Source organism: Nocardioides sp. Bht2 (genome assembly GCF_047308515.1).
GTDB lineage: Bacteria > Actinomycetota > Actinomycetes > Propionibacteriales > Nocardioidaceae > Nocardioides.
On the sequence record NZ_JBLBWI010000007.1, the window covers coordinates 111,394 to 160,666 of the forward strand.

The following is a 49,273-nucleotide window of genomic DNA, read 5'->3' on the forward strand; positions in this document are numbered from 1 at the left end:
TCACGTCGTAGGCGACCACCGCCCCCGTCGCCGCCAACCCGGTACCGACCCACGACTTCCATCCCATGTGACAAGTGTCTAGTACGCAGGACCAAGAATGTCGAGACAGGGTACGTTGCCGCCATGGACCTGTTGCCCAAGCCCGACCAGGTGGTCGCCGCCGCCGGCAACGTGGCGCACAAGGTGCTCTACGGCGGGGTTGCCGACCTCCGCAAGATGCCCCGCACCCTGATCGACGAGGGCCTGCTGCGGCAGGTCTACCACTACCGCCCTACCCCCACGGCGCCCGAGGACGGCGATCCGGTGCTGCTGGTGACACCGCTCGCCGCGCCGTCCAGCTGCTACGACCTGCGGCGCGGCTGCTCGCTGGTCGAGCATCTGATCAACGCCGGACACCGGACCTACCTGCTGGAGTACGGCGAGGTCTCCTTCCGCGACCGCAACCTCGGCATGGAGCACTGGATCGAGGAGGTCGTCCCCGAAGCGATCCGGCACGTCTCGCAGCACGCGGGCGGACGTCCGGTCCATGTCGTCGGCTGGAGCCTCGGCGGGATCTTCATGACCCTGGCCGCCGCCGACCACGACGACCTGCCGATCGCCTCGCTGACCATCGTCGGCTCCCCCTTCGACGTCTCGAAGGTGCCGATGATCGCTCCGCTTCGGCCACTGCTGAAGTTCACCGACGGCACCTGGGGCGGGGTGAAGGCGGGCGACGGCCCGGTCACCCGGGTCTACCGCGCCCTCGGCGGTGCCCCGAAGCCCCTGGTCCGCTGGGCGTTCCAGCTGACCGCCGCGCAGAAGCTCCTCACCAAACCGATCGTCAAGCTGCAGCAGCTCGACAACACCGAGTTCCTGGCCCAGATCGAGGCGGTGGACGCCTTCACCGCGGCGATGATCGCCTATCCGGGTCGCACCTTCGGCCAGCTCTACCACCGGTTCGTGAAGAAGAACGAGCTGGTCCGCGGCTACCTCAGCCTCGGCGAGAAGCGGGTGGAGCTGAAGGACGTGACGGCGCCGGTCCTGGTCTTCGCCGGCGAGACCGACGGGATCGCCCCGATCGAGGCGGTGCGGGCCGTCGTCGGGCACCTCACCAGTGCCCCCGAGGTCCGCTTCGAGGTCGTCCCAGGTGGGCACCTCGGCATGCTGACCGGCCGGGCCGCGCGGAACACCACCTGGCTGATCCTCGAGGAGTGGCTGAACCGGTGGGCGAGTGACGCGACGCCGGAGCCGAACGACCCGGCGTCGCCACCGGCCGAAGCACCGCGCGACCCCAAGGGGATCGGCGCGAACCCCAAGCGCCGCTACGGATCGGACGGTTCTCGCTCGCTCGCCCCCTAGCTCAATGTGACCTCACGGTCCGCCTGCCGGCGAATTCTCAGCGCTGAGGTCACATTGAGGTCAGAGCGCACGCGACATCTCCGCGCAGGCCTTGAGCCACGCGGCCTGGGTCGCCGGCGAGAGCTGGCCGTACTGGATCACCGAACCGGCGACCAGCGCTGCGTCGTACGGGATCCGGAAGACGGCGCGGGTCCGCTTGGCGTAGACGTCGACCAGGTCCTTGGCAAGTTGTTCGTCCACCGACGGCGACGGGTCGGCCAACACCGTGATGGTCCGGTTCTGCAGGTCGGTATGTCCGGCGTCGGCCAACGCGTCCAGCATCCACAACCCGCTGTAGCCGGTGTCCTCGCGCACCGTGCAGGTGACCACGATCAGGTCCGCGGTCTGGGCCGCGGCCAGCCAGTTCTCGGCGCGCAGGTTGTTGCCGGTGTCGATCAGGATCAAGTGGTAGAACCGCTCCAACAACCGGTGCACGGCACCGAAGTCGGTGGCCCGGATGGTTCCGGTGACGTCGGCCCGCTCATCCGAGGCGAGCAGGTCGAAGTGCGCGTCGCCCTGGGACCGGACGAAGGCGCCGAGGTCGCCGATCCGCGACTCGTAGACGTCGCTGAACCGGTTGAGGTCGTCGAGCAGTTCGCGCGTGGTGTTCTGATGGTTGGCCCGCTCGCCGCGGATGCCGAGGGTGCCCCGGGTCTCGTTGTTGTCCCAGGCCACCACTCCTCCACCCCGGATGGTGCCGAACGTGTAGCCGGCCGCCAGCACACTGGTGGTCTTGGCGGCACCGCCCTTGGGGTTGGCGAAGACGATGGTGCGTGGCCCCGAGAACGAGCGCTGGACGGCTGCCCGCGCCTCGCGATGCTCCCGCTCCTTGGCGCCCATCTTGGGCTTGACCAGGCCGAAGGTCGCGCGGCGCAGCCAGCCACGCCAACCCCATGTCGCAGGCCCGATGTCGAGTGCTTGGTGTCGGCCTTGGAGGAAGTCCTGGGCCGTCGGAAGCCGTTCCGGTTCCGGGGCGGGCGCGTAGCCGGCCGGCGGCTGCGCGTAGGGCATCTCCTGGTAGCCGGCCGCAGGCTGGGCATACCCCTGCTGGGGTGCGTAACCCTGCTGCTGCGGATCGACGTACCCCGGCACGGGCTGGGCGTAGGCCTGTGGCGGCGCCGGCACCTGCTGCTGCGGGTATCCCGCAGGAGGGGTGATCGGGGCGAGGTTCTCCGGGTCCGCGATCCGGCGTCCGGGTGGCGGCGCGTCGGCACGGACGGCCGGCTGGATCGCCGTCCGCTCGGCGGGGCTCTCCGCGGCGCCGCCTACCTGTCCGGGCTGTACCTGCCAGGTAGGGCGGGTGCCGTCGTCGTGGGCCGAGGGATCCTGAGACATGACGCCTCCTGGTTCAGGGTGCACCCGAGCTGTGCACACACACGGTGGGCCCCTTCCCACCGTCTGCGTCGTTCAAACCCATCGGTCACGATTCGCGTACTTTGCCCAGCGCGCGCCGACACCGTGGTTAGGGTGCGCGCATGGCACGAACGACAGAACCCGGCGCGTTGACTCCCGGCATCCGGTTCGGCTACGCCACCGGCTCGGTGGCCACGGGAGCGTTCGGCACCGTGCCGGGCCTGATGCTGCTGCCGTTCCTGACCGACAGTCTCGGGGTGGCCGCCGTCTGGGCGGGCCTGATCGTCTTCCTACCGAAGGCCTGGGACGTCGTGTTGAACCCGATCGCCGGCCGGATCAGCGACCGCAGCACCGACCCCCGTGGTCGCCGTCGCCCGTTCCTGCTACGCGGCGGGCTCGCGCTCGCTCTCTGTTTCGCGCTGCTCTTCGCCGGTCCCGATCTCGGCTCGACGCTGGCCGACTCACTCTGGGTCCTGGTCGCCTTCCTGGCCTGCGCCACCGCCTACGCCTTCTTCCAGGTCCCCTACGTCTCGATGCCGGCCGAGATCACCAGCTCGTACGACGAACGCACCCGGCTGATGGCGTGGCGGGTCGCGATCCTGGCCTTCACCATCCTGTTGGCGGGCGCCAGCGCCCCGGCGATCCGGGACGCGGTCGGCGGACGCGACGGCTACCGGGTGATGGGGGTAGCGATGGCGGTGATCATCACCATCGGCGTACTGAGCAGCTATTTCGGCACCCGCAACGCGCCGTTCGCCACCCTCGACGCCGGGGCGGGCACGCTCCGCGACCAGCTCCGGGTGGTGGCCGGTGCCCGCGACTTCCGGTTACTGCTGACCACCTTCGTCCTCCAGGCGCTGGCGACCGGCTCGATGTTGGCCGGCGTCGACTACCTGGCCGGCGACGTGCTGGACCGCGACGGCGCAGCGACGATCCTCTTCGTCTGCTTCGTCGGTCCGGCGCTCGTGCTGACCCCGCTCTGGGCACGGTTCGGTACCCGCTTCGGCAAGCGGACCGGTTACCTGGTCTCCTCCGCGATCCTGGCGAGCGGGGCGGCGCTCTCCTGCTTGGCCCTGTTGGAGGTGCCGGTCGTGGTCTTCGCCGCGGTGGCTCTGGTCGGCGTCGGTTATGCCGGTGCCCAGGTCTTCCCGATGGCTATGCTCCCCGACGCAGCGGCGGCCGATGCCAAGCGGACCGGAGAGAACCGCACCGGAGTCTTCACCGGGGTCTGGACCGCAGGTGAGACCCTCGGGTTGGCGGCCGGTCCCGCCCTCTTCGCGTTGGTGCTCGCCTTGGGCGACTACCGCTCCTCGACCGACGGGGACGCGGTTCAGCCGGACTCCGCGCTCACCGCGATCACCCTCGGTTTCTCGGTACTGCCTGCTCTGCTCGTGGTGCTCTCGCTCTTCTGGCTATCCCGCTACCGACTCACGGAGGCAGACCTGTGACCCGCAACGCTGTGACCCTCGACGACATCGTCGCCCAGCTCAAGGAGCGCCAAGCGGCCGACCTCCCGGTCCACGGCGGACGCACCCTGGCCTACGTCTACGACTCAGGACTGAGCGACGTGGACGATCTGGGACGCGCCGCGGTCGCCGCCTACGCCGGATCCAACGGCCTCGACCCGACCGCCTTCCCCTCGCTGCTGCAGATGGAGAACGAGGTCGTCGGGATGGCTGCCGATCTGTTGGACGCGCCGCCGACCGCGGTCGGCACGGTCACCTCCGGCGGTACCGAGTCGGTCTTGTTGGCGGTGCAGAGTGCCCGCGACGGCCACCCGGAGATCACCCGGCCGAAGATGATCATCCCGAGCACGGCCCACGCCGCCTTCCACAAGGCAGCGCACTATTTCGGCGTGGAGGCGGTCTCGATCCCGGTCGGCGACGACTACCGCGCCGACGTCGACGCCACCATCGCCGCGATCGATACCGACACGGTGCTGGTGGTGGCCAGTGCCCCGTCGTATGCGCACGGCGTGATCGATCCGGTCGCCGAGCTCGCGGCAGCCGCCGCGGCGGCCGGGGTGCGTTGCCATGTGGACGCCTGCATCGGCGGCTGGGTGCTTCCCTTCGCCCCGCGGCTGGGCCGGGAGACGACGCCGTGGACCTTCGCGGTGGACGGAGTCACCAGCATCTCGGTCGACCTGCACAAGTACGGCTACGCCCCGAAGGGGACCTCGATCCTGTTACACCGCGACTCCGCATTGCGTCGCTCCCAGTTCTTCGCCAGCGCCGAATGGCCCGGCTACACGATGCTCAACGCCACCATGCAGTCGACCAAGTCGGGTGGCCCGCTGGCCGGCGCTTGGGCGGTGACCCGCGCGATCGGCGAGGACGGCTACCAACGGTTGGCCGCAGAGGTCTTCGCCGCGGTCGACGCGATCGTCGCGGGTGTCGCCGCGATCCCGGCGCTCTCGGTCGTCGCGCAGCCCGACTCGACGCTGATCGCGCTGGCCACCGACGACTCCTGCGACCCGTTCACCATCTGCGACGAGATGGCCGACGCCGGCTGGTTCGTCCAGCCCCAGATGGCCTTCGCCGGCCGCCGGGCGACGATCCACCTCTCGGTCAGCGCAGCCACGCTGAACAACGTGGCCGAGTTCGTCACCGCACTCACTGCGGCGGTGGAGCGAGCGGTGGCCGCCGGACCGGTCCGGGTCGATCCCGGGGTCGTCGCCTTCATCGAGGCGCTCGACCCGACCGCCCTCAGCGACGCCGACTTCGACGGCCTGCTCGCCGCCGCCGGTCTGCTCGGCACCTCCGACGACGGCGGGCTGGCCCTGCCCACCCGGATGGCCGAGGTCAACGCGCTTCTCGACGTCGCCGCACCGGCCATGCGGGAGGCACTCCTGGTGGCGTTCCTGGACCGGCTCTCGCGTCCCGTCCGCTGACCCTCGCTCATCCCGACTTCCCCTGTGGAGAACTGATTGACAACTGATTCAACCGGACGTTGACTGACGCAAACGCACGCAAACGAAAGCTTTGCTCATGTCATCTCGGGACAGCTCCACCTTCACGACACCTCACTCCGCCTGCCGACGGCGCTGCTTCGGCACCTGGCTGGCCGCTACCGCGCTGAGCGTCGCCGCCCTGGCCGGGAGCTGGCGGGCCCGGCCCGCCTCCTGGGCCACCTGGGCCCGCCTCGACGGGACACCGTCGCCGCCACTCCCCGACCAGTTGCTGGTCGCTGCGGCCCAGGCCACCGTCGTCGGCGCGGTGCTCTGGCTCTGGTTGCTGAGCACCCTGCTGGTCGCCGACGTCGCCCGCGGCCGGCCCAGCCGGGTCGGGGCACCCCGCTGGCTGCGATACCTGGTGCTGCTCGGCTGCGGCGCGCTCCTTGCCACCGCCACACTGCCCGCCCACGCTCAGCAGGTCACAGACGCCAACAGCCCCCGGCCGGTGACTCCGACCGGGCGGAACATGGTGGCCGGGCTGCCGCTCCCCGAACTGCCCACCACAGCACCCGCAGCACCCGCAGCACCCGCCGTCGTGACGGTCACCGCCGGCGACACCCTGTGGCGAATCGCCGAGCGGGCCTTACCGCCGGGCACCAGCCGCGCCGAGATCGACCGGGCCGCCGGCCGCCTCTGGCTCAGCAACCGACCCACGATCGGGGTGAACCCCGATCTGATCCGCCCCGGACAACAGCTCGACCTCTCGAGTCTGCGAGGCCTGCAATGACCGGCAACGTCACGCCCCTGCCCCGTCCGCGCCGCCAGAACACCGGCCCCGTCGCCCTCCAGGGCACGCTCGCCCTCGACCTCGATCTGGGGACGATGCCGCCGTTCCCGGCCGCGCCCGTGCCCGCGCTATCAGCGCCAGGTGGAGCAGTCCCCCTCCCCCTGCTCCGCGGCGCCGACTCGGTCCCGATCAGCGCTGCGCTGCGCGAGGAGGTGCACCGCTGGGCGGCCCTCTTCGTCCAGGCCTGCGTCGAGGCGATCGGCGGCCAGCGCCCGGTCTCCCAGCTGGTCCGCTGGACCACACCGGCGATCCATCAAGAACTCCTCGCCCGCGCCGCGACGGTCGCTGCTGCCGCTGGGGCTGCGGCCGGTCCCCGTCGGGCCCGACGCCTGCACCCACGTCCGCTGGTCAGCAGCGTGCACTCCTGCTTCCTCGCCACCGACCGGGTCGAGATCAGCGTCGTGGTCAGCCACGCGGTACGCAGCCGCTGCGTCGCCGCACGCATGGAAAAGGTCGCCGGCCGCTGGCAATGCACCCAGATCATGTTCGGGTGAGCCAGCCACCGGCGACCTTCTCGGACGCCGTCAGCTCAGTGAGCGATCAGCCGTTGACGCGCGTGGTCAGTCCGGTCGGACCGTTCGGGGCGCCGTGGCACTTCTTGTACTTCTTGCCAGAGCCGCAGGGGCAGTCCTCGTTGCGGCCGATACCGGCGAACGGGTCGTCGGCGTTGGTGACGGTGGCGTTGCCCACCGCCTCCGGCTCGCCGTCCTCGTCCGGACCGGAGTAGGTCAGCCGCTCCGGCTCCTTGGCACCTTCGAGGCCCTTGGCGTGGATGTGCGACTGGCCGGCCGGCTCGGCGACTTCGCCGTCGCCCTCAAGCACCAGCTCGTCGTCGTCCTCCTCCACGATCTCGACCTCGAGGTTGAACAGGAAGCCGACGGCCTCCTCCTTGATGCCGTCCATCATGGCGCCGAACATGTCGAAGCCCTCGCGCTGGTACTCGACCAGCGGGTCGCGCTGGCTGTAGGCACGCAGGTAGATGCCCTCGCGCAGGTAGTCCATCTCGTAGAGGTGGTCACGCCACTTGCGGTCCAGCACCGAGAGCACCACGCGCCGCTCCAGGTCGCGGGTGTTCTCCTCGCCGAGCTCCGCCTCACGAGCCGCGTACGCAGCCTGGGCGTCCTTCTTCAACGCCTCAGCGAGCTCGGAGCGGCCCAGTGCGGCCAGGCCGCCGGCGCCGTCCGCGATCTCCTGGTGCTTGAGGGTGATCGGGTAGAGCTGCTTGAGCGCCGTCCACAGCGTCTCCAGGTCCCACTCCTCCGCGAAGCCCTCGGTGGCACCGGTGACATAGCCATCGATGACGTCGTCGATGAAGGTCCGGATCTGCTCACCCAGGTCAGCGCCCTCGAGGACGCGGCGACGCTCTTCGTAGATCACCTTGCGCTGGCGGTCCATCACGTCGTCGTACTTCAGCACGTTCTTGCGCGACTCGAAGTTCTGCGACTCGATCTGACCCTGGGCGTTGGCGATCGCGCCGGTGACCCGCTTGTTCTCGATCGGGACGTCGTCCGGCACCTTGAGCACGGTGAGCACGCGGTCGACCCAGTCCGACTTGAACAGACGCATCAGTTCGTCCTGCAGGGACAGGTAGAACCGGGACTCACCCGGGTCACCCTGACGCCCGGAACGACCACGCAGCTGGTTGTCGATCCGGCGCGACTCGTGGCGCTCGGTACCGACGACGTAGAGCCCGCCGAGCTCCTTGACCTCGTCGTGCTCGGCGGAGACCTGCGCCTTGTAGCGGTCCACCGCGGCCGGCCAGGCAGCCTCATACTCGTCGCTGGTCTCGACCGGGTCCAGACCCTTCTTGCGAAGCTCCTCGTCGGCGAGGAACTCCACCGAGCCACCGAGCATGATGTCGGTACCACGACCGGCCATGTTGGTGGCGACGGTAACGGCTCCCTTGTGACCGGCGAGTGCGACGACCTTCGCCTCGGAGTCGTGCTGCTTGGCGTTCAGCACGGTGTGCGGGACGCCCTTCTTCTTCAGCAGACCGGAGAGCAGCTCGGACTTCTCGACCGAGACGGTACCGATCAGCACCGGCTGACCGGCCTTGTTCCGCTCCGCGATGTCGGCGACGACGGCGTCGTACTTGGCGTCCTCGGTCCGGTAGACCAGGTCGGGCTGGTCCTGACGAAGCGCCGGCTTGTTGGTCGGGATCGGCACCACGCCGAGGTCGTAGATCTTGTCGAACTCGGAGGCCTCGGTCATCGCGGTACCGGTCATACCCGAGAGCTTCTTGTACATCCGGAAGTAGTTCTGCAGGGTGATGGAGGCGAGGGTCTGGTACTCCTCGCGGACCGTCACACCCTCCTTGGCCTCGATCGCCTGGTGCAGGCCGTCGTTGTAGCGACGTCCGTCCAGGATGCGGCCGGTGTGCTCGTCGACGATCTTCACCTCGCCGCCCATCACCACGTACTCCTTGTCGCGGTGGAAGAGCTCCTTGGCCTTGATCGAGTTGTTCATGAACGAGATCAGCGGCGTGTTGACCGAGTCGTAGAGGTTGTCGATACCGAGGTAGTTCTCCACCTTCGAGATCGCGCCCTCCAGCGCGGAGACGGTGCGCTTCTTCTCGTCGACCTCGTAGTCCTTCTCGGGCTCCATGGTCGCGGCGATCTTGGCGAACTCCGCGTACCAGCGGACCTCGTCCTGGGTCGGGCCGGAGATGATCAGCGGCGTCCGGGCCTCGTCGATCAGGATCGAGTCGACCTCATCGACGATGGCGAAGCCGTGACCGCGCTGCACGCAGCGGTCGATGCTGGCGGCCATGTTGTCGCGCAGGTAGTCGAAGCCGAGCTCGTTGTTGGTGGCGTAGGTGATGTCGCAGTTGTAGGCGACCCGACGCTCGTCCGGAGTCATGTTCGGCAGGATCACACCGGTGCTCAGCCCCAGGAAGTGATGGATGCGGCCCATCATCTCGGACTGGAACTTGGCCAGGTAGTCGTTGACGGTGACCACGTGGACGCCCTGGCCGGCGAGCGCGTTGAGGTAGGACGGCAAGGTTGCGACCAGGGTCTTACCCTCACCGGTCTTCATCTCGGCGATGTTGCCCTTGTGCAGCGCGGCGCCACCCATGATCTGGACGTCGTAGTGACGCTGGCCGATCACGCGCTTCGCGGCCTCACGCACGGTGGCGAACGCCTCCGGCATGATGTCGTCGAGGGTCTCACCGTCAGCCAGGCGCTGCTTGAACTCCTCGGTCTGCCCGCGAAGCTCCTCGTCGGTCATCGCGACGAAGTCGTCCTCGATGGCGTTGACCGCCTTGGCGATGGCCTCGAGCTCTTTGAGGATCTTGCCCTCTCCGATGCGGAGAATTCTGTCGAGGATGGAAGGCACGAGCTCGCTCCCTGTTCGCGTGGCGGATGGCTGGGATGTCCAGAACCTCGGCAATGCTACCCGCGCTGTGGGCAGCGTCCCACCTGTACCGGACACCCAAGGCCGACGCTACAGCTCGGCAGCAACCGCCGGGGCCAGATCCCCGTGCTGGCGGACCTCCACATCGTCGAGCCCCAGCCACCCGGCGAGCCGCCGCAACTCGCCGGCCAGCGCCGCCGCCGTCGAAGACGGCGCCCCCGGCTCTGCGAAGGCTCCGAGCACCATCAGCCGGGAACCCGCCCGATCCGCCTTGAGGTCGACGCGGGCCACCAACTGCTCGCCGAGCAGGAAGGGAAGCACGTAGTAACCGTGGATCCGCTTCGCGGCCGGGACGTAGATCTCGATCCGGTAGAAGAAGTCGAAGAGCGCCTCGGTCCGAGCCCGCTCCCAGACGATCGGGTCGAACGGCGAGAGCAGGGTGGCCGCCTCGACCCGACGCGGGATCCGGGCGTCACGGTGCAGGTAGGCAGGGCGGTTCCAGCCTTCGACGTCGACCGGCGTCAGCTCGCCCTCGTCGACCAGCTCGGCGACGGCGGCCCGGGTCTGTGCCACTCCCATCCGGTAGTAGTCGCGCAGACACTGCTCGGAGGCGACGCCGTGACTGCGGGCGGCGCGCCGGACCAGCTCCCGATGCGCGTCGGCCGGCTCCGGCGTCGGCGCGTTGAGATGCTCGCTCGGCACCACCCGCTCCGGGACGTCGTAGAGCCGTTCGAACTGTCCGTTACGCGCCGCGACGGTGATCTCACCGGCATAGAAGAGGTACTCGAGCGCCTGCTTGACCTCCGACCAGTTCCAGCCCCAGTGCTCCTTGGCCCGCTCCGCGCCGCCGGTGAGGTCGGCGTCGATCTGACGCGCCGACCGCGGCCCATGCCGGCGGACGTCGGCCAACACGTCGCGGACCAGCGCCGGATTCTCCTCGGCGATCGAACGCGGTCCGCCCCAGGCATCGATCGAGGCTCGCGCCATCCGGTGTTGCATCAACGGCCACAGGTCGACCGACATGAAGGTCGCCACGTGTGCCCAGTACTCCAGCACCCGCCGCGGCCGTTCTTCGGCGGCCCGGCGTAGCAGGTCGACGTCGTAGGGCCCCATCCGCGCGTAGAGCGGCATGTAGTGCGCGCGTTGCAGGACGTTTACCGAGTCGATCTGGAGGACGCCGGTCCGGGCCAGGGTGCGGTCGAAGGTCCGCATCGTCGGGCGGGCATGGACGGGGTCGAGGAAACCCTGAGCCGCCAAGGCGATCCGACGTGCCTGGGCGAGGCTCAGCGACTGCGTCATGCGCCTATCGTCGCGGGACGACTCACGGGATGTCGAGCAGCTTCTCGCGGACCGCGTACATCACGGCTTCCATCCGCGAGTGCAGCTGCAGCTTCTCCAAGATGTTGCGGACGTGGTTCTTCACGGTGTTCTCGCTGATGAACAGCTCGCGGGCGATCTCCCGGTTGTTCATCCCGCGCGCCACCAGGCGCAGCACCTGGAGCTCCCGCTCGGTCAGCCGCAGGCCGGGGACCTGGTCCCGCTCCGGCTTCGTCATCTGCTTGAACTCGTCGATCAGCTTGACCGCCATCGACGGGCTGATCAGGGACTGGCCGTCGGCCACCACCCGGACCGCCTGGGCGACCTCGTCGATCGAGGAGTCCTTGAGCAGGTAGCCGGAGGCTCCGCCCTTGACCGCCTCGTAGAGGTCGGCCTCTTCATCGGAGACGGTGAGCATGATGATCTTCGAGGCGGGGACCGCCTCCTTGATCGCCACGCAGGCTTCGATGCCGGACCGCTTGGGCATCCGCACGTCCAACAGGACGACGTCGGGTGCCGTCACCACGGCCAGGTCGGTGCCCTCGATACCGTCGCCCGCTTCGCCGACCACCTCAATGCCAGGTTCAACGCCCAGCAGCATGGTCAGGCCCCGTCGGAAGAGCTCCTGGTCATCAACGACCAGGACCCTCACCGCTTCGGCGGCCGCATCGATCTCGCTCACCGGGCCATCATGGCACGAACGGGCCATCTCTGTCCTACTCCAGAGCGGCCCGTCCGTGCCATGGACTTCAGGACATCAGGTCCAAAGAGATCACCCCGTAGTCATAGCCCTTACGGCGGTAGACCACGCTGGGGCGTTCGCTCTCCTTGTCCACATAGAGGTAGAAGTCGTGTCCGACGAGTTCCATCTCGTAGAGCGCCTGATCCAGATTCATCGGGATCGCCGGGTGCGACTTCTCCCGCACGACCAGCGGACCGTCACCACTGACCGTGATCGGCCCGACCTGGCGCTCCAGGGTCTCCTCCTCCTCGTCGGCCTCCGGCGCGGTGACGTTCGCCAGCGCCTGTCCCACCGAGACCGGCGTATGCCGACCGCGGTGTACCCGACGGCGATCCGCTGCCTTACGCAGCTGGGAGGCCATCTTGTCCATCGCCAGGTCGAGCGCGCCCATCTTGTCCTCGGCTGCGGCCTCGGCCCGGATCACCGGCCCCTTGGAGAAGGCCGTCAACTCCACGCGGACCGCTCGGTCCGCCTGGCGCGGGTTGCGCTCGTTACTGACTTCGACCTGGACCCGAATGATCCGTTGATCGTGCTTCTCCAGTCGAGAGAGCTTCTCTTCAACGTGACTGCGGAACCGTTCGGTTACCTCGCACTGCCGTGCGCTCACCACAACGTCCATGTAGACCTCCCGTGCAATTGGTTGGTGTCACCATGTCGCCGACGCACCGCAACGCGGGCGCCGGACGTAGAGAAGGAGTCCGTCCGGCCGACCTGGTCTTCGACCCCACACACGCCTGCTGAGACTCTCGCAGCTTCTTGCCACTACCCATCTTCTCCCGCAGACCGGGCATATCTGATGCCAGGAACGGGGCAGGACTTACTTCTAAGCCGCACCGTGATCGTCCTCGGAAGGACTTACGTGGACCGCTTTGCCTGCGACTGGCATCGGCTAGTCGTACGGACTCGATCAACTCCCGCGCCACACTGCGCAATGCCTTGTGTGCGGGCGTCGAACAGACTCCAACGACGCAACCACGGACCCGAACGGACTCCATGACCAGACGCTAGTCGGTTACTCAACGCTTTACCAGCGTTCACCCGGACAACGGGTCTGGTGTCGCTCTCACCGCGTGCGCGAGCACCGCCGTTCCCAGCACTCCGATGCCTACCGCACGTACCGCGCGGACCGCCTCGGTCGCCGTCGCACCCGTGGTCATCACGTCGTCGCAGAGCACCACCCAGGGCGCAGAGCCCTGTAGTTGAGCCAGTTTCGCGGGCCGAACGCTCATCGCACCGCTCAGGTTCGCTGCCCGTTCGGCACGGTCCAGGCCGGCCTGATCACGGACCCCGCGCACCCGCAGCAGACTGATCGCCTCGGCCTGCCACCCGCCTGCTCGCAGCACCCGCGCGGCCCGCCGGACCACGGTCCCGGTCGGGTCGTAGCCCCGGGCCACCACCGCCGTGACCCGGGACGGGACCGGGACCAGGACCAGCCGCTCCGGACGCCGTCCGGCCAGAAGTCCGAGCACCGCCTCAGCCAACAGTTCGCCCAGGACCACCCGCAGCCCGAACTGGTGGCGCTCCTTGTGGCCGAGCACCAACTGGCGCAGCAGCCCCTCGTAGATACCCGCGCTCCAGAGCTCCGCAGCGGCTCCGACGGGGCCGCAATGGCCACGCAGTCGGTCGGCACAGCCGGAGCACGGCAGCAGCCCGGGAGCCTGGCATCCGGGGCAGGCGGCACCCGCGAAGAGGTCGGCAAGGACGGCACGCATCCACCCAGTCCAGCAACTCACCCGGCGTCGCCACAAGGCAGCGTCACCGCGCTGTGGAGGGCCGCCGATCAGCCCACGTAGGTCAGCGCGCGTAGCTCCGGAGCGGGGACGAACCCGTCCTCGCGCGAGGCCACCAGGTGGGCCTGTCCCTGGGCGCCGACCGCCCAGGCCGGTGAGCCCGAGAGCGGGCTGGAGACCAACGCCGTCACCCGGTCGCGGACCAACTCCGAGGAGACGTCGCCACTCGACAACCCCGCGGAACCGTCCACCGAGCGCCGGGTCACCTGGGTCAGGTCGCCGGCGATCGCCCGGGCGACCAGCACCTCCGTCGGCGTCCGCCAGGCCAGTGCCCGCAGATCGAGCTTCTCCCCCGGCTCCGACCAGACCACTCGCGGGTTCACCCCGCGCACCTGCGATCCGCGTCGTGCCAGACGGCTGACCACCACCCGATCGCTACCGCGGCCGGCCACGATCGCGACCAGCCGCGAACCATCCCGGCTGACCACGAAGTCGACCACCTGTTCACCGGTGACGCCCGGAACCTGCACCTCGCGGACCTTGCCACCGACCACCACCCGCACCACTGCGCCGCTCGGCGCCGCATCCAGCAACCAGAGCGCGCCGACGTGATCCCAAGCCGGCTTGAGCAGGTTGCTGGCCCGGCTGAGCACGACCTGCGGCTCGCCGTCGCCCTCGGCCGGGGCGAGCAGCGCGGTCCGACCGTCGTCGGCGATCCCGGCGACCAGCTCCGCGTTGAGGTCCAGACCCATGGATCGCAGGCCGTAGCTCCGCCGCCCGAAGGGACCGTCCAACGGCTGCTCCCCCGAGGCGTTCAGCGAGATCATCCGCCCCTTCAACAGGGCGAACGGGGCCAACCAGCTGTCGCGGACCGCCGGGTCGAACGGTTCGCCGATCGAGGTGTCGACGTCGGAACGGGTGCCGCTGCCGGTGATCGGATTCCCGTTGAGGGTGACCCGGAACCGCTCGATCGACGGGTCCTGGCGCAACGTCCAGGCGATCTGCGCCGTCATCAACTCCAGCGTGTCGTTGTCGAAGTTGGGGACGTCCCCGGTCAACGCCACCTCGGCCAGGCCGTCCTGCGGCACCGGGATCGAAAACTCCACCTGCAACTCGCGCGGGATGAAGCTCTGACTGACGTCGGAGCGCGGCGCTACGGGACCGCGGAGCAACCCGCTGACCAAGGCGGTGGCCAACTGGTCGCCGCGGGGCACGAAGACCGGCTCCGGCACCAGGATCGTGCCGGTCGGGTCGAAGAAGAAGAGGGACGCCTGGGTGTAGCGGTCGGCGAACCAGGAGTCGGTCACGATCATCGCGTTGGGCAGCGTGTTGATCCGCCACTCGCCGTCCTCGAGCACCATCGAGAAGTCCAGCCGGGACTGCTCCTCGTTCAGCTTGCCCTGCCAGGCACCACGGGAGTCGAGGCGGTGCGCGCCGAGGAGGTTGACCTCGACCGTGCTCCCGCCCAACGGCGTGGTGAGGTCGGCGTAGGTGATCATCGCGTCGTTCGGGCGCCAGCCCTCGCGGGCCGGGGCGCTCAGGAACTGGCGCGCCACCGCCGTCGAGATCGGGTTGGCCGTCATCGCGTCGAGGAAGTGTCGGACGATCTCGGCCGGCGTCTCCCCCGGCTGCGGCGGCCGCGGGTTGTAGGGGAAGCCCGCCTCGGGGGTGGCCTGGGTGTTCTGCTCGGTCACCCGGACGCCGCCCTCGGTCGGCAACGAGACACAGGCCGTGCAGACCAGCGCGGCGAGGAGCATCAGCGGAGCGAACGTACGTCGTCTCATCACGCCTCCACGTCGTCGGGCACGAGCGGGATCGGGCTGTGCCGCAGAGGCTGGCCGGCCCGACGCGGCAAGGTCAGCCGGAACTGAGCGCCCTGCCCCGGTTGGCCCCAGGCCTGGAGCCAACCTCCGTGTAGATGAGTGTCCTCCAACGAGATCGCCAAACCCAGCCCGGTACCGCCACTGGTCCGGGCCCGGGCCGGATCGGCCCGCCAGAACCGGTTGAAGACCAGCGCCGCCTCACCGGGCGCCAGTCCTACCCCGTGGTCGCGGACCGCGATCGCCGCGGCGTGATCGTCACCGTTGACGATCACCACGATCGGTCCGGAGTCGGCGTGGTCGATCGCGTTCGAGACCAGATTGCGGACGATCCGCTCCACCCGGCGGGTGTCCGCCTCGGCGAGCACCGGCTCTCGCAGCGCCTGCACCGTGACCGTCATCCCGCGCTGCTCGGCCAGCCCCCGGGTGATGTCGACGACCCGGTGGGCGACGTCGATGAGGTTGATGTCGTCGAGCTCGAGGGCGGCAGCGCCCGCGTCGAAACGGCTGATCTCCAGCAGGTCGCTCAGCAGACCCTCGAAGCGGTCCAGCTCGGTCTGCAGCAGCTCGGCCGCGCGTGCGGTGACCGGGTCGAACTCGTCGCGCGCGTCGTGCAGCACATCGCCGGCCATCCGGACCGTGGTCAACGGGGTGCGGAGTTCATGGGAGACGTCGGAGGTGAACCGGCGCTGGACCCGGGACAGCTCCTCGAGCTGGCGGATCTGGCGCTGCAGGCTGGAGGCCATCTGGTTGAACGAGGTCGCCAACCTGGCGATGTCGTCATGGCCGCGGACCCACATCCGCTCCTCCAGGTGACCGGCCGCCAGCCGCTCCGCGGTCCGTCGGGCCATCCGGATCGGCGTGACCACCTGCCGGGTGACCAGCCAGGTCAGCCCTGCCACCAGGACCAGCAGCAGGCCGCCCGCGGTGAGCAGCGCCCGCGAGACCAGGGCGAGGGTGTCCTCCTCCTGCTGCATCGGGAAGAGGTAGTAGAGCGTGTAGAACTTGCCGTCGGCCGGCAGCTGGATCGCGGACGCCACCGCGACCCCCGCGATGTCCGGAGTGTCCGCGCCGTCGATGTAGCGGATCGTGGTGAAGGTCCAGGCCGGATCCAGCGACTCGTTGAAGTGGGCGCTCAGCGAATCCGGGACGCTGCTCAGGTCCAGGTCGGTGGAGTACCGGGCACCGGCCGTGGCGACGTCGATCGGCTCGTCGCCGACCGGACCGGCCAGCACCACCGAGAAGCCTCGTACCTCGGCGCGTTGCAGGATCGGGTCGGCGAGCTGACGGAGCTGGGTCGAGGCGTCGTCGTCCGTGCCGGGGAGCGCAGCGAGCCGGATCTGCGCCTGCGCGGTCTCGTCGGTGGCCTCGGCGACCGCCCGCTCGACCCGGGCGTCGACCAGACCGTCCCGGGTCTGTTGCAGCAGGAACCAGCCCACCACGCTGACCACGATCGCGGAGAGCAGCACGGTGCTGGCCACCACCCGCGCCTGGACCGAGCGCCGCCAGAAGGTCAGGCCACGGCGCAGGCTTGAGGAGACGCTCCGCCTCGGCACCCGGGACCTAACTCGAGGTTCCGGCCTTGTAGCCGACACCGCGAACGGTGACGACCACCTCGGGGTTCTCCGGGTCGTGCTCGATCTTGGAACGGAGTCGCTGGACGTGCACGTTCACCAGCCGGGTGTCGGCCGCGTGCCGGTAGCCCCAGACCTGCTCCAGCAGCACCTCGCGGGTGAAGACCTGCCAGGGCTTGCGCGCCAGGCAGACCAACAGGTCGAACTCCAGGGGCGTCAGGTTGATCACCTTGTCGGCCCGGGTGACGGCGTGGCCCGCCACGTCGATCACCAGGTCGGCGATGGTCAGGTTCTCCTGGACCGGCTGGTCCAGACGACGGACCCGAGCCCGGATCCGGGCGATCAGCTCTTTGGGCTTGAACGGCTTGACGACGTAGTCGTCGGCACCGGACTCCAGGCCGACCACCACGTCGATGGTGTCGCCCTTGGCGGTGAGCATCACGATCGGCACGCCGGACTCGGCGCGGATCTCTTTGCAGACGTCGATGCCGTCCTTGCCGGGCAGCATCAGGTCGAGCAGGACCAGGTCCGGTTTGTAGTCGCGGAACTCGGCGACCGCCCGGTCACCCCGTGTGCAGACCCGGCTGTCGAAGCCTTCCTGGCGCAACACGATGGTGAGCATCTCGGCAAGGGACGCATCGTCGTCAACGACGAGGATGCGCCCCTTGCTGTCGATTGAATTCATCCGGCCTCTACCTCAGTACCGGTAGTGCTCCGACTTGAACGGGCCCTCGACCGGGACACCCAGGTAGTCGGCCTGGTCCTGGTTCAGCACGGTCAGCTCGACGCCGATCGCGTCGAGGTGGAGGCGGGCGACCTCCTCGTCGAGGTGCTTGGGCAGCACGTAGACGCCGATCGGGTACTCGGCGAGCTTGGTGAAGAGCTCGATCTGGGCCAGCACCTGGTTGGTGAAGGAGTTCGACATCACGAACGACGGGTGGCCGGTCGCGTTGCCGAGGTTGAGCAGACGCCCCTCGGAGAGCACGATGACCTTCTTGCCGTCGGCGAAGATCCACTGGTGGACCTGCGGCTTGATCTCGTCCTTGACGATCCCCGGGATCTTGGCCAGACCGGCCATGTCGATCTCGTTGTCGAAGTGGCCGATGTTGCCGACGATGGCCTGGTTCTTCATCTTCTCGAAGTGCTCGACCCGGATGATGTCGAAGTTACCGGTGGTGGTGATGAAGATGTCGGCGAACTCGACGACCGACTCGAGGCGCTTGACCTCGTAGCCGTCCATCGCGGCCTGCAGTGCGCAGATCGGGTCGATCTCGGTGATGATCACGCGAGCGCCCTGGCCGCGCAGCGACTCGGCGGAGCCCTTGCCGACGTCGCCGTAGCCACAGACGACGGCGGTCTTGCCGGCGATCATCACGTCGGTACCGCGGTTGATGCCGTCGATCAGCGAGTGGCGGCAGCCGTACTTGTTGTCGAACTTCGACTTGGTGACCGAGTCGTTGACGTTGATCGCCGGGAAGAGGAGCGAGCCCTCCTTGTAGCGGTCGTAGAGGCGCAGCACACCGGTGGTGGTCTCCTCGGTGACGCCCATGATCCCGTTGGCGATGTTGGTCCAGCGCTGCGGGTCGTTCTCCAGCGAACGGGCCAGGACGCGCAGCACCTCCTTGAACTCCTCGTTGTCGGTGGAGTCCTGACCGGGAACCGCGCCGGCCTTCTCGAACTCGACACCCTTGTGCACGAGCAGCGTGATGTCGCCGCCGTCGTCGAGCAGCATGTTCGGGCCGACCTTGTTGCCCTCGGCGTCGGTGAAGTCGAAGACCTTCTCGGCCTCGTCCCAGTACTCGGCCAGCGTCTCGCCCTTCCAGGCGAAGACGGGGGTGCCCTGGGGGTTCTCCGGGGTCCCGTTCGGGCCGACGACGACGGCAGCCGCCGCGTGGTCCTGGGTCGAGAAGATGTTGCAGGTCGCCCAGCGGACGTCCGCACCGAGCGCGGTCAGCGTCTCGATCAGGACACCGGTCTGGATCGTCATGTGCAGCGAGCCGGCGATCCGGGCTCCCTTGAGCGGCTGGTCGGCGCCGAAGCGCTCGCGCATCGCCATCAGGCCCGGCATCTCGTGCTCAGCCAGCGTCAGTTCCTTGCGGCCGAACTCCGCGAGGGTCAGGTCCTTGACCTTGTAGTCCATGATTCTCCACCTCAGACAAGATGTGCGGCCTGCGGCGCATCTGCGCTTCGACGGGATCTCCCGCGCATGACCGTGGCCCACACTACAAGCGGGCGCCGCCCGCCGGGCAATTCTGCGACCGAAGAATCGGCTACTTCTCGGCCTTCGCGGGCCACAGGCTGACCAGACCGGCCACCACCGAGCCGACCACGAATCCGACGACGGCCGAGATCGCGGTGTTCGCCAGCCAGCCGAGGACCGCACCGAAGGCGCCGTGCACCGCGTGCTCGATCTCGTGCTCGATGTCATGGACCCAGTTGTACGGAGCGTCCCACCAGCCGGCCTCATGCACGTTCACCAGCAGGATGTGGCCACCCACCCAGAGCATCGCCACCGTGCCGACCACCGACAGGGCGGTCAGCAGCTTCGGCATCCCGGCGACCAACGCCAGGCCGATCCGCTTGGCCAGCGGCGGCGTCCGCAACGACAGGCTCAGCCCGACGTCGTCCATCTTCACGATCAGGGCGACCACGCCGTAGACGGCGACGGTGATCACCACCGCGACCGCGAGCAACACGAAGAGTTGGGTCCAGACGCTCTCCGAGGCGACCGAGGCCAACGCGATCACCATGATCTCGGCGGAGAGGATCAGGTCGGTGCGGATCGCGCCGCCCACCATCTCCTTCTCGGCGTCCGGACCGAGCTCGGTGACCGGAGCCTCGTGGCCGTCGTCGTGGGCGAAGAAATGGTGCCAGACCTTGTGGGCGCCCTCGAAGGCGAGGAACGTGCCGCCGAGGATCAGGATGATCGGCAGCAGGTCGGGCAGGAAGGCGTTGAGGATCAACGCCGCGGGCAGGATGATCAGCAGCTTGTTGCGGATCGAGCCGATCGCGATCTTCTTGATCATCGGCAGCTCGCGCTCAGCAGCGATGCCGTGTACGTACTGCGGAGTGACCGCCGTGTCGTCGATGACCACGCCGGCCGACTTCACCGTCGCCTTGCCGGCCGCAGCCGCCACGTCGTCGATCGAGGCCGCAGCCATCCGGGCGAGCACCGCCACATCGTCGAGAAGTGCGAACAGTCCGCCGCTCATCGCATCACCTTCCGCTGTCCATTCACAACGCGCAGCGTAGTGGCCACCGCCCGCCAGCACCCGATCCTGGGATCAGTCGGAGACCAGGGCGAGCCGGAGGTAGGCGGCGGCGTAGCTCCCGCTCAGGTGCAGGGACGCGTAACGCGCCACCTCGCTGGCCGCGGACGTCTCGACCGTCTCGACCCGGACGCCACGGCTGCTGGCCGCCGCCAACAACCGCCCGCGCTGCTCGCGGACGACGGGATCGTCGCTGCCGTCGTCGAGCACCAGCAGCACCGGCCGCAGGTCGGTCGGCTCATCGGCGAACGGATCGTCGAAGACGTTGCGCGGCGCCGCACCCTCCAGCACCGGCAGCAGGTGTTCGGCGTCTCCGGCCAGTGCGCCGCGACCGGTGGACCGGCGGATCGACTCGGCGACCCGGCGGGCGGCACGCGCCGCCAACACCGAGCCACCCCAGAGCACCGGGTTGGCGTCGGCGAGCGCGATCGCCAGCATCTTGGCGGGGTTGACGGCGAGGTCGCGCATCGGCGAGCAGGCGATGGCCACCTCGTCGAGAGCGCGGGCCACCTCCTCGGCGTCTGCGACCGGTCCGAGCTCGGCCCGGTGCAGGAAGTCGAGCATGACGACGGCGGTGGCGAGCTGGTCGCCGTCACCGGTCGGCAGCACGCTGGTCCACCGGCCGGCCGCGTGCTCGGCCACCATCGAGTCGGGCGCGCAGGCGATCACCACCTGGCAGCCGCGCCGGACCGCCTCCGCGACCGCTGACGCGGCAGCCGGGTCGCTCCGTTCCGGAGCCAGCATGACCACCAGGTCGAGGCTGCCCGCCCACCCCGGGAGGCCGGGGTGCGGCCACGCCACGAACGGCACCGGGCACCAGGGTTCGAGCACCGCGCGCAACAGCCGGGAGTCGGGACCGGCCGCGATCACGGCCCGAGGCCGAAGGTCGCGGGTCCGGGCCAGGGCATCCTCGATCGCCTCGGCGGACTCCCCCGCCGCGCGTCGCACCCGCGCACCCGATTCGGCGAGCAGACGCAAGCCGGGGTCGGCCTGTGCCGCCTCACCGTCCAGGCGCGACTCGTCGAACCAGGTGCCCATCACTGAGGCCTACGCGCCTCGTCGACCAACAGCACCGGGATGTCGTCGCGGACCGGGTAGGCCAGGCCGCAGGAGGTGCAGACCAGTTCCTCGCCCTGGGGCTCCAGCGTGGACCGGCACTCGGGGCAGACGATGATCTCCAGCAGCTTGGAGTCGATGTTCACTTGGCGTCCTTCCGGATCTCGGCAAGCACCTCGTCGCGGATGCCGGCCATGGTCTCTTCATCGCGTCCTTCGACGTTGAGCCGCAGCAGCGGCTCGGTGTTGGACGCTCGTACGTTGAACCACCAGTCGGCGTGCGCCACGGTGAGGCCGTCGAGACGGTCCACCTCGACGCCGTCGCGGTTCGCCCAGCTCTCGACCAACGTCTCGACGACGCCGGCCTGATCGGCGACGGTGGAGTTGATCTCGCCCGAGGAGGTGAACCGGTCGTAGGGGGCCAGCAGCTCCGAGAGCGTGCCCTCGGTCTCCGAGAGGGCGGCCAGCGCATGGAGCGCGGCCAGCATCCCGGAGTCGGCCTTCCAGAAATCACGGAAGTAGAAGTGGCCGCTGTGCTCGCCACCGAAGATGGCGCCGGTCTCGGCCATCGTGGCCTTGATGTAGGAGTGGCCGACCCGGGTCCGGACCGGAGTACCGCCGAGCTCGGTGACGATCTGCGGCACGGCACGCGAGGTGATCAGGTTGTGGATGATGGTGGCGCCGGGCTCGCGGGCCAACTCGCGCGCCGCGATCAGCGCCGTCAACGTGGACGGCGTGACCAGCTCGCCGCGCTCGTCGACCAGGAAGCAGCGGTCGGCGTCGCCGTCGAAGGCGAGGCCGATGTCGGCGCCTTCGGCGAGCACCCGCTTCTGCAGGTCGACCAGGTTGGCCGGCTCGATCGGGTTCGCCTCGTGGTTGGGGAAGGTGCCGTCGAGCTCGAAGTACATCGGCACCATCTCGACGGCGCCCATCTCGGCGAAGACGGCCGGCGCGGTGAGCCCCGCCATCCCGTTGCCGGCGTCGACGACCACCTTGAGCTGGCGCGGGCCCCAACCGACGAGGCCGAGCAGGTGGTTCACGTAGCCGCCGAGCACGTCGGTCTCGCTGATCGTGCCGACGGTGCTCGCGCGGTGCACCGTGGCGACGGCGTCGCGGATCTCGGCGAGGCCGGTCTCCATCCCGATCGGCGCGGCACCGGCGCGGCACATCTTGATGCCGTTGTAGGCCGCCGGGTTGTGGCTCGCGGTGAACATCGCGCCGGCGTGCCCGAGGTGGCCGGAAGCGAAGTAGAGCTGGTCGGTCGAGGCGAGGCCGATCATCACCACGTCGGCGCCGGCCGCGGCTGCGCCCTGGGCGAAGGCTCCGGCCAGGCCGGGCGAGGACGGACGCATGTCGTAGCCGACGACGACGGTCGGCGCACCGGTGATGGCGACGAAGGCGCCGCCGATCCGTTCGGCAAGGACCTCGTCGAGCTGGTCGCCCACGGTGCCGCGAACGTCATACGCCTTGAAGATGGCGTGCAGATTGTCCGGGGAGAGGGTCACGGAATCGAGCATGAACCTGAGCCTATCGGCACTCGGGCTCAGTCCGAGGTCAGCACCCGCAGGTGACCACGCCGGGTGGTCTCGCGACCGGTCTCGTTGACCGGCGGCTGTGGCGCCGGAGCGGGGCGCGCGGCCTCGCGGACGGCGTCCGCCAGGGCCAGCAGGTCGTCGCTGGTCGGCTCGGCTGCCGACGGGTCCGGAGCCAGGCGCATCACTTCCCACCCCCGCGGCGCGCTCAGCCGTTCGCTGTGCAGTTCACACAGGTCGTAGGCGTGCGGCTCGGCGAAGGTGGCGAGCGGGCCCAGCACGGCAATCTGATCGGCGTAGACGTAGGTCAGCGTGCTGATGGCAGGGCGACCGCACGCTGTACGCGAACAACGACGGGCTGGATTCACAGCGACACGCTACCTCGTGGTTGAGGCCCGGCCGATTAGGCTCGCGGTCGTGAGTTCACCACGTAGAGATCGACGCGGTCGTGGAATGCGCGGACCGGCACTGTTGCCGGCCCGCCACGGCAACGATCTGGTGCTGCGACCGCGGCCCAGCAACCGCGAACAGTTCGACGCGATCGTGCTCGGCATCGTCACCGAGATCGACCGGCGTTGGACCAGCAGGCTCGGCCTGGTCGAGTACGCCGTCGAGGACACCCCGATCGTCCCGGCGAACTGGGACGACAACGTGCCGCTCTCCTCGCTGGTCCGCGGCACGGGTGGCCGACCGACCCGGTTGGTGCTCTTCCGACGGCCGATCGAGCAGCGCTGCGACGGGCGTGAGGAGCTGCAGGCGCTGGTCCTGACCCTGGTCGTCGAGCAGGTCGCCGACCTGCTCGGCATCGACGCGGAACAGGTCGACCCGCGCTACCGCGGTGAGCAGTAGCGCGGGTCGCGCTGTTCGTTGCTGGTGGCGCTCTGCCGTCAGCCGACCTGGGAGTCGAGAGTGACGGTGACCTCGCGCTCCTTGCCGCCGCGCTCGACGGTCAGGATGACCTTCTCGCCCGGAAGGTGCGAGCGGATCGCCACGATCAGGCTCGGGCTGTCGTTGACCGGCTGACCGGCGATCTCGACCACGACGTCGTTCTTCTTCAGGCCTGCCTTCTCCGCCGCACTGCCCGGGTTCACCTTCTCGATCCGGACACCTTCGCGGTTGTCGGCGGTGATCACCGAGGCGCCGATCACCGGGTACTGCGCCTCGCCGTCCTTGAGGATCTGGTCGGCGGTGACCCGGACCTGCTCGACCGGGATCGCGAAGCCGACGCCGATGTTGCCGGACTCGCTGCTCCCGCCACCGCCGGTGGTCGCGATCGCCGAGTTGACGCCGATCACCTGGCCCTGCAGGTTGACCAGCGGACCACCCGAGTTGCCCGGGTTGATCGCGGCGTCGGTCTGGATCGCGTTGATGTAGGAGTTCAGGTCGTCGGTCCCGCCGGTGGTGACCGGCCGGTTCAGCGCGCTGATGATGCCCGCGGTCACGGTGCTGGTCAGGCCGAGCGGCGAGCCGAAGGCGACCACGCCCTCACCGACCCGGAGCTTCGCGGACTCGCCGAGCGAGGCCGGGACCAGTTCGTCGATGGCGTCCTTGCTGTAGAGCACGGCGAGGTCGTAGACGGTGCTGCGACCGACCACGGTGGCGTCGTACCGGGTGCCGTCGTGGAGCACGATCCGGATCCGGCCGTCCTTCTTGGCGGCGTCCTCGATCACGTGGTTGTTGGTGACGACGTGGCCTTGGCGGTCGAGAACGAAGCCGGAGCCGGTGGCACCGCCCTCCTCGCCCTCGAAGTCGGCGATGATCTGCACGGTGCTCGGCAGCAGCTTGCTGGCCACCGCCTCGATCGACTTGTTGTCCTTGGTCAACGGCGGCGTGGTCTCGGTCTGCACACCGGCCAACCCGTCGCGGGAGCGACCGGGCTCGGTGTTGTCGTCCTGCCACTTGTCGTAGCCCATCGCGCCGAGGGCGCCACCGACCAGGCCGAGCAACAGCGAGAGCAGGCAGACCACCGGCCAGACCGCCTTGGAGACCTTCGCCCGCGGAGCCGGGGCTACCGGATAGCCATAACCGGCGGCACCCGGCGGAGGCGGGAACGGGCCACCACCGATCGGTGCGCCGAACGGGCTACCCGACGGCGGCGGCGTGCCGTAGGGACCGGGCGCCGGAGCGCCGAGCGGGACCTGCGGAGCTCCGGGGACCTGGCTCGGCGGGCCGGCCACGCGAGAGCCCTCGACCGGTGCCGGGAACTGGAGCGTCGGCGAGGCCTGAGGCTGTTCGGAAGCCTCCGGCGCTGCGGGGACCTCCGCCTCAGCCGGTGCCGGTTCGGCGGCGTGCTGCGGAGTGATCGGTGCGGTCAACTCGGCGTCGGACTCAGCTGAGTCACCGCCAGGGCCCGGCGTGTGTTGGTCGTTCACAGAGTCATTCTCAACTATCGACGAGGCAGCGATGCGTCAGCAGTGGGTGCCGCGCTGCGAGGTTCAGTGGGTGTGGACACAGTACGACGGGCCACCGGCTTGGCACCGCCGAAAGGTCCGGGCACCTCGCTCGGCGTGGCGTTGGGCCCGTTCACGCCGGTCGACTCCGGCGAACGGAAGACGCTGCTCGCGGGGCCGCGGCGGTCCATCGGACGATCGGCAGGAGCGATCGGGCCGGCCAACGCGATCACACCCAGCACCGCAGCGCCGACCGAACCCGCGCCGACCATCGCTGCCGTCATCGAGCTACGGCGGGCCGGAGCCGTCGCCACCGCGAACGCCGGCTCGGTGGCCGCGGAGGGCTCGGTCAACAGGCTGGCCAGATAGGAAGGGGCCTGCCGTTGGCTGCCGGAGAGCCCGGCGATCTGGGACTTGATCCAGCCCTCGTACTCGACCTGGTCACGGCACACACCACAGCCGTGGACGTGAGCCCACAGCTTGTCGGCGGCCTCGCCGTCGTACCGGCCGTCGATCAGGCCGGAGACCCGGTCCCCCAGGTGACCGCCGATCATCGACTCACCCCTTGGACGCGACCGGGCTGCTCAGGGACGGGACCCGAGTACCGCTCACGACCCTGGCTCGGCGCCCGGTGCGCGAGTGCTTCGCGCAGCATCGAGCGGCCACGGTGGATCCGGGAGCGCACCGTGCCGAGCTTGGCACCGAGGATCTCGGCGATCTCCTCGTAGCTCAGGCCCTCGATGTCGCAGAGCACGACGGCAGCGCGGAAGTCGGGCGGCAACTGGCCCAGCGCCAACTCGATGTCGTCCTCGAACCGCTGCTCGGTGTAGGCGACGTCCGGGGCCGACTGGGGGCTGCGCAGCCGGGCGGCACGCTCGTCGGAGAGCGCGTCGAAGCGGATCCGCTGACGGCGGCGGGCGCCGTCCAGGAAGAGGTTGGTGGTGATCCGGTGCAGCCAGCCGGCGAAGGTGCCGGGGCTGTAGGAGTCGAGCGAGCGGAAGACCCGGACGAAGACGTCCTGGGTCAGGTCCTCAGCGTCGGCAGGGTTCCCGGTGAGCCGGTAGGCGAGGCGGTAGACACGGTCGGAGTGCTCGGCCACGATCTGGTCCCAGCTGGGGACTTCGTGGGGGCTCAAACTGGTGGTCACCGTGCGCTCCTCGTGCTGGCGTCGTCGCATCTGACCTCTTCACCGTAGGGATCTGGGCTGAGAAGAACCTGAACGAATACCGCAGACTCCCTCAGAACTCCTCCTTGTGCCCAACGAGCCACGAGCGCGAAGTGTTCCCACGTTGGTAAGGTCACTCCCGTTGCACCACCCCGAGCCCAGGAGGCCGCCATCACCACCGCGATCACGCCAGCGAGTTGGGCTTACGCCGAGAACTTCGTTGCCGAGGACGACGTGCTCGCCGCTGCCCGCGCCCGCGCGGAAGAGGTCGGCGTCGTACCGATCAGCCCCGGCGTAGGCTCCGCGTTGCGGTTCCTCGCCTCCGTGCTGGATGCCCGCGCCGTGGTCGAGATCGGCACCGGCACCGGGATCTCGGGGCTCTGGTTGCTGCGCGGCATGCGCAGCGACGGCGTGCTGACCACCGTCGACGTCGAAGCTGAGCACCAGCGGCTCGCCAAGGAGGGGTTCGCCGAGGACGGCATCCCCGCCCAGCGCGCCCGCACCATCGCCGGCCCTGCGCTCGACGTGCTCCCCCGGCTCACCGATGGGCACTACGACCTGGTCTTCTGCGACGGCGACAAGCGCGAGTACGCCGACTACCTGGCCGAAGCGCTGCGGTTGCTGCGTCCCGGCGGCGTGGTCTGCTTCGACAACGCCTTGTGGCACGACCGGGTCGCGGACCCGGCACAGCGCGACGAGGAGACCGTCGTGATCCGCGAGCTCGGCCGCGCCATCGCCGAGAACGAGGCGTTGGTCCCGGTCCTGCTTCCGGTCGGCGACGGCCTGCTCGCCGCCAAGAAGGTCTGGCACCCCGAAGAGGGCTGAGCCCTCGGGCGTCAGCCCATCGCGTCGGGGGTGGAGGCGAAGCCCGCCGCACCCTCGGCGATCGCGACCACGTCGCAGGCCTCGATCAGGATCGGCCCGGCGCCGGTCAGCTTGGAGATCGGCGCGTCGGCCGCCCCTGCGGTGAAGGTCTCCTGGAACGCAGCGCGCTCCTCGTCGGAGGCGAAGACGTAGCTGCCTTCGAACCATTCGCCCGAGCGCATCCGCCAGGTCTTGTAGGCCAGGCCGGCCATCCCCTCGAAACGGGCGTGCGAACCGTCGGCGACATAGCCCGGCAGGGCCGCCGAGACCTCGGCGGGAACGTCAACCAGCGACCAACGGACGGTCAGGCCCTTCATCGGATTCCTTCCAGGGGGTTCTCGGTCTCCAGCCAGTGCAGCAGCGCGCGGGCGCCGAAGCCGGTGGGACCCTTGGTCCAGAGGTCGTAGTCCTCCAGGGCATCGCCCACCGAGGCGATGTCGAGGTGGGCCCACGGGACCTTCTGCGTGAAATGCTGCAGGAAGAGGGCCGCGGTGATCGCGCCCGGACCGCCTGCTGCGTTGTCGGCGTCGGCGACCTTGGAGGAGAGCTTCTCCTCGTACTCGGCGGCCAACGGCATCCGCCACAGCTTCTCGCCGCTGCGCTCGGCAGCGGCGGCGATCAGCTCGGCCAAGGGTTCGTTGTTGGCGAAGTAACCGCCCGTGCGGAGACCGAGGGCGACCTTCATCGCCCCGGTCAGGGTGGCGATGTCCAGCACCGCGTCGGGCTTGACCTCCGCGACCGCGTAGGCGAGGGCGTCGGCCAACACCAGACGGCCCTCGGCGTCGGTATTGGTGACCTCGGTCGTGCGACCACCGAAGTGGGTGATCACGTCGCCGGGTCGGTAGGCCGTGCCGTCGATAGCGTTCTCCGCGGCGGCGATCAGCCCGGTCACCCGGACCGGGCAGCCGACCTGCGCCAACGCCAGCATGGTGGCCAGCACCACGGCGCCGCCGGTCATGTCCCGCTTCATGTTGACCATCGAATCGCCGGGCTTGATCGAGAGACCCCCGGTGTCGAAGGTGATCCCCTTACCCACCAGCGCGATGTGGCCCTTGACCTTCGTGACGCCCTTGCCCGGGCGGTAGTCGATCCGGATCAATCGGGGCGGCGTCGAGGAGGCCGCGCCAACGGCGAGCAGACCGCCGAAGCCGTCGCGGGCCAGGTCGGACTCGTCCCAGACGGTGACCTCGAGCCCGGCCTGGTCGGCGAGCTCCTGGGCCTGGTCGGCGAGCCACTGTGGGTTCTTCAGGTTCGACGGAGTGGTGCACCAGAACCGTGCCCGCCAACTCGCCACCGCGATCGCCTCGGCGCGGGCCAGTTGGGCCTCGCGCTCGGCTGCGTCGACCAGAACGATCTGGCCGACCGGCTGCTGGGCGGGGCCCGTGGAACGCCAGTGGAATTCGAACGAGCCCAGCACGGCGCCGGTCACGAACGCCGCGAAGGCAGCGTCGTCGACACCGTCGGTGATCGAGGTGCTGAGCGCAGCCAACCCCTTGGCCGTGCGGGCCAGAGCGGCACCGGCACGACGGTAGTCGGTGACGCTGCCGGCACCGAGGCCGACGAGGAGGAGCAGCGGTGCCGCGCTGTGGCCGGTGGCATGACGCACCACCTGGCCGGCCTCTCCGGTGACCTGCAACAGCGCCAGTGCGCCGGAAAGATCCAGGCCGAGCTGGTCGGCCCAGGCCTGGACCGGCTCCGCGAGCCGCGGCCCGCCGTCGGCGAACACTCCTAGCGCCACCACATCCGTGGTGGCGCTAGTTCCGAGTGTCCGGCTCAGGGAGAACGCGGGAGGCGCTACCTGAGCGGGCAAGTGCGGGGCTGCGGTGGTGACGGACACCGACGTCAGCCGACGACGCCCTTGAGGGCGTCTCCGAGCGCCGTCGCTTCCTCGGCGTTCAGCTCGACAACGAGTCGGCCACCACCTTCGAGCGGGACGCGCATTACGATTCCGCGACCTTCCTTGGTGACCTCCAGCGGACCGTCACCCGTCCGCGGCTTCATTGCCGCCATCCGCACACCTCTTCCGTTTGGATCCTCGGACCGCGCCTTGTGACACAGCCCGCACCACCCATTATCCCAGATGAACGCGATCCGCGGTGCAACCCCCGCAAGGTGCCGTCGGTTCAGTGGCCCAGACACGTCGCCACTACCGATGGCCGGGCATGATGTGGGGTGTCGGAAGGAGCATCGATGAGCCACGTGGTTACCCCGGCGACCGATGGTGCGACCCTGTTCGCCAGGTCCGCCCAGGAGGTTGTCAGCTACCTGACCCGGACCACCCGTCTGCCCAGTTGGTCGGTGTCGCGGCTGGCCGACACCCAGCAGGTCCATCTCCATGCGGACGGCTCGGGGCTGTTACTGCCAGGGATGCAGGTCGCGTGGCAGGACACCTTCTGTCGCCGGATGGTCGGTGGTGCCGCGAACGTGGTGCGGGACTCGACCCTGGATCCGAACTACAGCGACCTGCCCGACGTCCCGGCGATCCGTGCCTATGCCGGTACTCCCCTGGCCGCGCCCGATGGCGAACTCTTCGGCGTGCTCTGCGGAGTCAGCGATCAACCGCTCTCCGACGAGCAGTCCCTCGACGCCGATCTGCTCCGACTCTTCGGGGATCTGCTGGCCGCGCAGTTGGTCACCTCCAGGCGGCTCGACCTCGCGGTCAGTGATGCCCGCATCGCACAGGGCAGCGCCGAGACCGACGCCCTGACCGGACTGCTGAATCGGCGTGGGTGGGATCTGGCGATGGCCGAGGCCCAGGCCCGGGTGGACTCCTACGGCGACCGGGTCGGCGTCGCGGTGCTCGATCTCGATGGGCTCAAGACGATCAACGACGAGGACGGACACGCCGCCGGCGACGCCCTGCTGCGCCGGGCCGCGCAGGTGCTCTCCGGTTCGGTGCGGAGCACCGACCGGTTGGCCCGCTACGGCGGCGACGAGTTCACCCTGATCCTCAACGAGGCGACGGACGCCCAACGCGAGAAGCGGGTCAACGAACTGGTGGCCGCGCTGGCAGCCGCCGGCATCGCGGCCTCCGCTGGTTCGTCCGCGGCCCGGCCCAGCGATTTCGGCCTGGTCGAGGCGTTCGGTGCAGCCGATGCGGCGATGTACCGCAGCAAGCGCTCCCGTCGCTCAGCGCGCGACGCGGCGAGCGCCGACGGCCCGGAGCAGGCCGCGGGCAGCCTTTCCCCGTAACGTCTTCGTCGCCGGGCGCGCACCGTACTCGACGGTGATCGCAGCACCGTCGAAGTTGTGGTTGTACCAACCGGTCATCGTGCCGTGGCAGACACCGCCGCAGACGAAAGCCTTGCGCGGCAACCCCAACTTCCGGGCCAGCCGACGCGCGAAGCCGGGCTTCTTGGTGTCGGTGTCGACGCCGTGCAACGGCTGGTGGAAGCTGACCAACCGGTCGGGTTCGACACGGCGCAGGAACTTCATCAGCGCCCGGGTCTCCGGCTCGGAGGCAGGCTTCTTCCCGGAGTAGTAACTGCCGCTCAACCGCTTCCAGGCATAGGGATAGTTCCGGTTGAGGTCGACGCCGGCCGCGTTCTTGCGGACCCGGCGCTTGAGGCCGTCCGGATTCAGCACGGGGACCAGCCACATGTCGACGCCGCGGATCGGCCGCCCATCGCGCAAGGCGTAGAGGATCTGGCGGGTATGCGGTTCGTTGCCGTGCATGGTGGAGAGCAGCACCACCTTGCGTTTCGCCTCCGGATCACCGACCCGCCAGGCGATGATCGCGCGACCTCGGCGGGAGTGGCCGATCACCCGGCGTTCGACGACGGCGGGGCGGGCCCGCTCGCCCGCCTGCGATGACCGTGCCGGCGCAACGCTGCTTGCAGCAGGGCCAGGCCCGGCCGCGACGGCCTGGCTCGGCGCCATCGTCACCGCCAACGCACAGACGACTCCCGCCGTCAGTGCCCTGGCGCCGCGCATCTCAGACCTTGGAGATCAGATAGGCGTAGGTGAAGAAGGTGACCCCGAACAGCATCCCCAGATGGGCCAGCAACGACAGGCCGGGCCCCGAGCCCCAGGAGTCGGTGACGGCCTCGGCCGCGCGCTTGCCGCGCGACGGCATCCAGCGCACCAGGATCATCAGGCCGGCCACCACGGTGATCCAGAACAACGCCAGCGCGAAGATCCCGATCTGCGAATCCCCGGTGCCGTCGCCGCGGCCGGTGAAGAGGAAGACGGTCCAGGTCGCCACCGCAGCCAAGCCCGCCACCGTGTGCACGTTGAGCGCACCACGCGAGGTCTGGAGCCGACCCGCAGAGGGCTTGCTTCCAGCGAGGCGAAGCCGGGTAAGGACCACCACCACCAACGCGAGTGGGGTGAGGCCGTAGACGATCCAGGGCAGTTCCACGGGTCGAGTCTGCCTTACCCGCGCGGAGTTTCGTCAACGATGCCAGGGATCGGCTTCGGGCTCGTCGCTTCCAACTGGGTCGCCAGTCGCGCCAGCAACGCGTCCACCTCGTCCATCCGGTAGCCGCGGACGGCGGTACTGAACCGCACCTCCCGCAACTCCTGGCCGGTGATCGGTGTATCCGCCTCCAACGCCAGCGGAGGTCGGTCGGGGGTGACCTCGCGCATCGGCGCCCCCTTCCCGGAAGCGACGACGGCGATGGCGCCGAGTGCCAGCACGGCGAGTGCTGCAAAGAACCACATCATCTCGATCACTCCGGTCGGTGCGGGGTCACTCCAGGGCTACGGCCTTCGCGAGCCGCCACCATCACCTCGACGGCGTGGTCGAGGTCGTCGGTGACGGTGATCAGGTCGAGGTCGGCCTCCGACAGCTTGCCTTCGGCGAGCACGGTGTCACGCAACCATTGGAGCAGACCGGTCCAGTAGGAGGTGCCGATCAGGACTACCGGGAACGACGTCACCTTGCGGGTCTGGACCAGGGTGAGAGCTTCGAAGAGCTCGTCGAGCGTGCCCAGGCCGCCGGGCATCACGATGAAGCCCTGCGAGTACTTCACGAACATCGTCTTGCGGGCGAAGAAGTACCGGAAGTTGATCCCCATGTCGACCCACTGGTTGAGCCCCGCCTCGAAGGGCAGCTCGATACCGAGGCCGACGCTGACCCCGCCCGCTTCGCTGGCGCCCTTGTTGGCCGCCTCCATCGCGCCGGGGCCGCCACCGGTGATCACCGCGAAGCCGACCTTGGTCAGCTTCGCGCCGAGCTCCTCGGCCTGTCCGTACGAGGGATTGTCGACCGGCGTCCGCGCCGAACCGAAGACCGCGATCGCCGGGCCCAGCTCGGCCAGCGCTCCGAAGCCCTCCACGAACTCGGACTGAATCCTGAGCACCCGCCATGGGTCGGTGTGGACCCAGTCGGTGGAGCCACGCGAGTCCAGCAGACGCTGATCGGTGGTGGAGTCCTCGACCTGGTTACGGCGCATCAACACCGGGCCGCGGCGGCGGTTACGGGGTTCCTTCACGACAGCTCCTCACCTTCGGATCGACCAGACGGGGTCGACTCGCTGAGCCAACTCCGCAGGACCTGTTCACAACGGATGATCTGTTCCACCGGCACGTGCTCGTCCTGCTTGTGCGCCAGGATCGGGTCGCCGGGGCCGAAGTTGACGGCCGGGATGTCGAGAGCGGAGAACCGGGCCACGTCGGTCCATCCGAACTTCGGGTTGACCGGTCCGTCGACGCGTTCTACGAAGGCGGCGGCGGCCGGGATCGCCAAGCCAGGAAGGGCTCCCGGCGCGCTGTCGGTGATCCGGACGTCGTAGCCGGTGAAGAACTCCCGCAGGAACGCCTCGGCGTCGGCCTCGGTCCGGTCGGGGGCGAACCGGTAGTTGACCGTCACCACACACTCGTCGGGAATCACGTTGCCGGCAACGCCTCCGCTGATGAAGACCGCATTCAGGCCCTCGCGGTAGGTCAGCGTATCGATCTCCACCTGCCGCGGCTGGTGCGCGTTGAGCCGGGCCAGGATCTCGCCCGCGTCGTGGATCGCGTTGTGCCCCATCCACGAACGCGCACTGTGCGCCCGCTCGCCGGCCGTTCGGACCTCCACCCGCATGGTGCCCTGGCAGCCCGCCTCGACCCCCGCGTTCGAGGGCTCCATCAGGATCGCGAAATCGGCGGCCAGCAGGTGCGGATCGCTCTGCGTCAACAGGTTCAGCCCGTTGAACCGGGCCTCGATCTCCTCGGCCTCGTAGAAGACCCAGGTGACGTCCCGGTTCGGCGTCGGCAGCTCGACGGCGAGTTTGAGCGCGACCGCGACGCCGCCCTTCATGTCGCAGCTGCCCAGTCCCCACAGCAGACCGTCGACCAGCCGGGCCGGCAGGTTGTCGTTGAGCGGCACCGTGTCCAGGTGACCGGCGATCACGACACGTTCGGCATGGCCCTGGTTGGTCCGGGCCACGATCGTGTGCCCGCGCCTGATCACCTCGAGGTGCTCGTGCCCACGCAGCACCTCCTCGACGGCGTCCGCGATCTGCTGCTCGTTGCGGCTGACCGACTCGATGTCGACCAGTTGACGGGTCAGCTCCACCACATCGGTGCTCGGGTCCAGCTTGGGCGCGCTCATGACTCCATCCAACCAGCCGCAGGTTGGGAAACGTCGGCGCCCACGGTGCCGCGGACCGACGAACAGGTTGGCGCACGCAGTACCTCGGCCAACGGGGCCCGAAGCAGGGTCAGGTCGGCGATCATGCCGACCTCGATCCGGCGCGGGGTGCCGCCAGGGTCGGACGGCGGGGTCAGGTAGCCCGACAGAGCCACCGCCGCATTCACCCGTTCGTCACTGCCCAGCACACGACCGGCCTCGGTGAGTCGCTCCGTTGCGCTGGCCATCACCTGCCAGGGGTCGAGGAGGCCGAAGGGAGCGTCGCTGGAACATGCGACCGGGATCCCTGCTGCGAGCAGCCGGGCGACCGGGTACAGCGCCGCCAGGTCGGCCGGGTCCACCTCTGTTCGGTACCGCTCGCCGCGAGTAGTCAGGAAGCCTGGCTGGGTGACCACGCGTACCCCGAACCGAGCCAACTCGGGCTCGACTCCGTATGGGACCACGGAGGCATGCTCCACCCGATCCCCCGGCAACGGCCCAGCTGCCTCCAGCGCGGCGAGGGTGAGCAGCAACGACTCGGCGGTCACACAGTGCACGGCGACCGGACGTTTCGCCTGATGATGCTGACGGATCAACTCAGTGAGCTCGTCCAGATCGGGGAGATCGTGGTCGTGCAGCAGGAGCTTGGCCGGACCCACCTCGATGCCCGGGAACTCGGTGGCTCCGGTGGCTCCGGTGGCTCCGGTGGCGAGGCTGGTGATCCGGACCGGCAGGACGCCGGTCACCGCCGCGTTGCTCAACAGCTGCAGGGCATCGGCGTCCAGATCCGGGGTGGCGTCGGTGACGCCGGTGATGCCGAAACTCCGGAGCCGACGGCCGACCGCTGCCAATGCGGGAGCGCGACGCGGCAGTACGGGCGCCAGCCTGCTGTCGTAGCGCCACAACCGCCCGGTGGGTTCACCGTGAGCGTCCCGTTCCACATCGCCGCTCTCGTCCAGGGCCGCGGCGACGCGGTCCAGAGCGGGGGTGTTCAGCACCCAGAGCGCACCACTGCGGTGCTGGATCCGCACCGGGCGCTTCGGCTCCAGACTGTCCAGAACATGGCGATCCAACGGTCCGAGGACGGAGGCGTCGTAACCGATCCCCCGTACCCAGTCGTCGCCCTGATCCGCAGCACGGAGCGCTACCCCCAGGCTTGCCAGGTCGGGGCTGCCCGCACAGTCGAGGGAGGTCAGCGCCGCCGCGAACGAGAGCAGGTGCAGGTGATGGTCGTGCAAGCCGGGGATGAGCGCTCCGCCGTCACCGTCGACGATCAGTTCCGCGTCGGCCGGCACCGCTCGACCGGGTGGTCGGATCGCGGCGACTCTTCCCCGGCGAATGGCGACGTCGACGGACTCGCCGCGGACCTCGACATTGCGCAGCCAGAGGGTCATCGGAGCAACCTAGCGGTATCCGCGCCGAGTGCCCCAGCGACGCCATCGCCCTGTCGCGGTTGGGGATCCTCGATGCGCAACGGGGTGTCAGCACCCTCGATCCACCAATCGCCATCCGTGCGCCTCACCAGGTGCTCAGGCGCTTGTGGAGCTCGCTCCAACGCAGCTCGAGCGCACGACCACAAGGACACCTCCTGCACGGTCGTCCGCTCCTGGGTGAGCGCTTCCGCTGCTACCGCGGCCGCTCTCACCCCCGTCAACGGATCGGCGATCGCGTCACCGACCGGCGCGGGCACCCCGTCGGCGTCGCGGATGAGAAGGCCGGCGTCCACCGCCACCACGTCGTCCCCGAAACCGACAGCGTCACTGGCCCTGCCGTAAGCGGTGATCGACAACCATCGCGTGCCGCGAGCAGCGGCTTGATCTGCGTCGATCCCCAGACCAGCAAGCGCTCTGGGCCTCGACGCCTCGATAACCAGATCGGCACGTGCGACCCATCCGGCCAAGATCTCCCGACCTTCGGTGCTCGCGAAATCAACGGCCAGCATCTCCTTGCCGGCGTTGAGCAGATCGAAGAACGGCGCCGACCCGCGTCGGGCTCCGTCCGGCCGATTCGACGCTTCCACCTTGATCACCCGGGCGCCGATGCGGCGCAACAGGTCAGCGCACAGAGGTCCGGCCCACAGCGAGGAGAAGTCCAGCACCAGCGGCCGTTCGACCACCTCACCACGACCCACCTCGGTGACCTCACGCGCAGGTGGCGGCTCGGCAACCACTCCGCTCGCTGGAACCGCGGCGACCGGCAGCCCCAACATCCGAGCCCGCTCCACCGCCTCGGTCAACCCGATCCCGGCTCCCCAGTCGGCCAGCGCACGCCAACACCGTTCCAGGTCCGGCTGGCCAGCGACCCACTCTGCCATCGCCGCCGACTCCGTCAGCGCCGGCAACAACTCCACGTCGCTGGGACGCGCCAACGACAGGCCCAGGTGGCCGTCGCGGACGGCAACGACTCGAAAAGCTCCTCCGGCCGAGCTCGGTGCTTGGCGCCGCAGGCCGAGCATCGCCGCACGTTCGGTGAGCAGCCGGGGCCCTGGCAGCGCGGGCGCGACGCCGGTCCGGCGCTGGGCGGCGTCCGCGATCATGGCCAGGCCGTCCGCAACCAGGCCGAACGGATCGCCAGGGCCGATCGCCGGTGGACCTGCGGCCGAGCCGGTCAGCGCGGCTAGGCCGCTCCCGGCCCACCCCGCGAGCACATCGACATCATTGGACGTCATCGACCAGGCCCCAGTCCAGGGCCGTCGTCGCATCGACCCGGGCCCCAGTCAGCACCATCCACGCGGTGCGAGCGGTGCCGATCCGTCGCGCCACGCTGACTGTTCCGCCGGCCCCCGGAACCAGCCCCATCCCCAACTCAGGCAGGCAGAACCACGCGTCCGGGGTGGCGATCAAGTCGCGAGCGAACGCCGCCAACTCGATCCCCGCGCCGACGCAGGCTCCATGCACGTCGATCCGCGTCCGGTCCGCGATCTGGTGCAGCGCGGCCGCCACGCTGCGACCTAGCCGCGCGCGGTACGCCGCCATCGGATCGGCAGCTGTACCGAACTCGGAGAGGTCTCCCCCGGCGCAGAAGGAGGGACCGTTGCCCAGGACTTCGACCGCGGTGATCGACGGGTCGAGGATCGGTAGCCGGAACGCATCCAACAGGGCGTCGCGCAGGGTATGCCCGAAAGCGTTGCGGCGACCGGGGTCGTTCAGAGTCAGTCGCAGAGTGTTCTTGATCCGCTCGACCTGGAGCACCTCCGACGAGGTGCCCGGTCGACGCTGCGGTGCTGCGGCCAACCAGCGTCCGAACTCCGGGCCGGCCAACAACGCCGAGTAGGCGGCGGCCTCGGCGACCAGCCCGGTCGGGACCGGGACCACCGCGGTGGTCCGGAGCAGCCCATGCAGGGCCAGCGCCGCGTCGGGATTCGCCCGCACTCCAGCGAGCACCGGCGCCACCTCCCCGGCCACCCACCGATCCCCCGGAGCTTCGGGCGCCAAGGTCAATGTCAACCGGTCAAGGACCGGTGCAGCGATCTCCGGGACCGGGTTCGCGGACGCCCCGATCAGGACCGGTGTGACGCCGTCCAGCAGTGCGCAGAGTTCCTCGACCAGATCCTCGGTCCACTCGACATCGTCGAGATCGACCAGGAGGGCTGCGGGCCTGGCCGAGGCGTCGGCGGCAAGATCCAGCAGCGGGCCGTTCACCAGGTGCCCGGCCAGCTCGTCGGCTCGCGCGTAGTCGACTGCGGTATTCATCGAGGCCATCTCTATCAGAGGACGATCCGGGGATGCCGAACGGCCGGTCCCCTTCTCGGGGACCGGCCGTTTCGGCGTTTCAGATCAGGGTGCGACCAGCGGCCACGGACGGGCCGCCTCGACCTGCGCGGAGAGCGAGAGCAGCTTGCCCTCGTCGCCGAGTCGGCCGATCACCTGGACACCGATCGGCAGGCCGTCGACGTCCTTGGTCCACGGCAGCGAGACGCCGGGCTGACCGGTGGTGTTGAAGATGCCGGTCATCGCCGAGTAGTCGCCGGCACGCTCCCACATCGCCATCGGGTTCGAGGTGTCGAGCACGCCGAGCTTGGGCACCCGCTTGGCGATGGTCGGCGTCAGCACGAAGTCGAGACCGGCGAACATCTGGGCGACCTGCCAGCTGGTGACCTGGAGCCCGTTGAGGGCGTTGGCGTAGTCGACCGCACCGATGGTGCCGCGGTAGTGGTCGTACATCATCCGGGTGAACGGCTCGAGGTCGTCGTCGTTGAGCTCGCGGCCGAGCTCGGCCAGGCGGCTGTCCACCTGCGACAGCAGGCTGACGCCCATCACCACGCCGAACGCGCCCATGTGCTGTTCGGGGTTGTAGGTCCACGAGACCGGGACGATCTCGTGACCGAGGCCGGTCAGGAACGCGGCTGCGTCCTCGGCAGCGGCGGCGCACTCGGCGTCCACCTCGCCGCCGTCGGCACGATCGGTGACCAGGCCGATCCGGAGCTTGCCGGGCTCGCGGCCCATCTGCTCCACGAAGCTCGCCTCGGGGCCGGGCGCACCGATCAGGTCGCCGTCCAACGGCTGACCGACGATGTCCAGCAGCAGCGCGGAGTCGCGCACCGAGCGGGTCAACGCGTGGTTGATGCCCAGCGGGTAACCCATCACGCTGGGCACCGGCGCCGCCGAGACCCGGCCACGCGAGGGCTTGAGGCCGAAGAGACCACACATCGACGACGGGATCCGGATCGAGCCGCCGCCGTCGTTGCCGTGGGCGACCGGCACGATGCCTGCCGCGACGGCACCTGCTGCGCCACCGCTGGAGCCGCCGGTGGAGTGGGTCGGCGCCCACGGGTTGCGGCTCGGCCCGTGGGCCAGCGGCTCGGTGCTCGCGTTCTTGCCGAGCTCGGGGCTGTTGCTCATCCCCAGGATCACCAGGCCCGCGGCCTTGTACCGCGCCACCATGGCGCTGTCCTCGGTCTGCAGGTCGCTCGCCCAGAGCCGGCTGCCACGCGTGGTAGGCAGACCGGCCACGTTCATCCCGAGGTCCTTGATCACGGTGGGCACACCGGTCAGCGGCCCAGCCGGAAGGCCGGCGTCGACGTCGGCCAACGCCTGCTCGAAGCGGTCGGCGACCAACAGGTTCAGGTCACTGTGCTTCTCGAAGCCGGCGATCGCCTGCTCAACGACCTCTCGCGCGCTGACCTCACCCGAGGCGATCGCCTCTGCGGTCGCGATCGCATCCAACGGCTGATTCATCAAGACTCCCTCAGACTTCGACGTTATGGCAGGCCACGAACTGGCCGGGGCGCATCTCACGTAGCTGCGGCTCTTCGACGGCGCACTGTTCGGTGGCCAATGGGCAGCGGGTCCGGAACCGGCATCCGCTCGGCGGGTTCAGCGGCGACGGCAGCTCGACCGCCTTCACCGCACCCGAAGCCGGCGCCTCCAGCGAGTCGGACGCACTGGGCACCGAGGTCAGCAGCAACCGCGTATACGGGTGCAGCGCCAGGTTCTCCATCCCCGCGCTGGGGATCACCTCACAGGTCTTCCCCAGGTACATCACCATCACCCGGTCGCTGATGTTCTTCACCACGGCCACGTCGTGGGCGATGAAGATCATGCTCAGGTCGTACCGGTCGCGGGTCTCCTCCAGCAGGTTGAGCACCTGCGCCTGCACCGAGACGTCGAGGCTCGAGACCGGCTCGTCACAGATCAGCACGTCGGGGTCCATCGCCAGCGAACGGGCGATGCAGACCCGCTGGCACTGACCGCCGGAGAGCTCGTGCGGACGACGGTCACGGACCACGTCCGGGTCGAGCCCGACGGAGCGCAGCAGGTCGTCGACGAACCCAGCACGGTCCTTGCCATCGAAGCCCCAGATCTCCAGGCCTTCGGCGACCAGATCCTTGACCTTGCGGCGCGGGTTCAGCGCCGAGACCGGGTCCTGCATGATCATCTGCATCTTGGCCCGCGCCTCACGCATCGCCTTCGGCTTCAGGCTGGTCAGCTCGACGTCGCCGAGGCGGACCGTGCCCGAGGTCGGCGACGGCAGCTGCATCAGGGCACGCCCGGCGCTGGACTTGCCACAGCCGGACTCCCCCAGGATGCCCAGCGTTTCGCGCGGCAGCAGGTCGATGCTCAGGTCAGAGACCGCGTGCACGGTGCCACCGGAGACCGGGAACTCCACGACCAGGTTCTCAACCGTGAGGGACCGCTGGTCGTCGGAGCGCAGGTGTGCGATTCCACTTCCGGCCATGGTCAGCTCACTTCCATTCGGTGTGCTCCAGCGCTCTGGAGCGGGTGATGACAGGCGACGCCTCGGCCTTCCGAGCCGGGGACCGAGACCAGCAGCGGCAACTGCGTGGTGCAGGTCGCGTCGGCGAACGTGCACCGCGGCGCGAACCGGCAACCAGCCGGCGGACGGGCCATGTCCGGCGGGCTGCCCTCGATGGCACGCAGGATGGTGTGCGGCTCGTTCTCGATCTGCGGGATCGAGGCCAGCAGGGCGTCGGTGTACGGGTGCTGTGCGGCGTCGAAGACCTCGCGGGTGTTGCCCTGCTCGACCGTGCGGCCGGCATACATCACCTGGACCCGGTCGGTCCGTCCGGCGATCGCCCCCAGGTCGTGGCTGACCAGGATCGTGGCCATGTCGCGCTCCGCGGTGAGCGAACCGAGCAGGTCGAGGATCTGCTTCTGCACCGTGACGTCGAGCGCCGTGGTCGGCTCGTCGGCGATCAGCAGGCGCGGGTCGCAGGCCAGCGCCATCGCGATCACCACACGCTGCCGCATACCGCCCGACATCTCGTGCGGGTACTGCTTCATCCGCCGTGCGGGCTCCGGGATGCCGACCTGCTTGAGCAGTTCGATGGCCTGCTCGGTGGCCTCCTTGCTGGAGCACTTCAGGTGGTAGCGCAAGGTTTCGGTGAGGTGCACACCGACCCGCTTGACCGGGTTGAGCGACGTCATCGGGTCCTGGAAGACCATCGCGACCTCGGTGCCCCACAGCTTGCGCCGCGCGGCCCGCTTCATGCCGTGCACGTCGTGGCCGGCCAGGGTGACCTTGCCGGTGATGGTGGTCCGCGAGTCGTTGGAGATCAGACCCATCAGGGTCCGACCCAACACCGACTTGCCGGAGCCGGACTCGCCGACCAGGCCCAGGGTCTCGCCCGGACGCAGGGTCAGGGAGACGCCGTCGACGGCGCGGACGTCGCCACGCGGGGTGTGGAAGACGGTGCGGAGGTCCTCGGCGACCAGGATCGGCGCCTTCTTGGACGTGGTCTCAGTACTCACAGCTTGGCACTCCTCGGGTCCCAGCGCTTCTGCACCTTCTCGCCAATCAGGTTGAACGAGAAGACGGTCAGGAACAAGCACAGGCCGGGCACGATAACGATGAAGGGATGTTCTTCCATCACGCCGCTCTCACCCTCGGCGATCATGTTGCCCCAGGTCGGCTCCGGAGCCTGGATACCCAGGCCCAGGTAGGAGAGCGACGCCTCGGCCACGATCAGCATGGAGACCATCACCACGCCCATCGAGAGCACCGGCAGCAGCACGTTCGGCAGCAGCTCCTTGCTGAGCAGGCGCCAGCGGGTGGCACCCATCGAGCGGGCCGCGAGGACGAACTCACGCTGTGCGAAGGTGATCGTGTTGGCGCGAGCCACCCGGATCATGCTGGGGATCGTCAACAGCGACAGGGCGATCGACAGGTTCCGCATGTTCGGGTCGAGCACGGTGCCCAGAGCGATCAGCAGGACCAGCGGCGGCACAGCAAGCAGCGCGTTGGCGAAGATGCCGATCACGCGGTCGGTGGCCTTGCCGAAGAAGCCGGCGACCATACCGACCAGGCCGCCGATCGTCATTCCGATCAGGATCGCGAAGAGCGAGACGGTCAGCGAGGTGCGGGCACCGTAGACCGCGCGGGCCAGCAGGTCCAGGCCGTAGTTGTTGGTACCGAGCGGGTACTCCGAGCCCAGGCTCGGGCTGGCGAAGATCGGCGCCGAGAGGCCGGCCGCGGAGTCGTTGTGGTTGCCCAGGGGCAGCCACGGGGCAAGGGCGGCGGCGGCCAGCAGCAGGACCAGCCAGGTCGCACCCAGACCGAAGACGACGTCGACCTTGCGGCCACGGATGCCTTCAGCGGTACGACCGAGGCCGGCGATGGCGAGGAAGACACCGACGACCATCAGCAGCACCTTGACCAAGGTGACCAGCAGGCCGGTGCTCAGGCCGAAGCCGATGAGGCCCAGACCGATCACCAGCATAGGGATACCGGTCAGCAGCAGGCTCTTGCGGCTCGCCTTGGCGGTGGTGAACTGCGACTCCGGCGTCGGAGCGCTCAGCACCTCGACGGTGCTTGCGGGGGTCAGGTCAGGCTCGGGCACGGCGCGTCCTCGGGTCGAGATAGCCATAGGAGAGGTCGATGAGGGCGTTGCTGATCACATAGATGATCGCGATCAACAAGACGGCGCCCTGCACGATCGGGAAGTTGCCGGTGCTGGCGGACTCGATGATGAGTCGGCCCATACCGGGCAACGAGAACAGGTACTCCACGATCACGGTGGAGCCGATCAGACGGCCCAGGCTGATACCGATCACCGTGACCAGCGAGAACGACGAGGGACGCAGTGCGTCGCTGAACATGATCCGCAGCGGCGGCATGCCCTTGGCGCGCGCGGCGAGGATGTAGTCCTCGTGCAGCGTGGTCACCAGGTCGTTGCGCAAGATGCGGGTATACATCGCCAACTCCATCAACGCGATGGTGAGCGCGGGTAGCAGGAGGTGGCTGATGTTGCCGCTCAGGCTCTCGCTGGGGCGCACCCAACCGGTTCGGGGGAACCAGCCGAGCGAGTTGACCAGGACCGCGATCAGCACCAGACCGACCAGGAAGGACGGCAGGGAGAGCAGGCCGAAGGTGGCGGCGCCGATGACTCGGTCGATCCGGCCGCCTTCGTTGTAGGCCGACCACATGGCCAGCGGGACGGAGACCAGCAGGGCCAGCACCAGGGCGGTGCCTGCCAGCTGGACGCTCACGGGGAGGGCGTCCAGAAGGCGGTCCCAGACCGGCATGATCGGGGGCACGAGAGAGTCGCCCAGGTCACCCCGGAGCACTCCTCCCAGCCAGTCGAAGTAGCGAGTGAACAGGGGGTCGTTCAACCCCATCTGGTCCCGCAGCGCGGCGTACTCCTCGGGTGGACGCCCCTCACCGAGCACAGCGACCGCAGGGTCACCGGGCACCAGCGAGAGCAAGGCGAACACTCCGAAGCTCACCAGCAGCAGGACCGCGATCAGCTCGAGGATCCTCAGCACGAATTGGCGCAACACAGTCAAAATCTCTCATCGGGAAAGATGGCGGAATGTGATCTGTCCCACTCACCGGAAGAGGTGAGCGGGAACCGCGTCCGAGCCATCGGGACTCGGACGCGACTTGCTCATCTCCTCAGACGGAGACCGCGGTACGGATGACCTTCCCGGTGGCGTTGCGGGGCAAGGGCTGCTCCGCGATCCGCCAGTGGGAAGGCACCTTGTAGTGCGCCAGTCGCTCTGCGGTGTGACCGCGTAGCTCCTGCTCGAAAGCTTCGCGATCGGCGGTGGCCGACGCCTTCGGGACGACGACTGCAGCCACTTCCTGACCGAGGTCGTTGTGCGCGACGCCGATCACCAGTACCTCGGCGACGTCGGGGTGTTCGCTGATCACGCCTTCGACCTCAGCCGGGTAGACGTTCTCGCCACCGCGAATGATCAGGTCGGAGCGGCGGCTGGAGAGCCGGACCCGGCCCTGCTCGTCGAGTACGCCGAGGTCGCCGGTCCGCAGCCACCGGTCGGGAGTGAAGGCGGCTTCGGTGGCCTCGGGGTTGTTCCAGTAACCGAGCATCGTGTAGGCGCTGCGGGTGTAGATCTCGCCCTCTTCGCCGACCGGGAGCGTGTTGCCCGTGGCGTCGCGGATCTCCAGCTCGACGCCGATGTTGGGCCGGCCCAGGGTGCCGGGGGCCTGCGCCAGGTCGACCGGGGTGGCGACGGCGATCGCGGTGCAGGTCTCGGTCATCCCGTAGGAGTCGACGAGCGCGCTGGCGAACGGAAGCTTCTCCCGCAGCTGCTGCTTGAACTGCGGCGACGACGGAGCTGAGGCCAACGAGAACGCGGCCAGGCTCGAGGTGTCGTAGTCGTTGATGCCGTCGAAGTTCAGCAGACGGTTCGCCATCGTGGGCACTGCGCCCCAGTTGGTGACCTTGGCGTCCTGGACCAACTTGAGCACCGCGCCGGGCTCGAAGGCACCCAGGTGGATCGCCACCGTCGAGCCGATCGAGAGGCAGGCGACGGCGATGTTGTGCAGGCTGCCGATGTGGAACAGCGGCATCGCCATCAGGTGGACCTTCTCCTGGGCCGGCACCGGGTCGCCGAATGCCGCGGAGAGCGCGCCGGAGTAGGCCAGGAACGAGGCCACGCTGGCGAGGTTGCGGTGCGAGTGCACGGCGCCCTTGGGGTGGCCCGAGGTGCCGGAGGTGTAGAGGATGACGGCCGGGTCGTCCTCGGCCACGTCGGCCGACGGCAGCGCCGCGTCCGGGTAGGCGGTGGCGAGGCGCTTGATGTCGGCGTCGACGTCAAGGACCGGGATCTCGACGTCGAGCTCCGCCAACTGCGCGAGGCGCTTGGTGTCGGCGAAGATCAGCTTGGGGGTGGTGTGCTCGAGGCCGTACTCGATCTCCCGCGGGGACCACCAGGCGTTGTAGCCGACGGCGATGGCGCCGATCGACACGGTCGCCCAGAACGCCTGGACCCAGCCGACGTTGTTGGCCGAGGCGATGGCGACGCGGTCGCCCTTCTCGATGCCGTACTCCTCGCGCAGCGCCTGCGCGATGGAGGAGACCCGACGCGCGTGCTCGGCGAAGCTGATCGACTCGTCGCGGGTGACGAGGTAGGTGCGGTCGCCCTGCTCGGCGGAGCGGGCAACGATCTCGTGCAGCGCGCGGTGGCGGTTCACGAAGACCGGAACCTCGGTGCCGAGGACCTCTGCGGGGGCCATCTCGAAGGGAGCGCCCGGGCCGGTCAGTCCCGCGATCACTTTCTGCGCAGCCAGCTGAGCAGCGAGTGCCGGGTCGGTCGTGGTCTCCATCGGTAAGTTCCTCCCGTAGGTGCAGGTGTGCTGGTTCGGCAACCCCCAGTGCCGAGTAGCGAGTATGTGGCGCGGCTCACCGGCGATGCGGGCTCATTCCCAATCACCGGGAAGACGATGCAGCCCAGGTCACACTCTCCAACACACTTGCGCAACATCCGTACTTATCAGGAGGAGAAATGAGCGCATTGCAGGGCAACGTCGCCCTGGTCACCGGCGCGGGGCAGGGCGTAGGGCAGGGTATCGCCCTGGCGCTGGCCACCGAGGGTGTCGACGTTGCGGTCGTCGGCCGCACCGTTGCCAAGCTGGAGGCGACCTGCGACCTGTTGCGCGAGCGCGGCGTCCGCGCGCAGCCGTACGCGCTCGACGTGCTGAAGACCGAGAGCATCGCTCCGCTGGTCGACCAGGTGGCCGCTGACATGGGCCGCCTGGACATCCTGGTGAACAACGCCTACTCGGGCAACTACGGCAAGCTCCTCGACATCGACCTGAAGAGCTTCACCAAGGGCTACGTCTCCGGCCCGTTCGCTGCCTTCGAGTTCATGAAGGCCGCGCACCCGCACATGGTCGCTGCCGGCGGTGGCTCGATCATCAACCTGGTGACCTCCGCGATGGTCCGCTGGGACCTCTCCACCTACGGGTCGTACGCCTCGGCGAAGTCCGCGCTGCGCTCGCTGAGCCGCACCGCCGCCGTCGAGTGGGCACCGGACGGTATCCGGGTGAACAGCGTCGCCCCGCACGCGCTCTCCCCCGGTCTGAAGTGGTGGACCGAGAACAACCCCGAGGAGGCCGAGGAGTTCGTCGCGGCGATCCCGATGAAGTACATCGGTGACCCCGAGACCGACATCGGCCGCGCCGTGGTCGCGCTCTGCGGCCCGGACATGCGCTACCTGACCGGCGCCACCGTGCCGCTCGACGGCGGCCAGGCCCACTTCGGCTGAGCCAGCCTCACCCGAACAGCCCGCCTCCCCTCGGGGACGGCGGGCTGTTGCGTTCTCGAGGCGCGCCGCTGCCTCCGGTGACCGTGTGGTTCCGGAGGAGCGGGCTCGCATGGTGTTCGCTTGGCGTTAGTCGAGGCCGATGGTGCCGAGGGTGGTGACCAGCCAGGTTTGTCCGCGGTGGTCGGTCCAGAGGTAGTTGCCGTCTCGGGTGCGTTGGTAGCGCCAGCGGCCGTGGGTCTTGGCGAGGTGATGACGCCTGCAGAGTGGGGCCAGATTCTCGGGCGTGGTTTGGCCCGGTGGCCCGGTGTCGTCGTAGGCGGTGATGTGGTCGAGGTCCGCATCGGCCGAAGACCGGGTGCAGTGCGGGAAGACGCAATGCGGGTCGCGCTGACGGACCTGCTCGGCCATCCAGGCGGGTGGGTCGTGCCGGTCCACGGAACCGGTGCGGTTCAGGTCGATCACCGGGGTGATGGTGGCGATGGAGCCGTGGCGCTTGAGCCAGTCGGTGAGTTGCTCGACGAGCACCGGGCCGAGCTTGTCGGCGTCGGCGAGCGCGAGGTCGTCGGTGCCGAAGAGATCCACGAGCGTGGTGTGCACGAAGACCCGCAGACCGCGCCGAGCCGTCGAAGCCGGGGAATGATCTCGACAAGCTCGATCAACGGAACCCCGGTGGTCGAGCTTGTCGAGACCTCCAAAGTCGAGCGTGTCTTGCGCCTCGGCGATCGAGCCGAGCGCCTTCGCCTTCCGCTGCCCGAGCGTGTCGGCATCTCCAGCGCGGCGGAGCTTTTCGGCTTCTTCGCAGACCCGGTCGTGGAACCGGGCCAGGTCGAGCGAGCCGCCGACCACGTCCAACGTGGAGGTACCAGAGGCGGTGCCTTCCGGGCCGTGCTTATGAGTGAGCGTGACGTCCCAGTCGGCCTTCGAGAGCGGGCCGGTCTTGTCGCGGATCAACTCGGGGTGGAACTTGGCGACCGCCATCGCCAGCGTGCGTTCGATGGTCGGCCAGCCGTACCGTTCTCCGGCAGCGAGCTGGGTATCGAACCAGGCAGCGGCTTCAGCGGAGAGCTTCCTGGTCAGCTCCGCGACCCGGCGCGCTTTCCACCCCGGCACCTCCAACAGCTCGACCTTCGCCCAGAGCCGCGGGAGCCGGTGGTGCAGATCCAGGGCATCCGCGAGCAGGCTCATCGCCCCCTGGCGGGTGAGGTTCGCGGCGACCGCGAACTCCTCAGCCGCGAACGCCGCAACCGCCGGCGTACCGGCGCCGCCCAGCACATCGTCCAACTCCAACGACGCCAACGCCGGGTCGTCCGACCACGAAGCCGCAGCGCCGCCGTCCACCACCGGGTTCAACACGCACCACTGGTGAGCCAACCGCAGCTGCCGACGTACTGCTTTCAACGCACGAACGTGATCCTGCGAGACCATGCCCAGCAAGCAGCCCGCATCGAGGTCAGTGACCTCATACGGAGTATGCGTGGCGTCGATCTCGATCATGAAAACAGTCCATCACGACCCTCCGACACATTGGACGAACCAGCGAACCGCAGCATTCAGCCAGAAACCCGGTCCCTGAGAAACGGGTACTGGCTGGCCACACGGCTGTTCACCGAACCTTCCACGCAAGGCGCGATCCCCTGGCGACCACCGACAGCGAGGACTGCCGCCGGCAGGATGTCTGGGCTGGAACGACACGAGGCCCGGACCGTCGAGCGGTCCAGGCCTCATGCTGCGGCAACGCCGCAGACGACTCAGAAGTGGTCGGCCGGGCGGAGGGTCACCTCGGCGCCGGAGTCCACGAAGATCGTCTGACCGGTCATGTTGGTGTTCTCCGCGGCCACCAGCCACAGCAGTGCGTGGCCGATCGCCTCGGCCGACGCGTAGCCACCCAACGGCGACGGGACGGCGGCGTCCATGATCGCCTTCATCTTGGGGTCGGCGATCAGCGCGTCGGTCATCGGCGACAGCACGACGCCGGGGGCGATCGCGTTCATCGGGACGCCGGCGCCGGCGAAGGCCGGGGTGCCCGCGTTGCGACGCATCCACTGCACCAGCGCGAACTTGGTGGAGGGGTAGATCGACTCGGGGCGCTTGACCTGGCCAGCGGCCTCGACAGCACCTTCCTCGTCGCCCGCCAGCAAGGCGTCGACGATGCCGGGAACCGTCGGCTGGGTGGCCGAGATCGAGGCGACCAGAGCGACCCGCCCGTTCGACGCCGTCAGCGCGGGCAGCAGGCCCTCAACGAGCTCGGTGGTGCCGAAGTAGTTGACGTTGACCTGGGTGGTCGAGTTGTTGCTCAGACCTGCGCAGGTGATCAGACCGTCGACCTGACCGCCGGTCACTTCGAGGATCTTCGCGACGGCGTCGGCGCGGCCCTGCGGAGTCGACAGGTCCGCGATGACCTCGACGTCCTTGAGGTCGACCCCAATCGCCTCGTCACCACGCGCACGCAGCAGCGCGACGGTCGCCGCCCCGATGCCCGATGCCGCTCCGGTGACCACAATCTTGCGACTCATCAGTTCTCCATTCGATTCCGCTACAGAGGGAGTTCAGGGGTGAGGTCATAGGTAGGCCCCAGCAGAAGGCGCGCGGACAGTCGGATGTCGTCCTCGCACTCCTCGAAGGTGATCACGTCGTTCAGAACCGACACTAGGACGCCGTACCAAGCCTGTTCGATCAGTCGCACGAGGCGCTGATCCTGCGGGTTCGGGTCCGTCAGGTTCAAGGCCCGATACAGGACCACGTGGAAGGCACGACTCGCCATGCTGCCCTCACGCCCGACACTCAACTGAGCCGAGTTGTTGGCATGCAACATCGCGGTGGCGAGCAGGGGCCGCTCCAGCAGTTTGCGGCTCGCCTCGACCAGGACGTCGGCCACTGCCTCGGACGGCAGCCGTCCGGCGGTGATCGCGGGCGCCGCAGCGAGGTTGTGGACCTGGCTGTTCATCAGTCCGACGAACAGGTCGTTCTTCGACGGGAAGTAGCGATACAACGTGGCAATGGCGACGCCTGCCTCCTTGGCCACGTCGTTCATCTGCATCCGGTCCGAGCCGTGTTCCGAACCCAAGCGAGCAGCGGCACGCAGGATCCGCGCATACCGCTCCTTCTGCTCCGCCGACACCGGCTGAGCAGGCTCACGGTTCTCCGCGATCCGAGCCACCTCGACCCCACTCCTCTCTCCAGAACTCCATGCCCGACACATCTGTGTTTCGGGTCACAAGGAGAAGTGTGACGATCCTGTCCCACCAGCCACACGCCGACCTACCGCTGAGTGGGATTCTCAGGCGGCCCACTCAGCAGTCCCGGCCAGACTCACACGTTAAGTAGGAGCAGTCCAGGGAAAGGTGCGTCATGACCACGAGCAAGAACGATTCCGAGGTCCGTTACATCGAGAACGACTCACTGCCGACCCGCTTCGCGCGTGGCTGGCACTGCATCGGTCTCGAGCGTGACCTGGCCGACGGCAAGC

General features: G+C 68.9%; 48 protein-coding genes (1 of these 48 cut by a window edge). 9 read left to right on the forward strand and 39 right to left on the reverse strand.

The annotated features are described in order from the left end of the window. Positions 1 to 67, reverse strand: the 5' end (the start) of a protein-coding gene (locus ACLM5J_RS11490; RefSeq protein WP_413656547.1) for a glutamate synthase-related protein. The gene continues 1,493 nt to the left of window position 1, outside the view; 67 of the gene's 1,560 nt are visible here — the first part of the coding sequence; the start codon lies at positions 65 to 67; its stop codon lies beyond the left edge, outside the window. 56 nt (positions 68 to 123) lie between these two features. Here ACLM5J_RS11490 and ACLM5J_RS11495 point away from each other — a divergent pair, with 56 nt between their 5' ends. Continuing rightward, positions 124 to 1,338 (forward strand): alpha/beta fold hydrolase, encoded by a 1,215-nt coding sequence (locus ACLM5J_RS11495; RefSeq protein WP_413656548.1) that lies wholly within the window; start codon positions 124 to 126, stop codon positions 1,336 to 1,338. Between the two features lie 60 nt (positions 1,339 to 1,398). Here the strand turns inward: ACLM5J_RS11495 and ACLM5J_RS11500 are convergent, their stop codons facing one another. Then, complete coding sequence (locus tag ACLM5J_RS11500) at positions 1,399 to 2,712, reverse strand: hypothetical protein (protein ID WP_413656549.1); 1,314 nt, start codon at positions 2,710 to 2,712, stop codon at positions 1,399 to 1,401. A 140-nt stretch (positions 2,713 to 2,852) separates the two neighbouring features. On the opposite strand from ACLM5J_RS11500, the gene ACLM5J_RS11505 reads away from it, so the two are divergent. The 4 genes from ACLM5J_RS11505 (at position 2,853) to ACLM5J_RS11520 (ending at position 6,964) form a co-directional block, all read left to right on the forward strand. Further along, positions 2,853 to 4,178, forward strand: coding sequence for an MFS transporter (locus tag ACLM5J_RS11505; protein ID WP_413656550.1), 1,326 nt, complete (start codon positions 2,853 to 2,855; stop codon positions 4,176 to 4,178). Beyond that, a complete protein-coding gene (locus tag ACLM5J_RS11510) occupies positions 4,175 to 5,620 on the forward strand; it encodes a pyridoxal phosphate-dependent decarboxylase family protein (protein WP_413656551.1) in 1,446 nt (481 codons plus the stop codon). The genes ACLM5J_RS11505 and ACLM5J_RS11510 overlap by 4 nt, the downstream gene beginning before the upstream one ends. Positions 5,621 to 5,717: 97 nt before the next feature. Next, positions 5,718 to 6,410 (forward strand): LysM peptidoglycan-binding domain-containing protein, encoded by a 693-nt coding sequence (locus ACLM5J_RS11515; RefSeq protein WP_413656552.1) that lies wholly within the window; start codon positions 5,718 to 5,720, stop codon positions 6,408 to 6,410. Continuing rightward, on the forward strand, positions 6,407 to 6,964 hold the full coding sequence (locus ACLM5J_RS11520) for an Rv3235 family protein (RefSeq protein WP_413656553.1): 558 nt from the start codon (positions 6,407 to 6,409) through the stop codon (positions 6,962 to 6,964). Before ACLM5J_RS11515 ends, ACLM5J_RS11520 begins: the two co-directional genes overlap by 4 nt. A gap of 46 nt (positions 6,965 to 7,010) precedes the next feature. On the opposite strand, the gene secA is transcribed toward ACLM5J_RS11520, so the two are convergent. The 14 genes from secA to ACLM5J_RS11590 all read right to left on the reverse strand — a co-directional run bounded on the left by secA (position 7,011) and on the right by ACLM5J_RS11590 (position 23,231). Beyond that, on the reverse strand, positions 7,011 to 9,806 hold the full coding sequence (gene secA, locus ACLM5J_RS11525) for a preprotein translocase subunit SecA (RefSeq protein WP_413656554.1): 2,796 nt from the start codon (positions 9,804 to 9,806) through the stop codon (positions 7,011 to 7,013). Positions 9,807 to 9,914: 108 nt separating this feature from the next. Continuing rightward, the gene (locus ACLM5J_RS11530; protein WP_413656555.1) at positions 9,915 to 11,123 is read right to left on the reverse strand and encodes a winged helix-turn-helix domain-containing protein; all 1,209 of its coding nucleotides are present in this window, start codon (positions 11,121 to 11,123) and stop codon (positions 9,915 to 9,917) included. 22 nt (positions 11,124 to 11,145) lie between these two features. Continuing rightward, positions 11,146 to 11,850: a response regulator gene (locus ACLM5J_RS11535; protein ID WP_413656556.1), complete on the reverse strand. Its 705-nt coding sequence runs from the start codon at positions 11,848 to 11,850 to the stop codon at positions 11,146 to 11,148. A gap of 40 nt (positions 11,851 to 11,890) precedes the next feature. Beyond that, the gene (gene hpf / locus ACLM5J_RS11540) at positions 11,891 to 12,502 is read right to left on the reverse strand and encodes a ribosome hibernation-promoting factor, HPF/YfiA family (protein WP_413656557.1); all 612 of its coding nucleotides are present in this window, start codon (positions 12,500 to 12,502) and stop codon (positions 11,891 to 11,893) included. Positions 12,503 to 12,917: 415 nt separating this feature from the next. Beyond that, the gene (locus ACLM5J_RS11545) at positions 12,918 to 13,595 is read right to left on the reverse strand and encodes a ComF family protein (protein ID WP_413656558.1); all 678 of its coding nucleotides are present in this window, start codon (positions 13,593 to 13,595) and stop codon (positions 12,918 to 12,920) included. A gap of 68 nt (positions 13,596 to 13,663) precedes the next feature. Further along, positions 13,664 to 15,397 carry an LpqB family beta-propeller domain-containing protein gene (locus tag ACLM5J_RS11550; RefSeq protein ID WP_413656559.1) on the reverse strand — a complete coding sequence of 578 codons (1,734 nt, stop codon included), beginning with the start codon at positions 15,395 to 15,397 and terminating at the stop codon, positions 13,664 to 13,666. After that, positions 15,397 to 16,989: an MtrAB system histidine kinase MtrB gene (gene mtrB, locus ACLM5J_RS11555; RefSeq protein ID WP_413656560.1), complete on the reverse strand. Its 1,593-nt coding sequence runs from the start codon at positions 16,987 to 16,989 to the stop codon at positions 15,397 to 15,399. The genes ACLM5J_RS11550 and mtrB overlap by 1 nt, the downstream gene beginning before the upstream one ends. A 7-nt stretch (positions 16,990 to 16,996) precedes the next feature. After that, the gene (mtrA, locus tag ACLM5J_RS11560; protein WP_413656561.1) at positions 16,997 to 17,692 is read right to left on the reverse strand and encodes an MtrAB system response regulator MtrA; all 696 of its coding nucleotides are present in this window, start codon (positions 17,690 to 17,692) and stop codon (positions 16,997 to 16,999) included. 12 nt (positions 17,693 to 17,704) lie between these two features. After that, a complete protein-coding gene (gene ahcY, locus ACLM5J_RS11565; protein ID WP_413656562.1) occupies positions 17,705 to 19,147 on the reverse strand; it encodes an adenosylhomocysteinase in 1,443 nt (480 codons plus the stop codon). 130 nt (positions 19,148 to 19,277) lie between these two features. Next, positions 19,278 to 20,219: a DUF808 domain-containing protein gene (locus ACLM5J_RS11570; RefSeq protein ID WP_413656563.1), complete on the reverse strand. Its 942-nt coding sequence runs from the start codon at positions 20,217 to 20,219 to the stop codon at positions 19,278 to 19,280. Positions 20,220 to 20,291: 72 nt separating this feature from the next. Further along, positions 20,292 to 21,314: an SIS domain-containing protein gene (locus tag ACLM5J_RS11575; RefSeq protein WP_413656564.1), complete on the reverse strand. Its 1,023-nt coding sequence runs from the start codon at positions 21,312 to 21,314 to the stop codon at positions 20,292 to 20,294. Continuing rightward, positions 21,314 to 21,478 (reverse strand): Trm112 family protein, encoded by a 165-nt coding sequence (locus tag ACLM5J_RS11580; RefSeq protein ID WP_413656565.1) that lies wholly within the window; start codon positions 21,476 to 21,478, stop codon positions 21,314 to 21,316. The genes ACLM5J_RS11575 and ACLM5J_RS11580 overlap by 1 nt, the downstream gene beginning before the upstream one ends. Next, positions 21,475 to 22,848, reverse strand: a complete 1,374-nt coding sequence (locus ACLM5J_RS11585) for a phosphomannomutase/phosphoglucomutase (RefSeq protein WP_413656566.1) — start codon at positions 22,846 to 22,848, stop codon at positions 21,475 to 21,477. The genes ACLM5J_RS11580 and ACLM5J_RS11585 overlap by 4 nt, the downstream gene beginning before the upstream one ends. Before the next feature lie 26 nt (positions 22,849 to 22,874). After that, entirely contained in the window at positions 22,875 to 23,231 is a 357-nt protein-coding gene (locus ACLM5J_RS11590) for a DUF3499 domain-containing protein (RefSeq protein WP_413656567.1), read from the reverse strand. 85 nt (positions 23,232 to 23,316) lie between these two features. Between ACLM5J_RS11590 and ACLM5J_RS11595 the strand changes: the two genes are divergently transcribed. Then, positions 23,317 to 23,712, forward strand: coding sequence for a metallopeptidase family protein (locus ACLM5J_RS11595; RefSeq protein ID WP_413656568.1), 396 nt, complete (start codon positions 23,317 to 23,319; stop codon positions 23,710 to 23,712). 38 nt (positions 23,713 to 23,750) lie between these two features. On the opposite strand, the gene ACLM5J_RS11600 is transcribed toward ACLM5J_RS11595, so the two are convergent. Genes ACLM5J_RS11600 through sigE form a run of 3 tightly spaced genes read right to left on the reverse strand, consistent with a single transcriptional unit; the run spans position 23,751 to position 26,430 of the window. Further along, complete coding sequence (locus tag ACLM5J_RS11600) at positions 23,751 to 25,235, reverse strand: trypsin-like peptidase domain-containing protein (protein ID WP_413656569.1); 1,485 nt, start codon at positions 25,233 to 25,235, stop codon at positions 23,751 to 23,753. Positions 25,236 to 25,249: 14 nt separating this feature from the next. Further along, positions 25,250 to 25,807 carry a hypothetical protein gene (locus tag ACLM5J_RS11605; RefSeq protein WP_413656570.1) on the reverse strand — a complete coding sequence of 186 codons (558 nt, stop codon included), beginning with the start codon at positions 25,805 to 25,807 and terminating at the stop codon, positions 25,250 to 25,252. Then, entirely contained in the window at positions 25,804 to 26,430 is a 627-nt protein-coding gene (gene sigE, locus ACLM5J_RS11610) for an RNA polymerase sigma factor SigE (RefSeq protein ID WP_413656571.1), read from the reverse strand. Before sigE ends, ACLM5J_RS11605 begins: the two co-directional genes overlap by 4 nt. A gap of 171 nt (positions 26,431 to 26,601) precedes the next feature. Between sigE and ACLM5J_RS11615 the strand changes: the two genes are divergently transcribed. Next, on the forward strand, positions 26,602 to 27,243 hold the full coding sequence (locus tag ACLM5J_RS11615) for an O-methyltransferase (RefSeq protein ID WP_413656596.1): 642 nt from the start codon (positions 26,602 to 26,604) through the stop codon (positions 27,241 to 27,243). Between the two features lie 11 nt (positions 27,244 to 27,254). Here the strand turns inward: ACLM5J_RS11615 and ACLM5J_RS11620 are convergent, their stop codons facing one another. The 3 genes from ACLM5J_RS11620 to ACLM5J_RS11630 are packed head-to-tail and all read right to left on the reverse strand — an operon-like array spanning position 27,255 to position 29,292. Beyond that, positions 27,255 to 27,599: a hypothetical protein gene (locus tag ACLM5J_RS11620; protein WP_413656572.1), complete on the reverse strand. Its 345-nt coding sequence runs from the start codon at positions 27,597 to 27,599 to the stop codon at positions 27,255 to 27,257. Beyond that, on the reverse strand, positions 27,596 to 29,119 hold the full coding sequence (locus ACLM5J_RS11625) for a leucyl aminopeptidase (RefSeq protein WP_413656573.1): 1,524 nt from the start codon (positions 29,117 to 29,119) through the stop codon (positions 27,596 to 27,598). Before ACLM5J_RS11625 ends, ACLM5J_RS11620 begins: the two co-directional genes overlap by 4 nt. Positions 29,120 to 29,124: 5 nt before the next feature. Further along, positions 29,125 to 29,292 carry a DUF3117 domain-containing protein gene (locus ACLM5J_RS11630; RefSeq protein ID WP_082748240.1) on the reverse strand — a complete coding sequence of 56 codons (168 nt, stop codon included), beginning with the start codon at positions 29,290 to 29,292 and terminating at the stop codon, positions 29,125 to 29,127. A 180-nt stretch (positions 29,293 to 29,472) separates the two neighbouring features. Here ACLM5J_RS11630 and ACLM5J_RS11635 point away from each other — a divergent pair, with 180 nt between their 5' ends. After that, complete coding sequence (locus ACLM5J_RS11635; protein ID WP_413656574.1) at positions 29,473 to 30,474, forward strand: diguanylate cyclase domain-containing protein; 1,002 nt, start codon at positions 29,473 to 29,475, stop codon at positions 30,472 to 30,474. Here ACLM5J_RS11635 and ACLM5J_RS11640 read toward each other — a convergent pair. The 14 genes from ACLM5J_RS11640 to ACLM5J_RS11705 form a co-directional block, all read right to left on the reverse strand. Then, a complete protein-coding gene (locus ACLM5J_RS11640) occupies positions 30,412 to 31,215 on the reverse strand; it encodes a M14 family zinc carboxypeptidase (RefSeq protein ID WP_413656575.1) in 804 nt (267 codons plus the stop codon). The genes ACLM5J_RS11635 and ACLM5J_RS11640 overlap by 63 nt on opposite strands. A gap of 1 nt (position 31,216) precedes the next feature. Next, positions 31,217 to 31,642, reverse strand: coding sequence for a hypothetical protein (locus ACLM5J_RS11645; protein ID WP_413656576.1), 426 nt, complete (start codon positions 31,640 to 31,642; stop codon positions 31,217 to 31,219). Between the two features lie 14 nt (positions 31,643 to 31,656). Further along, entirely contained in the window at positions 31,657 to 31,944 is a 288-nt protein-coding gene (locus tag ACLM5J_RS11650) for a DivIVA domain-containing protein (protein ID WP_413656577.1), read from the reverse strand. Positions 31,945 to 31,952: 8 nt separating this feature from the next. Beyond that, positions 31,953 to 32,678: a TIGR00730 family Rossman fold protein gene (locus tag ACLM5J_RS11655; RefSeq protein WP_413656597.1), complete on the reverse strand. Its 726-nt coding sequence runs from the start codon at positions 32,676 to 32,678 to the stop codon at positions 31,953 to 31,955. Between the two features lie 35 nt (positions 32,679 to 32,713). Continuing rightward, entirely contained in the window at positions 32,714 to 33,820 is a 1,107-nt protein-coding gene (gene dapE / locus ACLM5J_RS11660) for a succinyl-diaminopimelate desuccinylase (protein WP_413656578.1), read from the reverse strand. Continuing rightward, positions 33,817 to 35,232 (reverse strand): amidohydrolase family protein, encoded by a 1,416-nt coding sequence (locus ACLM5J_RS11665; RefSeq protein ID WP_413656579.1) that lies wholly within the window; start codon positions 35,230 to 35,232, stop codon positions 33,817 to 33,819. The genes dapE and ACLM5J_RS11665 overlap by 4 nt, the downstream gene beginning before the upstream one ends. Next, entirely contained in the window at positions 35,229 to 36,506 is a 1,278-nt protein-coding gene (locus ACLM5J_RS11670) for a CoA transferase (protein WP_413656580.1), read from the reverse strand. Before ACLM5J_RS11670 ends, ACLM5J_RS11665 begins: the two co-directional genes overlap by 4 nt. Beyond that, positions 36,493 to 37,530: an enoyl-CoA hydratase/isomerase family protein gene (locus tag ACLM5J_RS11675; RefSeq protein WP_413656581.1), complete on the reverse strand. Its 1,038-nt coding sequence runs from the start codon at positions 37,528 to 37,530 to the stop codon at positions 36,493 to 36,495. The genes ACLM5J_RS11670 and ACLM5J_RS11675 overlap by 14 nt, the downstream gene beginning before the upstream one ends. Before the next feature lie 84 nt (positions 37,531 to 37,614). Next, on the reverse strand, positions 37,615 to 39,015 hold the full coding sequence (locus tag ACLM5J_RS11680; RefSeq protein WP_413656582.1) for an amidase: 1,401 nt from the start codon (positions 39,013 to 39,015) through the stop codon (positions 37,615 to 37,617). A 10-nt stretch (positions 39,016 to 39,025) separates the two neighbouring features. Then, on the reverse strand, positions 39,026 to 40,015 hold the full coding sequence (locus ACLM5J_RS11685; RefSeq protein ID WP_413656583.1) for an ABC transporter ATP-binding protein: 990 nt from the start codon (positions 40,013 to 40,015) through the stop codon (positions 39,026 to 39,028). 2 nt (positions 40,016 to 40,017) lie between these two features. Continuing rightward, positions 40,018 to 41,049, reverse strand: a complete 1,032-nt coding sequence (locus ACLM5J_RS11690) for an ABC transporter ATP-binding protein (RefSeq protein ID WP_413656584.1) — start codon at positions 41,047 to 41,049, stop codon at positions 40,018 to 40,020. Beyond that, the gene (locus ACLM5J_RS11695; protein WP_413656585.1) at positions 41,046 to 42,137 is read right to left on the reverse strand and encodes an ABC transporter permease; all 1,092 of its coding nucleotides are present in this window, start codon (positions 42,135 to 42,137) and stop codon (positions 41,046 to 41,048) included. The genes ACLM5J_RS11690 and ACLM5J_RS11695 overlap by 4 nt, the downstream gene beginning before the upstream one ends. Next, a complete protein-coding gene (locus ACLM5J_RS11700) occupies positions 42,124 to 43,077 on the reverse strand; it encodes an ABC transporter permease (protein WP_413656586.1) in 954 nt (317 codons plus the stop codon). Before ACLM5J_RS11700 ends, ACLM5J_RS11695 begins: the two co-directional genes overlap by 14 nt. A gap of 115 nt (positions 43,078 to 43,192) precedes the next feature. Then, positions 43,193 to 44,866, reverse strand: coding sequence for a class I adenylate-forming enzyme family protein (locus ACLM5J_RS11705; RefSeq protein ID WP_413656587.1), 1,674 nt, complete (start codon positions 44,864 to 44,866; stop codon positions 43,193 to 43,195). Positions 44,867 to 45,045: 179 nt separating this feature from the next. On the opposite strand from ACLM5J_RS11705, the gene ACLM5J_RS11710 reads away from it, so the two are divergent. After that, the gene (locus tag ACLM5J_RS11710; protein ID WP_413656588.1) at positions 45,046 to 45,807 is read left to right on the forward strand and encodes an SDR family NAD(P)-dependent oxidoreductase; all 762 of its coding nucleotides are present in this window, start codon (positions 45,046 to 45,048) and stop codon (positions 45,805 to 45,807) included. Positions 45,808 to 45,933: 126 nt separating this feature from the next. On the opposite strand, the gene ACLM5J_RS11715 is transcribed toward ACLM5J_RS11710, so the two are convergent. The 3 genes from ACLM5J_RS11715 to ACLM5J_RS11725 form a co-directional block, all read right to left on the reverse strand. Then, complete coding sequence (locus tag ACLM5J_RS11715; RefSeq protein ID WP_413656589.1) at positions 45,934 to 47,301, reverse strand: HNH endonuclease signature motif containing protein; 1,368 nt, start codon at positions 47,299 to 47,301, stop codon at positions 45,934 to 45,936. Between the two features lie 254 nt (positions 47,302 to 47,555). Next, entirely contained in the window at positions 47,556 to 48,320 is a 765-nt protein-coding gene (locus ACLM5J_RS11720; RefSeq protein ID WP_413656590.1) for an SDR family oxidoreductase, read from the reverse strand. A 20-nt stretch (positions 48,321 to 48,340) separates the two neighbouring features. Beyond that, complete coding sequence (locus tag ACLM5J_RS11725) at positions 48,341 to 48,964, reverse strand: TetR family transcriptional regulator (RefSeq protein WP_413656591.1); 624 nt, start codon at positions 48,962 to 48,964, stop codon at positions 48,341 to 48,343. Positions 48,965 to 49,273: the final 309 nt, after the last annotated feature.

What these genes read in the sequence shown, in the direction of transcription:
- ACLM5J_RS11495 (WP_413656548.1), top strand. Translation starts at nt 124, where the DNA reads ATGGACCTGTTGCCCAAGCCCGACCAGGTGGTCGCCGCCGCCGGCAAC.
- ACLM5J_RS11500 (WP_413656549.1), bottom strand. Translation starts at nt 2,712, where the DNA reads ATGTCTCAGGATCCCTCGGCCCACGACGACGGCACCCGCCCTACCTGG.
- ACLM5J_RS11505 (WP_413656550.1), top strand. Translation starts at nt 2,853, where the DNA reads ATGGCACGAACGACAGAACCCGGCGCGTTGACTCCCGGCATCCGGTTC.
- ACLM5J_RS11515 (WP_413656552.1), top strand. Translation starts at nt 5,718, where the DNA reads ATGTCATCTCGGGACAGCTCCACCTTCACGACACCTCACTCCGCCTGC.
- ACLM5J_RS11520 (WP_413656553.1), top strand. Translation starts at nt 6,407, where the DNA reads ATGACCGGCAACGTCACGCCCCTGCCCCGTCCGCGCCGCCAGAACACC.
- ACLM5J_RS11530 (WP_413656555.1), bottom strand. Translation starts at nt 11,123, where the DNA reads ATGACGCAGTCGCTGAGCCTCGCCCAGGCACGTCGGATCGCCTTGGCG.
- ACLM5J_RS11535 (WP_413656556.1), bottom strand. Translation starts at nt 11,850, where the DNA reads ATGGCCCGTTCGTGCCATGATGGCCCGGTGAGCGAGATCGATGCGGCC.
- hpf (WP_413656557.1), bottom strand. Translation starts at nt 12,502, where the DNA reads ATGGACGTTGTGGTGAGCGCACGGCAGTGCGAGGTAACCGAACGGTTC.
- ACLM5J_RS11545 (WP_413656558.1), bottom strand. Translation starts at nt 13,595, where the DNA reads ATGCGTGCCGTCCTTGCCGACCTCTTCGCGGGTGCCGCCTGCCCCGGA.
- ACLM5J_RS11550 (WP_413656559.1), bottom strand. Translation starts at nt 15,397, where the DNA reads ATGAGACGACGTACGTTCGCTCCGCTGATGCTCCTCGCCGCGCTGGTC.
- mtrA (WP_413656561.1), bottom strand. Translation starts at nt 17,692, where the DNA reads ATGAATTCAATCGACAGCAAGGGGCGCATCCTCGTCGTTGACGACGAT.
- ahcY (WP_413656562.1), bottom strand. Translation starts at nt 19,147, where the DNA reads ATGGACTACAAGGTCAAGGACCTGACCCTCGCGGAGTTCGGCCGCAAG.
- ACLM5J_RS11570 (WP_413656563.1), bottom strand. Translation starts at nt 20,219, where the DNA reads ATGAGCGGCGGACTGTTCGCACTTCTCGACGATGTGGCGGTGCTCGCC.
- ACLM5J_RS11575 (WP_413656564.1), bottom strand. Translation starts at nt 21,314, where the DNA reads ATGGGCACCTGGTTCGACGAGTCGCGCCTGGACGGTGAGGCGGCACAG.
- ACLM5J_RS11585 (WP_413656566.1), bottom strand. Translation starts at nt 22,848, where the DNA reads ATGCTCGATTCCGTGACCCTCTCCCCGGACAATCTGCACGCCATCTTC.
- ACLM5J_RS11595 (WP_413656568.1), top strand. Translation starts at nt 23,317, where the DNA reads ATGCGCGGACCGGCACTGTTGCCGGCCCGCCACGGCAACGATCTGGTG.
- ACLM5J_RS11605 (WP_413656570.1), bottom strand. Translation starts at nt 25,807, where the DNA reads ATGATCGGCGGTCACCTGGGGGACCGGGTCTCCGGCCTGATCGACGGC.
- sigE (WP_413656571.1), bottom strand. Translation starts at nt 26,430, where the DNA reads ATGCGACGACGCCAGCACGAGGAGCGCACGGTGACCACCAGTTTGAGC.
- ACLM5J_RS11620 (WP_413656572.1), bottom strand. Translation starts at nt 27,599, where the DNA reads ATGAAGGGCCTGACCGTCCGTTGGTCGCTGGTTGACGTTCCCGCCGAG.
- ACLM5J_RS11630 (WP_082748240.1), bottom strand. Translation starts at nt 29,292, where the DNA reads ATGGCGGCAATGAAGCCGCGGACGGGTGACGGTCCGCTGGAGGTCACC.
- ACLM5J_RS11635 (WP_413656574.1), top strand. Translation starts at nt 29,473, where the DNA reads ATGAGCCACGTGGTTACCCCGGCGACCGATGGTGCGACCCTGTTCGCC.
- ACLM5J_RS11640 (WP_413656575.1), bottom strand. Translation starts at nt 31,215, where the DNA reads ATGCGCGGCGCCAGGGCACTGACGGCGGGAGTCGTCTGTGCGTTGGCG.
- ACLM5J_RS11650 (WP_413656577.1), bottom strand. Translation starts at nt 31,944, where the DNA reads ATGTGGTTCTTTGCAGCACTCGCCGTGCTGGCACTCGGCGCCATCGCC.
- ACLM5J_RS11655 (WP_413656597.1), bottom strand. Translation starts at nt 32,678, where the DNA reads ATGCGCCGTAACCAGGTCGAGGACTCCACCACCGATCAGCGTCTGCTG.
- dapE (WP_413656578.1), bottom strand. Translation starts at nt 33,820, where the DNA reads ATGAGCGCGCCCAAGCTGGACCCGAGCACCGATGTGGTGGAGCTGACC.
- ACLM5J_RS11665 (WP_413656579.1), bottom strand. Translation starts at nt 35,232, where the DNA reads ATGACCCTCTGGCTGCGCAATGTCGAGGTCCGCGGCGAGTCCGTCGAC.
- ACLM5J_RS11670 (WP_413656580.1), bottom strand. Translation starts at nt 36,506, where the DNA reads ATGACGTCCAATGATGTCGATGTGCTCGCGGGGTGGGCCGGGAGCGGC.
- ACLM5J_RS11675 (WP_413656581.1), bottom strand. Translation starts at nt 37,530, where the DNA reads ATGAATACCGCAGTCGACTACGCGCGAGCCGACGAGCTGGCCGGGCAC.
- ACLM5J_RS11680 (WP_413656582.1), bottom strand. Translation starts at nt 39,015, where the DNA reads ATGAATCAGCCGTTGGATGCGATCGCGACCGCAGAGGCGATCGCCTCG.
- ACLM5J_RS11685 (WP_413656583.1), bottom strand. Translation starts at nt 40,015, where the DNA reads ATGGCCGGAAGTGGAATCGCACACCTGCGCTCCGACGACCAGCGGTCC.
- ACLM5J_RS11705 (WP_413656587.1), bottom strand. Translation starts at nt 44,866, where the DNA reads ATGGAGACCACGACCGACCCGGCACTCGCTGCTCAGCTGGCTGCGCAG.
- ACLM5J_RS11710 (WP_413656588.1), top strand. Translation starts at nt 45,046, where the DNA reads ATGAGCGCATTGCAGGGCAACGTCGCCCTGGTCACCGGCGCGGGGCAG.
- ACLM5J_RS11715 (WP_413656589.1), bottom strand. Translation starts at nt 47,301, where the DNA reads ATGATCGAGATCGACGCCACGCATACTCCGTATGAGGTCACTGACCTC.
- ACLM5J_RS11720 (WP_413656590.1), bottom strand. Translation starts at nt 48,320, where the DNA reads ATGAGTCGCAAGATTGTGGTCACCGGAGCGGCATCGGGCATCGGGGCG.